The following is a 57671-nucleotide window of genomic DNA, read 5'->3' on the forward strand; positions in this document are numbered from 1 at the left end:
GACGAAACGCAGGATAAGAGGCATACTGATTAAAAAATGCGCTAACAAGGCAAGCAATACGGACAAGAAAAACATCAACAACGGTTCAAAGGCTGCCAGCCCGGTAGTAGCAATAACTTTAGCCACCAAACCAAATACACCAATGGGAGCGAATTTCATAATCAGGTCCGTAATTTTCATCATGACCTCAAACACGCCTTCCCAAAAACTACGCATGGTATCGCCTGGTTTACCTTCCAACTTGGCGACAAAATAGCCAAATAGCAAACAGAAAAAAATCAAACCCAACATTTGGCCTTCGGCAGCAGCGCTTACAATATTGGGCGGTATCATGCGCAGGAAGACTTCGGCAATATCCCCTGCACCCTTCCCTTCAACCTTACTCATAAACGAATCTGTGTCGGCCTGCAAACCGATAATCTCTTTCGCTGGCTCTCCATCAACAATCCCCGGTTGAAGAGCATTCACCACCAGCAAGCCAATTAGTATTGCTACCAGACTAGTGCCCACGTAATAGAGCAACGTTTTGCTACCAAGTTGTTTCAGAGAGCCCGAGGCGCCAATACTCAACATTCCGGTGATGATGGCAGAAACGATTAGCGGCACAATAATCATCTTCAAGGCATTAAGAAATAACATGCCGATAAAACTATAGACGTCATAAAAACGTAAAGTACCGATCCCCATTTCGGTACCAGTAATCATTCCAGCAATGATTGCCAGTGCTAAAGCAATCAGAATTTGCCAGTGCAGTTTTATCTTAGTCATGTCTTCACCTCTGTTTTCGATAAAACAAAAACGGCACCCTTAGGTGCCGTTACGTTATCAACCTTCAGTCGATTAAAGATTTCCTGGAAACTTTTGTATTTCAACCTCGTCTTTGATGCTTTTAAGCATAAAGCCGAACTCATCCATACCAATACTGTTGGCAATTCGGTTATTCGCGTCACTCTTCGTATTATCATCTGCCGCTTCATCGCCATCCTTAATAGCGAAAAGCGTCATAACGACAAAGTCCCCATTCGCAAGAGAGAAACCTTTGTTGGTAGTTGCGCCATTAGCTGGACGCGCCGCGGAGAATACTTCACGGCTGATCTCCGGGCCGAGAGTGGAATCATTACGTTTTACCCATGCGCGTTTTTCAGCCTTCTGTTTTTCCGCGTTGGCAACAGACTCGATATCACTTCCGGAATTCAACTTTTCCAACGCCTTGTTTCCGGTTTCTTCGGCCATCTTCTTTGCGCGTTCGTTCTTTAACTCATTCTCGATGCGTGTACGCACCTGATCAAGCGGACGCACTTCAGCAGGACGATATTCTTTCAAACGGATGACCACGGCGTGTTGTTCGCTGAGTTCTATCATTGGGCTGTTCAGACGCTCACGCATAACATCTTCACCAAAGGCCGCGTCAATCACCTTGCGGTTCGATGCAATTGCGCCTGGACCTCCCCCTCTTCCAAAGAATGGGGTTGACTTGATTTGCAGCCCAAGCTTATCACGTGCTTCGTCAAGACTGTCCGGCAATTCATAGGTCAGATTTGACAGCTTTTCGACCTTATCAAAATATTCCTTTTCGGCTTTTTGACGCTTAATGTCGGCAGTAATCTCGTTCTTAACTTCCGCAAGCGGCTTCACCGCTCCACCGCGTACGTCTTCCAGCTTGATGACGTGATATCCGAAGGAAGAGAGTACAGGTTTACTTATCTCACCTTTCTTCAAAGAGAATGCGGACTTCTCAAATTCGGGATCCATCAACCCTTTTCCAAAGAAATCTAGCATTCCGCCATCACTGGCAGATCCAGGATCAGCCGAGTGAGCCTTTGCCAGCTTTGCGAAATCTTCGCCCGCTACGGCTTTCTGATAAATCTCTTCAGCCTTGGCTTTGGACTCATTACTACTGCCTTCGATCAGGATATGCCGTGCTTTGCGCTCTTCTGGCGCAGAGAAACGATCCTTCTGATCGTCATAATATTCGTCGATTTCTTCGTCACTGACTTCAATCCCGCCTACCAGATCCTGAACTGACAATTCCAAATAGTCCAACATGACTTGCTCTGGCGTTTTATATGTTTCACTGTTGGCATCATAATGCGCTTTTACATCGTCATCAGAGACGTTCACACTTTTCTTGAAATCTTCGCTCTTAATGCGGATGTACGAGAGTTCACGTTCCTGGTTCTGCAGTTTCAGTGTAGCCTTTACCGCAGAGCTTGTGGCAAAACCTGTTGCCGCAATACCTTTTACGATTTGGTCTGCTAACAACGCGCGGCGGATTCGTGCTTCAAAACTGCTAGTAGGCTCACCCGACTGACGCAAGGCCATCTCATAAGCAGTTTTGGAAAACTTACCATCTTCCTGGAAGGCTTCAATCTGTTGCAAGGTTGTAAACAGTTGTCCATCGGAAACTACCATGCCTGCGTCCAGTGCTGCACTGGTGAGCACTGCGTTATCTACAACGCGATCGAGCGCTGATGTCTTGATTTGTTGATCAAACATATCGGAATCAAAATTCTCGCCGAACATCTGCTCCATACGAGCGCGTTCATTATTAAACGCTATTTGATATTCATAGACAGAGATATCTTTTCCAGCAACAGTGGCAACTTTCATTCCTGCTGTATCATCACGAAAATATTCGTTGATTCCCCAGAGGGCGAAGGAAAGGATAATGGCACCGACGATTAACCAGGCAAAAAAACCCTGGGCACGATCACGTATGACTTGCAGCATAGGCTTCCGATCCGCTTTTGATTGAAAAAAACAAAAAAGGGCGCTCTAACCAGAGCGCCCTAACTGTATGGCGGAGCGGACGGGACTCGAACCCGCGACCCCCGGCGTGACAGGCCGGTATTCTAACCAGCTGAACTACCGCTCCAAAACCGAAAATGGTGGGTGGTGAGGGACTTGAACCCCCGACATTCGCCTTGTAAGGGCGACGCTCTACCAACTGAGCTAACCACCCGGGTCTCTGAAGGCGGCCTAATTTACCGCATCCTTCAAGAATTTTCCAGGTTTAAATCCAGGAACCTTGGCAGCCTTAATTTCAATTGGCTTGCCAGTCTGTGGATTACGGCCAGTACGAGCCGAACGTTCCTTAACCACAAATGTACCAAACCCTACCAGGGAAACTTGATCGCCGTCCTGTAGCGCTTTTGTCACAGAGCCTATCAGAGCATCCAGAGCGCGCGTGGCAGATGCTTTGGATATATCAGCGGTTTCAGCGATGGAGTCGATCAATTCAGCTTTGTTCACGTTACTGCTCCCCTTCGTTGTGTCGAATTTCGTGAAAAGAAAGGCCGCCTTCGCTGGCGGCCTATTATGTAGCCTTGAGGTCCGCATTTATACCAGTCTGGCTAATGCCGGTCAAGCGAGTGACGCCTTAATTTTTTTTGTCGTCATAAACGAAAAGCCTAAAAACACAGCAATAAAACTGCGTTTTTAGGCTAGCAAGACCACTTATCAGTGTCTTAATGGTTTTCCGCTTTGATCCAAATTTTCTTTGTTTCCGTCGACAACTTCTTTTTCTTTCGAAGCTGCCACCGGTGTTGGCATATGCGCAAGAGCAACCTCTAGCACTTCGTCTATCCATTTAACAGGTTTTACATCAATTTTTTCCAAAATATTTTTTGGGATTTCCTGTAAGTCTCGACGATTTTCCTCAGGTATTAAAACTGTGGTAATTCCACCACGATGCGCTGCCAGTAACTTTTCTTTCAAACCACCAATTGGTAGCACTTCTCCACGCAATGTAATCTCACCTGTCATTGCCACATCGGCGCGCACCGGAATGTCGGTTAGCACTGACACCAGCGCAGTACACATCGCAATACCCGCACTTGGTCCGTCTTTTGGTATAGCTCCTTCAGGTACATGGATATGAATATCGTTCTTTTCGTAAAACTCATTATCCACACCAAGCACGCCTGAACGGCTTCTCACAACCGTTGTCGCGGCCTGTACGGATTCTTTCATAACATCACCTAACTGTCCGGTAATCGTCATTTTGCCTTTACCCGGAATCAGGGCGGCTTCTATCGTTAACAGATCACCACCGACTTCAGTCCAGGCCAATCCGGTTACCTGACCCACCTGATCCTTTTCTTCGGCACTTCCAAAACGGAAGCGTTTCACGCCAAGATATTTTTCAAGGTTTTCGGGTGTAACTTCAATCTTGCTTTTCTCTGTATCCAGCAAAATTTCCTTCACAACCTTACGACAAATTTTCGAAATTTCACGTTCGAGATTACGCACGCCCGCTTCACGCGTGTAATATCTAATTACGTCACGCAAAGCGTCTTCGCTAACATCAAGCTCTTCAGACTCCAGACCATTATTCTTTATCTGCTTTTGCAGAAGATAACGCTGGGCGATATTGACTTTCTCTTCCTCGGTATAGCCGGCGATGCGTATCACTTCCATACGATCCAACAACGGACCAGGAATATTTAGACTATTCGCTGTGGCAATAAACATCACCTCGGAAAGATCGTAATCGACTTCGAGATAGTGATCATTAAAGGTGTGATTCTGCTCCGGGTCCAAAACCTCCAATAGCGCAGAGGACGGATCACCGCGAAAGTCCATGGACATCTTGTCTACTTCGTCGAGTAGGAACAGTGGATTTTTCACTTCCACTTTAGACATGTTTTGGACCAACTTGCCCGGCATAGAACCGATATATGTCCGGCGGTGACCACGAATTTCCGCTTCGTCACGAACGCCGCCTAAGGACATACGCACAAACTTTCGATTCGTGGCCTTTGCGATGGAACGACCCAACGAGGTCTTACCCACACCTGGAGGTCCAACCAGGCAAAGAACCGAACCTTTGAGTTTCTTTACTCGCTGTTGAACAGCGAGGTATTCGAGTATGCGTTCCTTGACCTTTTCGAGACCGTAGTGATCCGCTTCCAAAACTTCCTCGGCTTTTTTCAGATCATGGCGGATTTTTGTACGCTTTTTCCACGGCACCGAAACCAACCAATCAATGTAGTTACGAACAACCGTAGCCTCGGCAGACATGGGCGACATCATCTTGAGCTTGTTCAACTCTGCCGTCGCCTTCTCTTTGGCCTCTTTACTCATGCCCGAAGATTCAATTTTATTTGCAAGATCTTCGGTTTCATTAGGCGCTTCATCCAGATCACCAAGTTCTTTCTGAATTGCCTTCATCTGTTCGTTCAAATAGTATTCGCGCTGGCTCTTTTCCATTTGACGCTTAACGCGTCCACGAATGCGCTTTTCAACCTCAAGCAAATCGATTTCTGATTCCATTATGCCCATCAATTGTTCGAAACGGGCTCGGATATCCTCCATCTCAAGAATGCGCTGTTTTTCATCAATCTTAAGTGACATGTGCGCTGCAATTGTGTCCGCAAGACGACCTGCCTCATCGATACCGGATAATGACGTTAAAATTTCCGGTGGAATTTTCTTGTTTAACTTTACATATTGATCAAACTGGGCCAGTACCGAACGAGTGAGCACCTCGGCTTCACGCTCATCAAGCGGCGTAGACTTAACTTGCTCAATACGCGCGCTGAAAAAATCTTCTCCGTCTGTAAATTCGCTAATTGTTGCACGCTGAATTCCTTCTACCAGAACTTTGACCGTGCCATCTGGCAATTTGAGGAGCTGCAAAATACTTGAGATTGTTCCGATGCGATAGATGTCATCGATACTTGGCTCGTCCTGCCCTGCACTTTTTTGCGCAACTAACAAAATCTGTTTATTTTCTTCCATTGCGGCTTCCAGCGCTTTGATGGACTTTTCCCGTCCAACAAAAAGTGGAATAACCATGTGCGGATAAACAACAACATCTCTGAGAGGCAGTATCGGTATGACGTCGATTTCGTCATCGATGGTAGTGGTGCTTGTGTCTTTTTCGCTCATGTAATTATCCTGAATCTCGTTATGGAATTAAAACACCCGGTCTGCCGGCTAATATTTCCCTTTGTCTAGCCTATGACACCCACTCTTTATAAGCAAGTGATTATCAAGTCGATAATTCTCCCTACGGCATCCAAAAACCTGAAAGTTGAAGTGCAAGTTCTTGGCCAGTCGAGAAAAAGCGTTTGGGAAGTTGTTGAAGGAAATTATTGGGACTAGACAGCGAATTTCAAGAGTAAAAAAAAAGCGCATCAACAAAGATGCGCTTTTTTTGATCAGTGACTTACTATTCAGGCATAGCCCTATCTTTTCCTTCAAACATCAGTAGCGGTTCGCTCTTACCTGCGATTGTGTCCTCATCTAACACAACTTTGCTGACGTCTTTCATTGAAGGTAATTCATACATGATATCGAGTAGTACATGTTCCAGGATCGAGCGTAAACCGCGAGCTCCTGTTTTACGATCCATCGCTTTACGCGCAATCGCGTGTAAGGCGTCTTCACGGAACTCCAGCTCACTACCCTCGATTTCAAACAATTTGGCATATTGTTTTGTAATCGCATTTTTCGGCTCAGTGAGTACTCGAACCAAGGCTTCTTCGTCTAATTGCTCCAGAGTAGCTATTACCGGTAAGCGGCCGATAAACTCAGGGATCAGACCATACTTGACCAAATCTTCCGGTTCCACATCGTGTAATAGAGACGGATCCTTCTCTCGATCAATCTTACTCTTTACTTCCGCTGCGAATCCAATTCCACCCTTCTCTGTGCGCTCACGAATGATCTTATCCAGGCCAGCAAACGCTCCACCACAAATGAACAGGATATTCGACGTATTAACCTGCAAGAATTCCTGCTGTGGATGCTTACGTCCGCCCTGTGGAGGAACCGAGGCTACAGTACCCTCGATCAACTTTAACAAGGCTTGCTGTACACCTTCCCCGGAAACATCACGAGTAATTGAAGGGTTATCAGATTTACGAGAAATCTTGTCAATTTCATCGATGTAAACGATACCGGTTTGCGCCTTTTCAACATCGTAATCACACTTCTGCAGCAGCTTCTGTATGATGTTCTCGACATCTTCACCCACATAACCCGCTTCGGTTAGCGTCGTGGCATCGGCAATGGTAAACGGTACGTTGAGTAAACGCGCCAGGGTCTCAGCAAGCAACGTCTTACCAGAACCCGTTGGACCCAATAGCAAAATATTGCTCTTGGATAACTCAACATCATCTTTCTTCTGTCCAGCATCGAGGCGTTTGTAGTGGTTATAAACCGCCACAGATAAAATCTTCTTTGCGCGACTCTGTCCGATGACGTACTCGTCCAATACTGCATTGATCTCTTTGGGAGTTGGCAGCTGATTACCATGGACGGACGGGGATTTATCCTGAACTTCTTCGCGGATAATGTCGTTACACAATTCGACACATTCGTCACAAACAAAGACAGAAGGGCCGGCTATCAGCTTTCTGACTTCGTGCTGACTCTTTCCACAGAAGGAACAATAGAGCAGTTTATCTCCGCTATTGTTCTTATCGTGTCCATCATCACTCATGTGGTCACCTCATTACTAAACAATCGGTTGCCCACAGGCTGTCAAATAGCCCGCGCGCCTTGTTCAAGTATCGTCTATTAGACATTTATTCCCACTTAACAATTCTAGGCAATTTTTCCTGACTTTACCCTATTTTGTATTGCTCTCGCCACGTTTGCTCAGGACTGAATCTATTAAACCCCACTCAACTGCCTCATCTCCCCCCATAAAATAGTCACGATCCGTGTCTTTTTCTACTTTATCAAGAGGTTGACCAGAGTGCTCTGCCAAGATCTTATTCAATCGCTCACGCGCGCGCAGCACTTCCTTAGTATGGATTTCAAGGTCAGTCGCTTGTCCCTGATAGCCCGCAAGTGGTTGATGTATCATCATTCTTGAATGCGGCAGGCAATAACGCTTACCTGCGGCACCACCGCACAATAACAAGGCGCCCATACTGGCCGCCTGGCCAATACAAAGCGTACTAACGTCCGGCTTGATAAACTGCATGGTGTCATAAATTGACAGCCCTGCCGTTACCGACCCACCGGGCGAATTTATATATAAGTAAATATCCTTATCGGGATTTTCAGATTCCAGAAACAACAACTGGGCAACTACCAGGTTCGCCATATGGTCTTCTACCTGGCCTACCAGAAAGATCACTCGCTCCTTGAGAAGGCGAGAGTAGATGTCAAACGCTCGTTCACCGCGCCCGGTCTGTTCGATGACCATGGGCACCAGGTTCATCTGGGCTTCCAATGCACCCTTGCTGAAGTTATCGGTCACTATAGGTTTTCCTTTATATGCTAGCCACCTGCTGACGGCTTCATGATTTCATCAAATGTCATCATATTATCAGTGACTTGCGCTCTTTCCAAGGTCCATTCCACTACGCAGTCTTCTAACACCATGGACTCGACCTCTTGCAGACGATTGCGGTCCTGATAATACCAATTGACCACCTGTTGAGGGTCACCGTATGCCGAAGCGATGCTCTCTACTTCCTGACGCACTTTTTCGGGGGCAGCCTTCAGCTGGTTGGTCTGGATAATTTCAGCAAGAATTAGACCCAGTGCAACCCGACGCTTGGCCTGTTCTTTAAACAAATCAGCCGCCAAATCCCCACCTTTCGCGCCTTGGAAGCTCATCTGATCTTTCATCTGCTTCGCTAAACGTTGTGCTTCCTGATCAACCATAGACCCCGGAACGTCAAAAGAATTCTGTTCAAGCAACTGATCCATGACCATATTTTTGACGCGTCCGCGAACCGCTTGGTCAAGTTCACGTTTCATATTCCTACGCAAATCGTCGCGCAAAGTAGCGATATTGCCATCTTCTATACCAAAAGAACGTGCAAACTCCTCGTTCACCTCTGGCAAAACAGGCTCTTCAACTTTAGTAATCTGACAGGTGAAATGGACCGGTTTACCAGCTATTTCTGCTTTGTGGTAGGGATCAGGGAAAGTGAGGTCCATCTCGACATATTTACCAACTTCACCACCTTTCAAGCCATCTTCAAAACCCGCAATCATGGAACCGCTACCGACTTCCACTGACAGGTCCTTGCCTTCGCCACCCTCGAAAACCACACCGTCGATCTCGCCCTTGTAGTCACAAGTCACACGGTCACCTTTTTGCGCGGCCCGACCTGCGTCTTTCCATTCTTTACGCTGAGTTCGCAAGGTCTCAACCATCTTGTCGATATCGGCTTCGGCGATATCCGCTTTCGGACGGCTGATACTGATCTTTTCCACGCCTTTTATTTCGATATCGGGATATATCTCGAAACGAGCGGTGTACTCAATTCCGCCATCGGTATCGTTCTGCTCTTCGATAACTGGAGTTCCCGCAGGACGCAGATTTTCCTTGGCTACTGCCTCGTAAAAACTGGAATTGATGACATCACCAAGCACTTCAAGACGTATTTGCTTGGAATAACGCTTTTGGATGACGGAAAATGGCACCTTACCTGGACGAAAGCCGGAAATCTTGACACGTGGTGCCATGGACTTGAGGCGACGCTCGACTTCCACATCCACCTTATCGGCGGGGACGGCAACCTTGATTTTACGCTCCAGGCCCTGTGCGGCCTCAACTGATACCTGCATTACAAACCTCTAACTAAATATATAAATTAAATTCTATGGTCAGCAGTAACCTACGCTTCTCCAGGATACTGCCTACCGGGAATGCTGTTCCAGATCTTGGATTCGGAGCCAAGCTCCTGTTTTAACTAGAAATATGGTGCGAAAGGAGAGACTCGAACTCTCACATCTTACGATACCAGAACCTAAATCTGGCGCGTCTACCAATTCCGCCACTTTCGCATTTGGGCACGGATTATACCTATTGATAGGTATAAGTTGAAATGTTAAATGGTTTACAGCACTTAGCTGTCGATTTTCACCGGAGGCGAAGTAAACCACAAGCGTCGACGTGTTTCAATAGTCCTAACGTTGATGAATCATACGCGCCGTAATTACGGCCGCGATCAGGCACAAAATAGACGAAAAAGTGTAGGTCCACATAGCTCCTGCCCCATCCCACAAGTAGCCACCGACCAGGGAGCCCACCGCTCCACCTGCGCCAAAAGAAATACTCGAATACAAGGCCTGTCCTCGCCCCATAAGACGACCGGGGAAAAAACCGTGCACAAGATGTATGGCCACGGCATGATAAATTCCAAAGCTGGCTGCGTGTAGCGTCTGCGCAAAAAGCATAATCGCGTGGGATTCCACATATACTCCAATGAGCAGCCAACGTAACGCAGACAGTAATAGCGCCCACATCAATAAATTACGCGCGCCAAATCGTGGCATCAATCGATGCATCAACATAAAAACTATGATTTCCGCCACGACACCCACGGCCCAATACAGCCCTATAGTGCTTCGGGAGTAGTGGTGAACTTCCATGTACAAGGTGTAAAAAGCGTAGTAGGGCCCGTGGCTGGCCTGCAGGAGAAAGCAAACAACAAACAGCGCAATAACCGTAGGCTGACGAATGACAGATAAGAACCCGGCCCCATCGTGATGTTCTGGAGATGCGGCCTGAGGCGTAAACAAACTTAAGGCCCAAACTGATATTAACAAAACCAGTACCGTAGACGGCACCCATTCACTACCGTATTGTTCAGTAACACTTCCAAGCACTACTACCGACAGAATAAATCCGATAGACCCCCATAGACGGATGCCACTATAGCGATGGGTATCCTGTCCAAGATACGCCAAGGTGTTTGCTTCAAATTGGGGAAGATTGGCATTCCAAAAAAAACTGAACACCAGCATGACAAATAACATCCAGCCATAACTGGAATCGACATAGACACCGGCAAAACATAATGCTGAAAATAGCGACGTTATGCGTATCAATTGCATGTGCCTGCCGCTTCGGTCGGCAAGCCAGCCCCAGATGTTTGGCGCAACAATCTTGGTTGCCATAATAACGGCAATCAGTTCGCCAATTTCTACCGCGCTAAAACCCAGCGAGCTGAGATATAGGCCCCAATAGGGCATTAATGCGCCGAGGCCGGCGAAATAGACGAGATAAAAGCCAGACAGGCGCCAATATGGCAGTTCAGGCGTGGCGCTCATTACCCCCCTGTACTACCGGGAACCGGCGCCGTTGGAGGTGAAGCTTCTGCGTTTTGCCCGCGTTGACGGAGAAAGTGATCCATTAACACCAGGGCCAACATGGCCTCGGCGATCGGTGTTGCCCGAATACCAACACAGGGATCATGCCGACCTTTGGTTATAACTTCGACACTTTCACCTTTTTGATTAATCGTATGCCCAGGCAAGCGCAAACTGGAAGTAGGCTTTAGCGCGATATGGGCAACAATATCTTGTCCACTGGAAATACCACCCAGAATTCCTCCAGCATGATTGGACATAAAACCCGATGGGCTCATCTCATCCCGATGTTCCGTACCTTTTTGTTCTACACAGGCAAATCCATCGCCGATCTCTACGCCTTTTACCGCATTAATACTCATCAATGCATGGGCAATTTCGGCATCAAGTCGATCAAATATCGGTTCACCCAATCCGGGCATAACGCCCGTGGCGACTACACTGACGCGAGCACCAATAGAATTACCCTCTTTGCGCAAGGCATCCATATATTTTTCGAGCTCGGGAACCTGTGCATTGTTCGGGAAGAAAAAGGCATTGGTTTCGACGTCGTCCCAGTGAAACGCCTCTGGTTTAATCGGACCTAACTGGGAAAGGTATCCGCGAATGTGGATACCTTTGCTCGCTAAAAACTTTTTCGCCACGCCACCCGCAGCCACCCGCATTGCGGTTTCCCGCGCCGATGAGCGACCACCACCGCGATAGTCACGTACACCATATTTTTGCTCATAGGTGTAGTCTGCGTGACCGGGACGATAGCGATCCATAATTTCAGAGTAATCCTTGGAGCGCTGATCTGTATTTTCGATAAGCAACCCAATCGGCGTACCGGTCGTTTTACCTTCGAAAACTCCGGACAGAATTTTAACCTCGTCTCCCTCGCGTCTTTGCGTAGTATGTCGGGATGTACCTGGTTTACGTCGGTCAAGATCGACCTGCAGGTCGGCCTCGCACAATTCCAGACCGGGAGGGCAGCCATCAACAATACCGCCCAGGGCTGGTCCATGACTCTCGCCAAACGTGGTTACCGTAAACAATTTCCCAAAGGTATTACCCGACATGCTGTATTCCTGAAGTGTAAAGCGGGAGATTATACGGATAAATGTGTGTTGCCACAAAAGCCAAGTTTGGCGTCGCCCCGGCAACTACACGTTGTACAAAACTCGCTCAAGAGGCACAATGAAGTTGAAACGACACACATGAGGAAAAGCAATGCTGGGCGAAAAACACGATCTCATTCATGAGTTCCCCGAGTACAAAGACAAAATTCACGAACTCAAAACGAATAACCCGCATTTTGCGCGTTTATTTGATGAATATCACGAGGTGGAGCACGAAGTGCGCCGTATCGAAGAAGGCGTCGAGACCCGCGCAGACGAATATCTTGAAGAACGAAAGAAGTTGCGTCTGTCACTTAAAGACCAGCTCTTTACTATGCTACGTGAGGGCTAACTTCACCCGCGTAAGGCCACGCGATTTTTCGTTAGCTGATCCTTCGTGAGAAGAAACACCCCGCTGCCTCCCCGCGCAAATTCCAGCCAGGTAAATGGAATTGTGGGGAAGGCGGCGACCAGGGCCTCTTCGCTTGCCCCCACTTCTACCACCAACACGCCATTCTCATTTAGAAAATCTTCCGCTTTCGCTAATATGCGACGAGTCGCATCCAGCCCATCGTTACCAGATGCCAGCCCCAAGATAGGTTCATGATGAAACTCACTCGGCATGGCATCGATTTCTGATTGATCGACATATGGCGGATTGCTAACGATCAGGTCGTACTGTCCCTTCAGCCCACTAAAAATGTCAGAACAGATTGCTTCTACTTGCCCCTCGACTCCCAGATCAACAATATTACGTTGGGCAACCGCAAGTGCTTCATCGGAAATATCCGCCGCATCTACGCTGGCGTGTGGAAACTGATAGGCGCATGCAATGGCGATACAGCCACTGCCAGTACACAAATCGAGTATTCGTGTGACGTTTTCGGGCTCAACCCAAGGCTCGAACTGTTGCTCAATAAGCTCAGCAATAGGCGAACGCGGTACTAACACTCGTTGATCAACAAAGAATTTCAGTCCGGCAAACCACGCTTCATTGGTGAGATAGGCCATGGGAACGCGTTCTTCTACACGCCTTCTGATTAGCGTTAGTACGGCTTTCTTCTCCGAAGTTAGCAATCGCGACTCCATGAAATGACCGGGCAAGTCATGTGGAAGTCGTAGCACATGAAGTACAGCCGCCGTGGCCTCATCCAAGGCATTGTCCGTACCATGCCCGAAAAAGACCTCGCCACGTTCGAGCTCAGACATCCCGAAACGTATAAAATCCCGGATGGTGCTCAGCTGGTTTTCTACCGAATCATAATCTTCCATTAGATTTCCGTCACTTAAGAGTGTTTTGAATTACTTCTTATAATCAATTGATTTACGAAATATTTAACAGAGAGGACAAGTGTCTAAAAAGCGGTTAAACTTGGCCACTCAGCAGATTTTAAGTGTCGCAAGTGTAAAGTAATATTGGCAATCGAACCAGATAGCCCAACAAAAACAATACAAAAAAAACAATGACAAGTACGCTGGAAAATACACCTCAGTCTTCCCCTATTTCGGTGCAGTTGATCCATATTGACGGACCATACAAGGGCAAGATTGATGAATTCAATCAAGATAGCATCTCAATCGGTCGCGACCAGGACAATGACGTAGTCTTCCCAGCAGAGCTGCGTTCCATTTCCCGCCATCACGCTCGGCTGATTCGACAAGGCGACCAGTTTCTTTTTCTCAGCCTCGGTAAAAACAGCTGCTTGATGAATCAAACAGCGCTCGACGAACGCACAATCCAATCTGGCGATATTATTTGGCTTACTCAGAATGGACCAAGAATAAGCTTTCTCACACGCACGCATACGCCAAGCCAAAATAAATCCCAAACCTCTCAGCATGACAAGTTGGTTCAACATTCCCTAAAGGCTTTCGAAGAGAAAAAGAATCAAAAAACCGAATTTACATTTCAGTACGATACAACGATCAAGTCGATGACCAAAGCACTTGTTCGTCTAGGTAGCAGTGCAGACGCGGATTTCCGTATAGATCACCCTTGTGTTTCGCCAATACAAAGTGAAATCATTTTTCGCAGCAACGAATTCTATATAAGAGACATTTCGAACCGGGGCACTACGCTGTTAAATGGCGAGAAGATTTTTCCGGAAGCATTACTACAAGCCAACGACATTATCACACTGGGAAAAGATGGCATAAAAATGCGTTTTCTCGGGACCGGTCGTTTTTCAGAGTTGCCTGTTGAAGAAAAACAACTGGATCGAAGAATTTTAAACATGCTTGATGAAGATGAAAAAGAAATTGAGGCCATAAAGCGCTTTCTCGAACCAGTTCCCGAAAGTACTGGGATAAAATTCGTTAAATCGATCTTGAATAAAATATGGCGTCAGTAGCAATGAAGAATATTAGTCGTTACGAAATCAAATCAATACTGGGCCAGGGCAATATGGCGACGGTATATGAAGCTCATGACCCACGGATTAACCGCACACTGGCAATCAAGGTCATGCGCAAGGAAAAATGCGCTGACAATGAAAGTCGAACGCGATTTTTACGCGAGGGCAAGGCCGTAGGCGCACTAAACCATCCCAATATAGTCACGATATATGACGTCAGCGAACTCGATAGTACGCCGTATATTGCCATGGAAATGATCAACGGAACATCACTAGACAAACTGATTAAACAAGACCACAGTTTTTCCTTCGATCAAATCGCTCAACTGGGCATACAACTCGCAAATGCCCTACATTTCGCGCATACACGCAACATCATTCATCGAGACATAAAACCAAGTAACATCATTCTTTCGGACGATTTTCGAACAGTCAAAATAACGGATTTTGGCATTGCCCGTGTCGAAGAAGTCGAAATCACTCAGCTTACTCAGATAGGCAATTTATTGGGCACCCCCCAATATATGTCACCTGAACAAGTAAATGGTGAAAAAGCTGACGCACGATCTGATCTATTTTCTCTCGGATCTATTTTATATCAATTGCTAACAGGAAAACGTGCTTTCTCAGGGCAAGGGCTGGCAAAAGTATTGTTTCAAATTGCAACGGAGTCTCCTGAACCGATAGAAAATCTGCGACCGGAAACTCCCGATATCCTTAAACAAGCAGTCACTCGTTTGTTGGAGAAAGACCCACAAAAACGTTATCAAAGTGGCGAGGAACTTGCCGCTGCGCTAGAACTTTCGCTGGAACAGATGAATCCACATGCATTAAATCGGGTTTTCGCATTTTCGAGGAGCGGGTTCAATACCCTAGGATTTTTTCTCACTATCGCTCTAATTTTTTCAAGTTGCGTCTCGATTGGCGCATTTCACTTCAGTCAATCCCAAAAACTAAGCGATGACTTCGTCATCTCACATGCCGATTCCCTGTCTAAATTCATGTCGGAATCTGCTGCAGAATCATTGCTATCTCAAGACTGGCGTTCACTGGAAATACTGGTAAAGGACTTTCAAGAGAAATATCACTTGAACAGCATAGCATTTGCTGATAGAGAACACATCATCAAGGCGAGCAACGAGGCAGACCGCCTAAACCGAAACTTAAATGCACCCCGCGTTTTCAGCTTTGACATTTACGAGTCGAATTACCAATTCACAACCCCGGTACGTTTTGGTGATCAAGATATTGGTGCACTGCAATTCGGGATAGTCAGACGATCTGTTTTTGAACAGTTTAATCTAGGCCAGATAGCAACCCCAACACTGGCTTTGGGTGCATCATTACTGCTTCTAAGTGTCATCTCACTTTTTAGTATTTCGAGGATAAGAAAGTAAGCCGACTTTCTTAACAGGGAACGATGACAATAAAAACAACATATTCAATACTAGCTCTTATTGTTCTTAGCTTTCTGCACGGATGTAGCGTGAGCCTTTACAAGGGCCACGGCAACACTGCGGGAAAAGGCAATAGCATTCTAAAAATTACTCAGGCAGCAAGCAAAGATTTAGTCGTATTAATCACCCGTCGTGACGACACGCTCCAGAGACTCGCGCAACAATATTTGGGTGACGCCAATAAGGACTGGGTAATCGCTGACTATAACCAAATCGACCATATCGTTCCGGGTATCGAAATTGCCATTCCTTTAAAACCATTTAATCCTACCGGCGTTTTTGGCAACGGCCTGCAAACCATTCCTATACTGTGCTATCACCGATTCGATGACGAACGGGGAAAAATGTCTGTCTCCACCGACAAATTCCGACAGCAGATGCAATACCTGAAGGACAATGGTTATCGTGTGATCTCACTAAAAGACGCTCTCTCATTTTTTCAGGGAAAACAGGCCATACCTCTAAGGTCTGTGGTTATCACAATAGATGATGGCTATCGATCCAACTACACCGAAGCCTTTCCCATATTTCAGGAATTCAACTTCCCAGCAACCATTTTTCTTTATACTGATTTTCTTGGCGCACCGGATGCGTTGACGTACACACAAATCCGAGAAATGCACAAAAGCGGGCTGATAGATTTTCAACCGCATTCCAAGAGTCATCCCAATCTAGTGTTAATGCACGGCGATGATAGCGAAGAAGAGTACCGCCAGCGAGTGGAAGCGGAGATTGAGTCATCTTCCAGTCGCATCTCATCAATCATTGAGACTGATATGTTTTCATTTGCCTATCCATTCGGTGATACGAATGAATTAGTAATTAGCAAACTCAAAGATCGCAATTTTTCGGTTGCCGCTACCGTACAGCCAGGCACCAATCCCGCATTCGCAACACCATTTATGCTCAAGCGTACCATGATATTCGGCGACCACGATTATGAAACGTTTATAGCCTCACTACAGGTTTTTGAATCTTTGAGACTTAAAGAGTAACGGGATTATCGCCTAGTGAAAAATTTTATTTTACCTATCTCCGTCTTATCTGTATTGCTAGTAACGCAGTCGTGCGCATCATCAAATCTGACGTTCACAAATGAGTTTGTGTATGCCGACACAATACACCCGGAAAGACACTATCGTCTGGCGCAGAAAAGTCTAAAAGAAAAAGATTATCAGCGTTCACTACGCCACTGGCGCATCCTGAGCACAGTTAAACCCGATGCCGCCGAATACAAGAACCGAATAAGAATTGTCGAGGCATTGGCCGATCGCATGGCTTACCTGGAAATTGAAAAAGGGCAAAAGCTACTGAAGATGGGAAAATTAGAAATCGCAAGAATGCACTTTTTACGCGCCCTGTTTTATCAACCAAATAACGATTTCGCCTTTGGCGCCCTGCGCGAAATCAATACTGATGAGGTTACTAAGGCGCAATTGACGCATATCGACAAACTGAAAAAACAACAGGTTCAGCAATACGCCGATTCGCAATAAGTCTATTGCGCAGCGAATTTCTTCAAATTTATTTTCATCCGTATGGCTTTTTCCCGATAGAGTCGCGCATTTTCGTTTTCTGGCATCATGGAAAGAAATTCATCCCATAACAAAATCGCGCCTTCGAGATCCTGTCGACGTTGAGCTAGTAACGCGCGCTTGTAAAGACTGTCAGCGACTTCAAGAAAAAGGGCTTCCTTTTTCGCCTTAGCCTGAATGTGATCGGGTTGAAGTTCCAATACTTTGTCAAACGCCCTAAAGGCCTCTTCGTTTTGACTATTCTCAATTGCCCGTAGACCTTGTTGATAATATTGGTCGACCTCTATTTTTGCGGAAAGGGCTTCCAGTTGAAAACGAATGTCTGCGTTTCCGGGCTGTAAAGCTGTTGCACGATGTAATAAGTCTTTTGCCGCCAGTGTTTTTTGTTGTTTTTCAAGATGGCTTGCCTGTTTGAGCAAAGCATTGGTCAGCAGATGATTCAAAGCCTTCTTCTCGCTATCGGACAAAACCTTCTCGGTCAGGCTATTTTCCAACTCGTTAATGACATCGCTGTATTTGCCGAGTTCGTACAGGCTGTTTGCACGTTGTAAATCGGTGTTGGGCATCGCAGCCAGCCTGGTATCGGAATCTGCCACAGACTGCTCGCCAGGAATCCGGATTTTCTGCCCCATTTTTACGTCGCTGGGCTTTTCAATGTGGTTATAGCGAGCGAGCAAATAGAACAGCAGTGGATCATTCAAATACTGTTTTGCCAGTTTCGATAGCGAATCTCCATACTCAATACGATATTCGAAACTCTCACTTCCCAGCTGTTCAACAGGATCATCGTCCAACTGTGACAGCAGTTTGCTGGCTCTCTTATTGTTTGGACTCAGTTCAAGCGCGCCATTGAATGCCCAACGCGCACCGTTCTGATCGCCTTTCTGCAGATAAAGTATGCCCTGTTGGATATACTCTCTGACACTGGACAAAACTGGACGGTGGGATTCAGGATCTGGCGTCTGCGGAAGCGCCCCAATTTCCTCGACCTCTTCTGACGACTCCGTAGATTCTGCCGTCACGTCCAGACCTGTTTCTATTTGTGGCAGGTCAACTGGCTCGGAAGGTGACTCAATAGGAGGAACGGGGATAACACCGCAACTGCTGAGCAAAAACAGAAATGCGCCGCCAATAGGTGCGGCGACCTTGCCTCTTATTATTATTTTCACAACACAACCTCAATTTTGGTACTGCGCAACAAACTTTAGAATGGATAATGCAGCGCTACTCCCGCATTATTCGCGTTATTCTTTAATCGTGTATATTCAAGCTCCAAGGTTATCTTGCTCTTAAACACATAGCCCAAACCAGCGCCTAACTGTAACTCCAGACCTTCTCTAATGCGCGTGCCTGCGCCAGCTGGTCTTAGGTGTTCGCTATGCATATAGACAGCGCCGGCTTTTAACTTTAGATAGCCCTCCGTTAAAACAGGATAACGGTAGGCGCCGTATACAGCTACATCCCAATAGGAAAAACTGCCATTGCCCTCTGCAGACGTATAATCACCGCCATAAAAACCGTAATTTCCTTCGATTTCACCGGAAAGATTATTGTCCAGACCATAGCCGTAAAAAGCCCCGACGGTATACAGCGGTTTACGCCACTGGGGGTTGTCATCGAACACCATAGCGGTAATTTTGGGCAGTATATAGCTAACACCCTCCCGCGCCTGTGCATTTGACCAAGCAAGTGTGCACAAAATAACTAGAAAAATTAAACGTCTACTCACAACATCCTCACGAGCGATTGAATTATTATTACCACTATTCTAGCCAGTTTCCCGCCTGGGCCAACACCAGATGTTCCATCATATCGATATGCGCATCATCATCATTCAACGCCGGAATATAGTGAAACTCACTCCCACCCTTGGACAAAAAGAAATCGCGATTTTCCTGGTCGATCTCTTCCAGTGTCTCCAGGCAATCGGCCGAAAAGCCTGGGCAAACCACATCCAGTCGCTTAACGCCCTGAGCAGCAAGTGATTCGACGGTTTCATCCGTATACGGCCGCAACCATTCTTCTCTTCCAAGCCTAGACTGATAGGAAAGCGCCCACTCGTCGTCACGCAAGCCTAATCTGGTGACAAGCGCCTGTACCGTCGCTTTACAATGTTGTGGATAAATATCGCCGTGATCCGCGTAGCGCTTTGGTATTGAGTGAAAAGAAAATAATAGCTTGTCGCCTTTGCCGTGCGCTTGCCAGTAGCGGCTCACACTATCGGCGAGTGCCTGGATATAGTGATTGTCCACGTGGTATTCCGTGGCGACTCGCAACTCAGGGATCACCCGCCAGCGTTTAAAGACGTCAAACATACCGTCAGTAATAGATGCGGTGGTTGTCGCGGAATATTGTGGATAGAGCGGTAACACCACCAGTTTACGCGCATTAGCGTGAGCAAGTTTTTCCAAGGCTGTATTTATAGAAGGATGTCCATAGCGCATACCCAACTCCACCACAAAGCGGCCAGGATAATGTTTATCCAATCGTTGTTGGAGACTTTTCTGCTGTTTGCGCGAGATCAACAATAGCGGCGAACCATGCTCAGTCCAGACTTTGCTATAAGCGCGGGCAGATTTTGATGGCCGGATGTTGAGGATGATGCCGTTCAATGCGAACCACCAGATAAACCTTGGCACCTCGACAATGCGCGGATCCCACAGAAATTCTTTGAGATAGCGTCGAACAGCGCCTTTGGTAGGCGCTTCGGGTGTGCCTAAATTGGCAAGCAACACCCCGATTTTGTCAGTATTCTCGTCTCTGCCCAGCCCGGCAATATATGCTGGCATTTCGCCCCCTGTACCCACTAAATTCGGTGGCCAAGGGTACCAGATTCACCAATCGAATGACAGGTGGCCAGCAGATGACGACTTAGGCGTTACTCAGCAATGGCCGATTCGGACAAGGCCATATTGATGCGGTTGCGACCGTCTTTTTTGGCCGTATACAAGGCATTGTCTGCGCGCCCGATAAGTGCGTCCAGGCTCTCGCCTGGCTCAAATACCACCAGGCCAGAGGAAAATCCCGGTAAGCGTATATTATTGCCCTCAAACTGCAGAGTCGTCTCATTGGCGCGTTTCAATACTTTCTGCAATGCCTTATATGCACCTTCAACCGCTGTATTGGGGAAAATTACGGCAAATTCCTCACCCCCGTATCGAGCAACCATGTCGTTATGTCGAAAAGTTGTCAGCACATCCTGAGAATAACACTTGAGAACCGCGTCGCCTGCCGGATGCCCGTAGTTATCATTGATAGGTTTAAAACGATCGAGGTCGAGTATGGCCAGGGCCAGAGAATTGCCGTAGCGCTGGGCGCGACTGATTTCGTCCTTGAGCCGTTTGATAAACGCCCTTCGATTGGGAAGCGCGGTCAAATCATCGGTGAGGCTCAAGGTGGTTACCCGATTCAATTCCTCACTAAGTCGTTTGCCTTCATGCTGCACCATAGCAAGATAGCTGGATACGGTTTGAAAGTTTTCGACCAGTTGCTGGTGATCCTGCAGCACGTTTTCCAGTTCATGGACCAGTGCCTGTTTACGTTTATCAAATTCATTCAGATGATCAATATCGCGTATGGTTTCAAGCTCGGTTTCGAGCAGCTTGCCAAATTCCCGGCTTTTGTTTAGCCCTTCAACGATTTTTTCATGCGCAGTCAACGAATCCATAACCATATTCATTCCCTTCGAAACGACTCCATTTTTGACTTCATCCGTTACCTTGGAACGGGTTTCCGCAACCGATCGCTTTTGCAGATAATGTATCTTGCCTCTTGTGTTTATATCCTCAGAGGTAGTTGATCCCGGGGTCTCACTCATCCCGTAAGCTTCGAGCAAGGGCTTGAGCATAGTACGAACCTGCTGTTCTACCGCACCTTCGACTAAGGTTATTTCGTCTGCGCATTGCTCGACTGCTTCACGGATAGCATCCATTTCGACTTCATCGAGAGGAGGCGTCATGCGAGCACGAAGCAGGCTGATTTTGGTCTGGAGTTTGGTATCTGCAGGAAGATGAGTGGATATGGCATCCAAAAGAAAACCGATAGATGCCACCAGCGTATGCTCGCGGGCGCAGCATGCGTCCTCGTGACTGGCCAACATATGCCCAATCTGGGACAGAAGTATATGCCCCGAATCAGATGCGGACAGACCATCGAGCAAGCGCATAATCTTGCGCAAGGTGGCAGCCTTGAGCAAGACAGTATCTTTGCCTAAGTTCAATTTTATTGCTCCCCATCCGCCCCTGTTTTTAAAACAGCTTTTTTATTTGGAGCTATGTTTCAGATGTTTTGTTTTTATTGAGTAAGAAATACGACGAAATTGCCAACTCACAAGCACCATCGAATATTCGCTTCGATAGATGTTCGAGGATACTACGGCAATTCATGGTTATTGGGCATTATAGTAAGTAGATTTCAAAAAAAACAGCGCTATAACGGTTAACATATGTCCATATTGACCGAAAGGTTTAGCCTAACATGATTTCGGTCAGAAATGGCACCTCAGCGGCGACGTTGTCTTTGACTATCGCCTGCATCAGTGTGTCAAGATCCATGTCATAGGATTGGAGAATTTCACGGACGGATACGGGTACTTCGGAGAAATCTTTGCGGAGATTGGCGCACACAAATCGCGCCAGCCTAAAACAATGCAGATAAGCAATATTCTCGCTGGTTACCGGAATGTCAGAAGATTCACATACCGCAATGCAGGCTTGCGGAAGATTCCAGGCTTGCAACACGTGAACCGTCACCTGTTCAGGCCGGATTCCCATCAAACCGTCTTCAAGTTCTGGTAATGGCGTTTCGGGCATACCACTGACGATATGATTGAGAACCGAATACTCACGGGGAAAAAGATGCGCCAGCGTCAAATATCCAATGCTATGCAAAAGACCCGCAAGAAAACTCATCCCTGCCGTTACCCGTTTCCGCAAAGGCGTGTGCAAGGCGATGTATCGCGATACGATGGCCTCTGAAAGAGAGCTTTCCCATATCGCTTTGACGCCCACTCGTCCTTCATGTGGCGCGTGAAACTGATGGGAAAACAACATCGCCAGCGCGACGTTAACTGAATCGTCATAACCGATAACGCGGTAAATCGCATCGAATACACTATTCACATCACCTTGAAACGAATAATGTGCCGAACGCGCCAGAGACACTATGCGCGCCGAGAGTGCCTGATCCTGTTCAACGATTTCCACCAATTCATCAATGCCTGCCTCATCATTTCCCAATAGACGCAATAGTTGGTGCACAATGCCCGGCATTACTGGTAATGACTTTACCTGCTTTAATTGCGACAATACTTCTGTCTCTGCAAAAAGCTGGTTACTGTCCCGCGTCGTATCGACATCACTAAGCAAGTGATGAGTCGCCATATCGTCCGATTCCCCGACGGAGTTATCGACTTTTTGCCTATGCGCAAATGCAAAACCCTTTTTTCCTGGAAACAAGGAGGAAAAGTATTGCGCATCGACACGCACCACATGTTCCCCATCGACTATAAATTCCAGAAAAGGCCAACTAAACAGACAGCTTTCCACCAGGGTAGGAATATTCCACAGCACGCCTAATGGTGGAACAGAAGTTGTTCCCAGCGTTTGGCTATAACGTGCGATGCATTCCTGCGTAGCAAAGTCGAGTTTCCGATGCGTAATTTTTCGAATGGCATTGAGATCGATATTGGAATCTTTTGGATAGGCGCTAATTACCAGCCCTTGCGTGTCACACAATAGGCGTGTATCAATCCGGTATTGGCACTCCTGGTCACCAGCGTACTTAACGACGGAATAATTGATTTTTTGTTTTTGAAAATATTGTAATACTTCACCAATAGTCGACATAAAGTACCGCTAGTGTGGCCGATGTTAATGCGACCCCCAGTCACGCAAGAACTATCTATCTCTCCCGCATCGGGACAAAACGGCTCAGGCACCAATCAAATGATTGATCTCTTGCTCAGCTTCAATCCAATCCTGTTCCGGGCTGCCATTGGCAAATTCACGGCCCATAGCCTTGAAATACGCCGCCTCTCGGATCATTTGTTGGCGCTTATCATCGTCTACTTCAACATTAGGCTTCGTAATCCTGCTCGTTGCCCGTGGCTTGGTAGTCGTTGTCTGGCGTGTCGCCTTTACTGTTTTACCGCGCGGTTTGACTGAGGTCACTTGTGTACCCTCCTTGTAGTGAGATTCCTCTCTTAGTATAGGAACCTCTTCTCACAAATTCGAATCCGTTCGAATTTAAATTGCACGTATTCTGTCGCGACGGTCCACGTCGTCAACATTTTCACTACCACTCGTCAGATCGCGAAGCACTGATAAATGCAGTGACATATCCGCATCAAACGCCGTGTAACAACCGTCGAACCAGGTATAGGTCAGTGAAAGCGCTGACAATACCCGTACGACCATGTGATTTAGCTGGGATCTCTGAGCAACATTGCGCATGTTCCGCGCTGCCTGCTCACTGAATCTTGCATTACTGATATCAACATCAGCCACATCCTGCGCATGACTGAGCTCACTGACAAATACGGCTGGTGACACATCGACAACCGCGCTGGAACGATGCACAGATGCTGCGGATTCACCCAAGGTATTGATACAGGCGACGCGCAGGCCATTAAAGCTATTGATACGAACCCAACTGTTATTCCGCTTTTTCAATAGCGATTCTTGAAATCTTATCTGCGGCAATTCGGCGCATTGTTCTTTAAAGCCCGCTGCACGCAGCAAGAATAGAAATCCAGCGGCACTGCTCGTCAGGCGTGGTAAACAATCACCATCTACGTCAACATACAGATTGCAAACCCCCATCGCGTAACAGGTGGCCAATAAATGTTCAACATCTGCCATCGTTTGTCCATGATCGGTCAAAACCAGGTGATTGTTTTCTACAGTCGCCGTATTCAAACCCGCACGTATTTGAATGGGTTTACCAGAATTTGTCTTGCCTCGGAAAATTATGCCGGTGTTTTCAGGCGCGGGTGAAAGACGCATATTAATTGTCTCCCCGCCATCGCGTCCTCGTCCGCGGGCCTTTATGGTATTCACTATTGTTTTTTGTCTCATGGATGAATCCTTTTTTTACTGGCGATCACCTGACAAGCTCTATAGAATTGGCCCTGCCCGGCGATAATATTGCCAAAGGCACGCTATGATCTGCAGAAAACACCTAATATAGAATGTTTGTTTCGACAGCGTCGCAGATAACCTTAAGCTAAAAATTGAATTTCAAATTGAAAGAGCAAAATCTATGCTAGATAGCAAACACTGCGTACCTTGCCGTGGCGGCATCCCCCCTCTTGAGGAAGAACAGGCGCAATCTTTGCTCAAACAAGTACCTAAGTGGGCTTTGATCGATAATGCCACCAAGATTAGACGACGTTTCGCGTTTGACAACTTCGCTGAAAGTCTGGCGTTCGTGAACAAAGTCGGACAAATTGCAGAAGACGAGGGTCATCATCCTGACATCACCTTCGGTTGGGGATATGCTGAGGTCATTATCTATTCTCATAAAATTGGCGGTTTGCACGAAAATGATTTTATTCTCGCCCATGCAATTGATAAATTGTAGCCAACTCCCAATATTCCGTATTCAAACCACGACACACTCTCAAGCTAAAAATCACCTATGAATCTACTGCTTATGAAACGCCTTGAAAAAAGTGCCCTCTATATATTCACTATTTTATTGCTCGCTATGCCATTCGCTACGTTGGCATCCGGCGACGCTAAGACGCTGAATCTGACCCAACACACCGTCGGCTTTCTGTCCATTGGCATATTCGTCATCGCCTATCTTTTAGTGATGGCGGAAGAATTTACCCACATGCGTAAATCCAAGCCGGTCATATTCGCCGCCGGTCTTATCTGGGGTTTAATCGCCGTAGCCTATTCAGCCAATGGGCTAGGTCACGAAGCAGAAGCCGCCGTTCGACATAACTTGCTGGAATTTGCCGAACTCTTCCTGTTTTTGCTTGTGGCAATGACTTATATCAACGCCCTGGAAGAGCGCCAGGTATTCGATGCATTACGTGCCTGGCTTGTTAGTAAGAATTTCAGTTACCGCAAACTTTTCTGGTTAACCGGTACGCTGGCCTTTTTCATTTCACCAGTCGCGGATAATCTGACGACTGCATTACTCATGTGCGCAGTACTGCTGTCTGTTGGCGCGGATAGTCCACGTTTTATCGCTATTGGTTGTGTGAATATTGTCGTAGCCGCCAATGCCGGAGGCGCATTTAGCCCATTTGGTGATATCACCACATTAATGGTCTGGCAGAAAGGCATAGTCGATTTCTGGACGTTTTTCCTGCTGTTCGTACCGTCGGTAGTCAATTTCCTGGTTCCTGCGGCCATAATGCATTTCGCCATACCCAATATCACTCCTCAGGCAGACGGTGAAAACGTGCAGGTAAGGCGCGGTGGATTTACCATAATTTTTCTATTTTTGTTAACCATAGCGACCGCAGTCAGCTTTCACAATTTCCTGCACATGCCGCCTGTTATCGGCATGATGACGGGACTTGCCTTTCTGCAGTTCTTTGGCTTCTACTTGCGAAAAACGCATCACCGCGACATGCAATACTCTGAGGATAAAGCGGATCAGATGCTTGGAGACGTAATTGCTTTTGACGTGTTCCGGAAAATATCCCGGGCCGAGTGGGACACCTTGTTATTTTTCTACGGCGTGGTGTTATGCGTCGGGGGGCTGGGTTTTATTGGTTATCTGGCATTAGCCTCGGAAGTCATGTATGGCGACTGGGGAGCTACTACAGCTAACATCATGGTGGGTATACTTTCGGCTATCGTCGACAATATCCCCGTTATGTTTGCCGTTTTAACGATGCAACCTGACATGTCTATGGGGCAATGGTTGCTGGTGACATTGACCGCCGGCGTTGGTGGTAGCCTTTTGTCTATTGGATCTGCAGCCGGAGTCGCCTTAATGGGACAATCCCGCGGCAAATATACCTTTTTCTCCCATTTGAAATGGACACCAGCTATTGCGCTGGGCTATGCCGCGAGTATCGCTGCACACTTATGGATCAATTCCAGTAGTTTTTCAGTTCCTGTTGCTGGATAACTAAATATCTAAATTCACTAAACTAATTACATCACCCTGCCGATCTAGTCCCTGTGAATTCCCTCAGGGACAAACTCGCTATGCAGGAAAACAGACGCCTATCATTGAAAGGAGCAACGATTTTATCGATGCTCTTTCTTGGCGTCGTTTCATTAATTCTGATTTTTCTGACTACCGAAATTTATCACCAACTGGTTCTGAAAAATGAATCTCAGAATCTTTCCGCTATCATTTCGTTTGAAGCAGAGGCAGTTCGTGCCAATCATTTCAAAACAGTCAGCAATCTGTCCGAAGCGATTCAACGGGAGGAAGGATTTCGCAAAGCCTCCATCAAAGGCGACATCAACACTTTGCAACGCATCATAGAAGCGCAATATACGCAATACTATGTCACTGCAAACGTATTGGATCTAAAACATATCTATATTCTCGATCTGAATTACAAGATTATTGCTGGCTCGACTGGAAGCAAACAAATACAACTGGATTTTCCATACTGCACCTCGTTCTTGACTGCTGTGGAACAACGCGTCGGTGTTGAACATCTCAAACCAACTAACAATCTCTGTTGGTCAAATGGAAAACAACTAATGTTATCCATTTTTTCTATAGGCACATTTCGACCTGGTGGTTACCTGATGTTGGTCACGGATATCGTGGAAGATTACATGGCAATTGAACAGGAACTCAGTTTACCGATTCAATTAAGTCTTGCGGAAGGTGAAGTAATCTACACCAGTGTCAATTGGGAATCAGTAAATGCAGACAATGACTACATACTAGCGCAGTATACGGAACTCGATCTCGCAGGTCACCCTGGACTGACAATAAGCGTTGCCAGAAACTTTCATTCACTCGACTCAAGCCTATCCACACTGCGCTTTTATGCGCTGATCTTTGGTAGCCTGATCACGCTGATTGCCATCATGCTGTCTCTGTTCGTCATTACAAAAAACGCATTGATGCCTCTACACAAACTCAACTCTCATTTGCATAAACTGCAGTCGGATAGATCACTATTGGGAACCACCGTCGAGATACAGGCAAATCCGGAAATCATGCGCATAGCGACCAGTGTCAACTCGCTCAGTCATGAATTGAAGATAGCCTATAGCAATCTGGAACGTTTGGCCTATACCGATCCACTAACCGATCTTCCTAATCGCAGTCAATTGCAGAAACAGCTGGAACTATACACCCATCAAGTAGTGGAACGGCAAGTACCCTTCACCCTATTTCTAATGGATCTCGATAGATTCAAACAAGTAAATGACACCATCGGCCATCACGCTGGTGACATATTGCTGAAACAAGTCAGTGAACGCCTTCAAACCGTGCTAAGAAAAACTGACTTGTTAACACGCATTGATGAATGGGAAGTCGAAAAGGCCAAGGAAGCCGATGTCGCCAGACTTGGTGGTGACGAATTCGCAGCGATATTGCCGAGCGTGGGCAATGTGAACGATGCCACCGCAATCGCGCAGAAAATTCTGCGTGAGCTTTCCAGCTCTTTCAAAATTGAAGAATTTGAATTCAGCGTGGGCATTAGTATTGGCATCGTCATTTCTCCCATTCATGGCGCTGAGCCTAGCACCTTGATGCGCAAAGCCGATGTTGCGATGTATCACGCCAAGAATCACCAGCTTGGCTACTATGTATATGAACAACATGCGGACAACCACAGTATTGAGATACTAAGCCTGGACAAGGATATCAAACACGCGGTTGAAAACGACGAGTATGAATTGTTCTATCAACCCAAAATCAGCATGATCTCTGGTCAGGTTTGTGGTGTCGAGGCGCTTATACGTTGGAACAAAGACGGCAAGATGATATTCCCTGATCAGTTTATCACTCATGCGGAAAAAACCGGCAGTATACACATGATTACTGATTGGGTAATCAATAAGGCCCTGGCAAAGTCCAAGCGTTGGCATGAAGAAGGTATCGATTTAAGCATTGCGATCAACCTGTCTTCCAAATCACTTTACTCACGCGAAATCACCGAGCGCCTGCTTCGTCAAATAAATGAGCACTCTTTCCAACACGGTACGCTTTATCTCGAAATTACCGAATCCAGCCTCATGGCCGATCCCAAGCGATCGGCGAGTTTTCTACGGCAGATTCAAAATCAGAACATCAAAATATCGATAGACGACTTCGGCACGGGCTACTCGTCTCTGAGTAAATTGAAAACGCTTCCCGTAGACGAGATAAAAATTGATCGTTCATTTGTAATGGATATGCTTGATGATCCCAACGACGCTGTCATCGTTAATTCCATCATCGACCTTGCACACAATATGAACCTGATTGCCGTTGCGGAAGGCGTGGAAAATCAGGAGATACTGGAAATGCTGCGCGGACTCGGTTGCGATATTATTCAGGGCTATCACATGGGGAAGCCTATGTCTGAACAAGCGCTAGACGAGTGGCTGTTTAACTCACCATGGGGTCTAAAGAAGTCTTAAGGATTCACCAAATAAGCCACCAGACACATTCAGAATATAGATTGTACTTTTGTTCAATCCTATCGGCCAAAACACATATGAGAAATTGCTGGTCCGTTTCAATTCTTGTTGCCCGTTTTGATGAAGGGTCTGCATAGGGTTTGCGGGCAACCATACAGCTACCCATGGCCGTGCGTCATGCGCTGGAAAAATCACGTGAACATAGTCGAGCGGACAGAGATATCGAATCTATGCGTGAAGATGTCTCGGAAAACCAACGACGCCAGCGTCAGGAAAGGCAAGAATCGCGTGACATGCACGACATGCGTGATGCACGTGGTAATCGATAACAACCGCTAGTTGCCCGCCGTCACTTCCTTATTCCACAAGCATTCACCTCCAGACGCTTTATCGATAGCAATCAAACGCACCTGGTGAGCCTCTAATTCCGCAACGCTTGCACGTAAGACTCGTAATGGTTTGCGCTCAGCACTCAACTTCGCATAACCAGGCAATCCGTTTTCATCCACTGGATTTGATGAGGAACCGAGTCCTTCAAACGACATTGCGGATTGTCCACCGGTCATGGCCAGATACACATCGGCGAGAATTTCCGAGTCGAGCAAGGCGCCGTGTAAGTCGCGATGAGAATTGTCTATCTCATAGCGTTTACACAAGGCATCGAGATTGTTTTTCTGCCCTGGGTGTAGCTGACGCGCCATTACCAGCGTATCAATTACCTCGCAATGATCAACGACCTTACCCCAATCATCTCCTAGCAACCCAAATTCATGGTTGATAAATCCAACGTCGAATGGCGCATTGTGGATAATCAGTTCCGCGCCTTTTATATAATCCAGAAACGTCTGTGCGACGTCGTGAAAACGTGGTTTATCGGCGAGAAACTCCAAGGTAATACCGTGGACTTCCTGTGCGCCCGCATCGATGTCACGATCTGGTTGCAGGTATTGATGAAAGTTATTCCCGGTCAATCGACGATTAATAAGTTCGACGGCACCGATCTCGATGATGCGATGTCCTTGCGAAGGCTCAAGACCTGTAGTCTCCGTATCCAGCACGATCTGTCTCATCAATCCTCCTGCAATTCGTCGATGGCCTTATTCGCCAGGGCGTCGGCGCGTTCATTCTCGGCGTGACCACTATGGCCTTTTACCCAATGCCAACTGATTTGATGCCCGGTAACCAACTCGTCCAGTTGTTGCCACAGCTCGGCATTCTTAACCGGTTTCTTACTGGCGTTGCGCCAGCCATTGCGCTTCCAGTTATGTATCCATTCGGTGATGCCTTGCTTGACGTATTTGGAGTCGGTGGTCACATGGACTTCACAAGGGCGTTTGAGCTGTGCAAGCGAAGAGATGACTGCCTGTAACTCCATGCGATTATTGGTGGTCAGGGCCTCGCCGCCATAGAGTTCTTTTTCAACTTCACCATAACGCATTAAGGCGCCCCACCCTCCCGGACCAGGATTACCACGACAGGCACCATCGGTAAAAATATCCACCCGCTGCATTATGCTTCCTCCCGGGTTTCTACTAAACCGGGGCTCAACTTGCGTCGCGTCGGACGCCAGGATGTGCCGATTGGCGTCAAGGTGGATACCCGCTTGCGTGCCACTAACATATAACCTGCACCAAATGCCGGCCACGCCTTGCTGCCGATTTTCTCTACCAGCGACAGACGATCCACCGACCACGGGTAATTAAATGGCGGGCGATAAAAATAGGTATTCACGATTTCCAAATCGTAGCCCAGAAGTTGTAACCAGTCTTTCACCCGAAACGGACTGAAGAAGTAACAACACCAGGGCAACTGCTTGCCCCAGGGCATTAATAATCTGCGCGCGCCCCACATACTCCAGGGATTGAAACCCAAAATAATAATGCGCCCTTCCGGCACCAGCACGCGGTCGATTTCGCGCAAGACGCTGTGCGGATCAGAGTGCAATTCCAATTCATGATCGAGTAACACCACATCGACGCTGTCGGTGGCAATACACAGCTGCTCGGTTTTAGATCGTAAGTTAACCTTTACTTCGCCGTCGCCCAAATTGCGATCCACGATGACTTTGTGTTTGATGAGATTCTTTTCCAGATAATACGGCTGGCGATAGGCGCCTATCTGCAGAAGATGATAGCCAAAGAGCGTAGGCAGTACTTCTTCGAGGTGCATGACTTCCAGCGCCCCATAGGCCTGGCCCAATGGCGTTTGATACCAGCGACGCAACTCCCGACGGGCACGTCCAATAGACCCACACGGCGCCGATTTCCTGCGCAGCTTATCCACCAATTGTCGAGACCGAGAGAAACTTTTCAATTATCTGACTTCATTAGAAAAAATAGCATGTGTTAACAAAATCGGTTTATTATATCCCTGTTAGAATCGGTGTAAAAAATTTACCGCTGCCTGGTACCAAGCTTGCTATTTATAACCGATTAAAGAATTTCGTTACGAAACCGCTATTAAATCAAACGATAACTGATTTAATAACAACAAGTTAATTTCCACATTGCCAAAAAACCTGAACTGAAATTCTGTTTTTGTCGGTGACCGTCCGCAAGGAATATGTGAAGTAGGCGAAGTATACCAATTAATTGATATAAGCATCTGGATCAAATGAAAAAATTATTATGTAATTGCCCTAAGACACTCGCACTGGCTGCAGCGTTTTCGCTGCTTGGCGCCTGCGCCACCACTTCTACGCCGCCCGTGCCACAGGAAGATATGTCGGTTTACCAGGAAGGCCTGGACAGCTGGCAAAACGATGAGCCGCTATTCACTTACTGGATGCCAGATCTGGACCCAGCCAGTTTGACCTCCAGTATTATGCAACAGGGTACGCAGCTGTCACCGGTGGTTTCACCGCGGGTTGCCGGTAATTTGCCCGGACAAAAACCACTACCGCCCAGTCATTATGATGAAGTCGCTATTCCCTATGCCTATCCAGTCGTAGAGTTTGCGGCTGAAAATACGTTTAATAATTTGTGGGACCGCATTCGTCACGGTTTCGCCCTGCCCAGCCATGACCACCCGGGCATACAAGCGGAATTACGGTGGTATGGAAATCATCCCGAATACCTCGACCGTGTCACCAGCCGTGCCGAACGCTACATGTATTTCATCGTCGAGGAAGCGGAGAAGCGCGACATGCCGCTTGAGATTGCGCTACTGCCTATCGTCGAAAGCGCGTTTCAACCGTTTGCCTACTCTCATGGACGTGCCGCCGGTATCTGGCAATTCATTCCCAGCACCGGAAGACTCTATGGCCTGAAGCAAAACTGGTGGTATGACGGACGTCGTGATGTTATCGCCTCGACACGCGCAGCGTTGGATTTTCTGGTGCGCCTCCATCGTGGATTCAAAGGTGACTGGCTACTAGCCCTCGCCGCGTATAACTCCGGGGCTGGAACGGTTTCAAAAGCGATACGCAAAAATCAACGTAAAGGCAAGCCAACGGATTTTTTCTCACTTGATCTGCCCGATGAGACTCGCGGTTATGTTCCCAAGTTATTGGCAATCTCTACCATCGTAGATGAACCAGAGAAATTTGGAATGTCGCTACAGACCATTCCGAATGAACCTGTCCTGGCCAGGGTCGAAACCGGTTCGCAAATCGATCTGGCACTGGCAGCGGAACTTGCCGATATCAGCGTTGAGGAACTGTACATGCTCAACCCTGGATTTAATCGTTGGGCTACCGATCCGAAAGGTCCGCACTTTTTAATGGTGCCTCTGGAAAACGAGGATACTTTCCGCGAAAACCTGGCGAATTTACCTGAAAGCGAGCGAGTACGCTGGGAGCGTCACCGCATACGTCAGGGCGAGTCACTTCTGACTATCGCTGACAAGTACAACACCACGGTTGCCTTGATCAAAGACGTCAATAATATACGCGGTAATATGATACGCGCGGGTCAAAGCCTGATCATACCGGTTGCCTCAAAAAATAAATCCCAATACGTACTTAGTGCCGAACAACGACTGTCTTCTCTTCAAAACAGACAACACAGCGGCAAACAAAAAGTCACATATCATGTACGCTCCGGCGACACACTCTGGGATATATCCCGTCGCTATAAAGTCGGTGTGCGTTCACTGGCTAAATGGAACGGCCTTGCGCCAAGAGATACCTTGCGTGAAGGCCAAAAGCTGGTCATCTGGACAAAGTATGGTCGCCAGGTTACAGCAGCCAAAGAAAACTTTTCGCCACATGCCCGTACTCAGAAGATTGGCTATCGCGTCAGACGCGGCGACTCACTGGCACGCATTGCCGACAAATTTAACGTGCGTATAAACCAGGTCATGCGCTGGAACAACCTCAAAGAGGGAGTCATCCTGCGTCCTGGACAACGTCTGACACTCTACGTCGACGTGACCAGACAAGCCGGTGTATAGGCAAATCAATTGATCAAAAGCCCGGTTTAAACCGGGCTTTTTTTTGTCTTTTTTGTATGCTGACTCGCTACGCCACATGCCACTCTAACCATAGACGGTGATATACTGCGCCATCATCTGAACCCTTACGAGAGTGACAATGGCGCAATACATCTACACCATGAATCGCGTGAGCAAGGTAGTCCCACCGAAGCGCGAAATCATCAAAGACATATCCCTATCTTTCTTCCCTGGCGCCAAGATCGGCGTACTCGGCCTCAATGGTGCGGGTAAATCGACTGTGCTAAGAATTATGGCCGGTGTGGATAAGGAATACGATGGTGAAGCTCGCCCAATGCCGAATATTCGCATTGGCTATCTGCCTCAGGAACCGCAACTCGATCCTAAAAAAGACGTACGCGGTAATGTGGAAGAAGCAGTCGCCACCGTCAAAGACGCCCTGGCTCGTCTCGATGCGGTCTATGCAGCCTATGCCGAACCCGATGCGGATTTCGATGCCCTGGCCAAAGAACAACAGGAACTGGAAAATCTCATTCAGGCCGCTGACGGTCACAATCTGGAAAACGCATTGGAACGTGCAGCATCCGCATTAAACCTGCCACCCTGGGATGCAGACGTAAGCAAACTCTCTGGCGGAGAAAAACGCCGTGTTGCGCTATGTCGTCTATTGCTCTCTCACCCCGATATGATTTTGCTCGACGAACCGACCAACCATCTCGACGCCGAATCGGTTGCATGGTTAGAGCGTTTTCTTCACGACTACACCGGTACCGTTATCGCCGTTACCCACGATCGTTACTTTTTGGATAACGTCGCGGGCTGGATACTGGAACTGGATCGCGGACACGGAATTCCATGGGAAGGAAATTACTCTTCCTGGCTGGAGCAAAAAGAGAAGCGCCTAGAGCAGGAAGAGAAGCAGGAAACTGCGCGCATGAAGGCCATGAAGCAAGAGCTGGAATGGGTGCGCACGAATCCCAAGGGACGTCATGCCAAGAGCAAGGCGCGTCTCGCTCGCTTTGAAGAATTGAGTAATGTCGAAAACCAGAAGCGTAACGAGACCAAGGAGATTTATATTCCACCGGGTCCGCGTCTGGGCGAAAAAGTGATTGAAGTAAATAACATCAGCAAGGGTTTTGGTGATCGCCTATTGATCGAAAACCTGAGTTTTAGTCTGCCGCAAGGTGGCATCGTCGGCATTATCGGCCCTAACGGTGCGGGTAAGACGACTTTGTTCCGCATGCTGGCCGGACTGGAAGAACCGAATTCCGGTTCTATCGATTTCGGTGACACCGTTGATCTAGCCCATGTTGATCAAAGTCGTGACAGCCTCGACGGCAGCAAAACCGTATGGGAAGAAATCTCTGACGGCCAGGACATCATCCAGGTGGGCAGCTACGAAATTCAATCACGCGCCTATTGCAGCCGTTTCAATTTCAAAGGTTCGGATCAACAAAAACGCATTAGTGAATTATCTGGCGGTGAGCGCAACCGGGTACATCTCGCCAAACTACTTCGCCGCGGTGGAAACGTACTCTTACTCGACGAACCAACCAACGACCTCGACGTGGAAACCCTGCGTGCACTCGAAGAGGCATTGCTCGACTTCCCCGGCTGCGCCGTGGTGATCTCGCATGATCGCTGGTTCCTCGATCGTATCGCGACACACATGCTGGCCTTCGAAGGCGACGCCCATGTGGAATGGTTTGCGGGTAACTTTGCGGATTACGAAGAAGACCGTAAACGCCGTTTAGGTGAAGACGCCGATCAACCGAAGCGATTTAAGTACAAAAAGATTTCCTAAAACGGAATGTGATAAAGGTGCGAAGAACATGTCTTCGCACCTTTTTTATTTGGGCCGGAATCTGAACATGCGGTCGAGGATTTTCACGCTCTTAAAACGTTTTTCTTTATACCCGATTGATTTCGCCAACTCGTAGATAAAGCTCATCAAGGCGACAATTCAATTGCTTTTGGAATTCCTGCAATTTTTCCTTATCCGATTCTGGTGATGGCACGGGTTTTGTTTTGGCTGCGTAGATAATATGATTGTCGCTACCGGTTGTACACAAACGTATCGTGTTAAATGTCGATGTCAGCTGTTGATAGTATTGGCCACCAAATTCTGGCAATTGGTGGTGATTGATAATTAGCCATCCTTGTGGTCTTAACACGCGATGACACGCGACCAGAAAGTCCGGCTGGCTTTGAATACCCGCTTCCGTATGTGCATGATACATGTCTGAATAAATCACATCAGTGCTTTCGTCAGCTTGTGTATTCAGATAGTCCATGGCATCGGCCACATAAAGTGCAAACCTTGCGTCTTTGGGCAAACCAAAATATTCACTCGCAATATCGGCGACCAGTTGACGATATTCCACAGCAGATATCGACATTGCCGGAAACAATTTACGTAGCGCGCGAACCAAAGCGCCACCGCCGAGGCCAAGCACTGTTGCATGATTCGACGGCGCGTATAATTGCCCGATAATCATGGCGCGCATGTATTCGTAGACCAGGGACGCTGGGCGAAATAAATCTTTGCGACTTTGACCAAAACCATCGTCAAATCGCATCACCCGTTGCTGACCGAAGTCGATAACGCAGACTTCGCCAAGCTCATCACTTTGTCTGTGAACAATGCGACCCTGATAAAACTCCGCTTCGACGTCGATCTTACGGTCTTCTTCCATTACGTTTTTTTGTCCTCATGTTACCGGCAAAATAGTATTGCTTTGGAAGACGTCGGTCAAACCAGGACAGGGACTTATGTCCCTGTCTTTCTGCGCGGGTTTAAAACCAGTTGTGATAGCGTGCTAATAATGAAGAATCATACCAACAGCAAAACGTGTACAGGCTAAAGACTGGCCTGTACGCAGCGTAGCAAACCGTAGTCATACTCGCCATTAAAACTCTCGTAGACAGGCTTGAGGCGATCGTCCTCGGACATTTCAATTGCATAAATGATTTCCTGCATCACGTCTTTGTCTATCGGCAAGACATCCAGAGGATTAAGCAATCCGGCTTCGATAGCGTCTGCAAGGTGATTGTAAACCGTCGACACAGTAAGCTTGCGATGTTTGGCGATTGCTTCGGCATCCATGTCTTGAGTCAACATAAATAAAGTTTCATTGACCGTGTCGCTCAGCTTGTTATTGAGCAAATCGGGCAATGGAAACTCTTGGACTACTTTTAAAAACACTTCACCATAGCGTTGCAGTTTTTGTTCGCCAACACCACTGATAAAACGCATCGCCTCGAGATTCAAAGGCCGCAAGCGTGCCATCGATTGCAGGGTCTGGTCATGAAAAATAATATACGGCGGCACACCGTTTTGTTGGGCCAATTCGCGGCGTTTTTCGCGCAACGCATTAAACAAATCCTCATCCATGACGCGCATAGCCGATGTTTTCTTTTCCTCACGCTCCTTGCGTGCCACCGGTGTCACTGATTGTCGCAATTGCAAGGTTTCCTCGCCGCGCAATAGGCCGCGTGCCTGTTCGGTCAGAAAGATCGCGCCGTGTCGATGCATGTCGGCGGCGATATAACCCTTAGCAATTAGCTGGCGAAACACGCTGCGCCAATCTGTTGCGTTGAGTTCCTTGCCGATGCCAAAAGTCGATAACTTATCATGCGCGTTTTGTTGTATGCGCTGATCGTCTTTACCTGTCAGGACATCGATCACATAGTTCACACCAAAGCGTTGTCCGGTACGGTAAATACAGGAAAGTGCCTTGCGTGACGCCTCGGTTGCATCCCAGGTCTGCGGAGGACTCAGACACACATCGCAGTTACCACAAGGTTCGCTGCGCTTCTCTCCGAAATACGCCAGCAAAATCTGACGTCGACAAGTCGTTGCTTCACATAAACCGATTAATGCTTCGAGTTTGTGATGGGTCACCTGCTTGAACTGCTGCGCCGCATCGCTATCTTCTATCATTTGTCGCAACAGAATTAAATCCTGAAGACTATAGTTCAGCCACGCATTAGCAGGCTCACCGTCACGACCGGCACGACCGGTTTCCTGGTAATAGGCTTCTATTGTCTTGGGCAGGTTGAGATGCGCGACAAAGCGCACATCGGGTTTGTCGATGCCCATTCCAAAGGCGATGGTGGCGACGACGATCACACTGTCCTCACGCAAAAAACGTTGCTGATTTCGCTGTCTAATCTCTGCCGATAGACCGGCGTGATATGGCAAGGCGACCCGCCCCTTGCTGCTCAACCATTGCGCGACTTCTTCCACACGTTTACGTGAAAGACAATAAATGATTCCCGCGTCGTCCGCGTGTTGTTGCTGAATAAACTGCCACAGGCGCTCGCGCGCATTTTGTGCGTCGCTGATGGCGTAATGAATATTTGGTCGATCAAAACTATTGACGAAAACCTGGGCATCTTCCAGTGCCAACTGCGATACGATTTCTTCGCGCGTGCGCGGATCGGCTGTCGCTGTTAAGGCTACACGTGGCACATCAGGAAAGCGCTGATGCAAGATACTGAGCTGTTGATAGTCTTTACGGAAATCGTGTCCCCACTGAGACACACAATGGGCTTCATCAATGGCAAAGAGTGCGACCCGTGTGCGCGACAAAATATCCAGCATACGCGAACTCATCAGGCGCTCTGGCGCAATATACAGCAGCTTTAAGTCGCCATTGAGCAAAGCACTAATGGTTTGGTTTTGTGTTTCATTGTCCAATGTAGAGTTGAGATAGGCAGCGGAAATTCCCAGTTGTCTGAGTGCCTCCACTTGATCCTGCATCAAAGCAATGAGAGGTGAAATCACCACACCGGTGCCCTCACGCATTAGCGACGGAATCTGATAGCAGAGTGACTTACCACCACCCGTCGGCATCAATACCAGCGCGTCCCCGCCTTGCGCCAGTTGTTCAATAATCGCCTGCTGATGGTGTCGAAAGGCTTCGTAGCCGAAGGTCTGGTTTAGTATTGTTATGGCCTGTTGCATAGGACTGGATAATAGCACAGTCCTCGGCCAGGCAGCCGCCAGAAAGTTACCAATGTAGCGGTATGGAAAATCCCAGATTGGCGACAGCGCTATGTGTTTTATCAAGTTCGCTATGGTCGGCGGCGATGGCGAGATGCCAGTACTTTCCGCGCACCGACAGCTGATAGGCACCCGCGCCCCATATTCTCGACAGTACCAGTTGTGTGTTGCCTATTTTGTAACCAATTCCCGTATCCAGATAGGTTTGATATCGTATGGTGAAAATTTGACCAGTTGCAAGAAAACCCATGCGGCTAGCATAGGTACTGGATAACCGTATACGGGGGCGCAACTGCTGCGTCACGCGCTGATGCGATTCCTTTCCGGACATGACCGGCTGATAATATTGATAGCCGTTTTCGTCATAGCGTTTGACAGACGAATCCGCGCTGGCCTGCGTATGTGGCGCTTCCGGCCAAACAATAAAACCTAATGCATCCTGAACCGCGAATTCGATATCCAGCTGTGACAGGGGTTTCCAGCGCACTGTTACATCTGTCGCTACTCCCCATCCTGTCGGCCCCTGCACCGGACGATCGAACAAATAGTCTTCGCTATAGCTATAGTCAACGTCGAAGTTAAAGTCATAATCAGGCGCGGTGAGACTGCTGACTTCGCCACGCATGCTGCCAAGCGTAACAAAATGTGCCCGTAGCAAACTCACGCCAATATCAAAAGACAAATTCTTTTTCACGTGCATGCGACGAAACCCTCGCACACCGAAGGCGCGAAACTGGTTTATCTCCATAGCCAAGGTATAAGTACGACCATCCTCTAAAGGAAGACGATTTTTTACATTGAAAAAAAAGTCGATGGTGTCAGGGTGATACTTTGCCTGAATGTCGTAACGATACAAAAACGCATAGCCTGCGTCGCCGATACGCACACCATTTTCAATTTCCAACAAACCTTCAGAGAATTCGCCTGTCTGATGGTCGGATTGCCACTTTTTTGAAATAAAAGAAAGAGGCACAGCCTCGCTATTGGCAAACCCCTGCTGCTCAAGATACAAACTTGCGGGAGATGCAAAAGCAAAGGCGTTCGCAAACATACAGAAAAAAGAGAAAAGATAAACAAAAAGAGGACGCATCAATGTTTTTCAGTTACTCGATTAATCGAGACGACTTTTCCATTAGTCTTCTAAAAACTCTCCAGGCTTCCATCGCTATAACGAAGTAATGGGCCCAATGCTGTATTGCTAATACCGGCGACCTGAGCACCTCTAACCAGCACGCTTCCCGATACAAGCTCTCCGCTACTTCTGTCCAGGCTCGCCAACATGACGGCACCAGAACGATTAGCAATTCGAATAGTGCCCGAACTTCCAAATTGAGTAAAGGACAGATATTCATTGCCATAACGAATATTCAACGACCTGTCGGTGCCGAGTACAGGCGACTGCCTCATGTCGGCCTTGACTTCTACTTGCTGCCAATTTGCGTAGTCTGCATTTTGCGCATCGGGTACCAATAGATTGGCGACAAAACTGGCGCGTATTGCGAAGTCCTCGGTTTGTGCAGTAGTAACTCCATCGCCTAGATAGTTATAAAAGAGGCGGCCATTAAAGTGCTGTAGGCTTGTACCAGACCGAAACGTTTCCAAGATACCTTGCACTGCGATGCTATCGACGGTTGGCAATCGTGTCTCTTGCGTATACCAGCGCAATCGCATATCCATAACGACCTTATCGAGAGACATTGTTTCAGCCGTATTCGTATTTACTATACTTGCACTCAGCATCGCATCATTCAAAGCAAGAGATATAGGACGTCTGGCACCTGTTTTAGCATCAATACCGATTACAAACTCCGCTGAACTCGCATCAACGGAAAGCGTCTTGTCTACACCCTCAACTGTTAACAATAGCGACAACGGTACAGTTTCATAATTGCAAGATGTGCAACTGGTGGATACTCCAACACCTAACACCAGGCTGACAGGTCCCATGCCGTCAATCATACCCTGGTGCAATTCGATCACCTGTTGCTGATTGGTGTTCGTTATGCTGACAATACCACTAAGCGCAAGATCATCTGCAAAATAGTTTTCAGGATCGGCGCCGATGTCGTAGCTCACATCAGACGTCGAGGAAAGCATATTCAACATCGCGGCGCTAAGTGCACCTATACGAGAATATGTATGACTCAATTGGCCGACGACGGTCTTAAAACGCGATTTGAGATTGTTCACATCAATCTCATTTCCGGAACCGTTTAACAACACCTGTCCAAAGTATCTCTGGTTTTCATTCCAGACATGGCCAAACGTGCGCACCGTCGACACAAGGCGCTTGGCAGAATCCACTTCATCGACAATTCCAAGCACCAACTCGGGTTCAGGTGATGTCGACGTCTTAGCGGTTTGCGCAGATTCATCATTGGGGGCAACATCGGGTGTGTAGTCTCTGACCAAGGAATCTTCAGTATTCGTCGGGAGTATTTGTTCCGGCGAGGCCTGGTCAGCAATATTCAACTTTGCCAAACCCGCATCCGCGACTTCGATAACATCGGATAGATTGATATCAGCATGGTATAACTCTAAAGCTTTCGCTTCTTCTTTTATGCCTTCGAGCAAATCCTGTACGGATAGATTGTTGGACTTGGCGTATAACTTGATTTCGCCCTGATTCCGAAGAAATTCACTACTGTAGAAGATCATCGATTCGGAAAGATTTTTCGGCTTTCTTAGACCTAACATCAGGGATGCAGAGGGCGGCATGCTATTCACAAACATGGCCTGAGGATTCTGTAATGTTGCGGCCTGCGTGTTTGTTTCAAAATTCCGAAACATTTGCCGTGCGACTGAGGCCTGCAACAAGCTCATAAGCGTTGCACGAGCATTTTCGCCGTTGAGATGCTGGAGAAGCTGTTGTCGATCGGCGAGATCAATTAGATTCGCGTGTAAAACATCGTCTCCGGCACCAATGACATCAAGCTGTTGTAACAGGTCGGTGACTTTGGCGTTGGCCTTCGCCACGCTGATAGCATCGACCACACCAGTTTCTTCTCGTCCAATATACTGCAAATACTGGCTGGCAAGATGTGAGAAAAAATGAACATTCGCCGTATTGTGGCCCGCATTTATCGCCGGAATAACGGCCTGTATCTCAAATGCTTCTGGAAGCTGAAGTTGTTCACCAAATTCAACGCGATTTCCGTCTGCATTTGAACACCCCAATTGTGTATCACAATACATGGTCGTATCAGTGTTTGAACGCACCTGCACTAAGACGGGTTCCGCAACAGGCTCGTCGAAAACGATTTCATAAAACCCGTTTTGGTCGGTAGTACCTGAACCGATCGGGGTACGTACGCCATCCGTATTTAGGCTGAAAACAGTGACGACTGCCTGGCTTAGAATTCCCTTAACCGCCTTCCCCGAGAGACGCACACTTTCCTTTTGCCCCGCACCACAGGCGCTGAGCAGCAGAAAAATCAGCAATAAACAAATACGTTGCAGGCTCATGGTCTCCCTCGGGAATAGCTGACTGAATCTTGATGTATTGTTGGTTATTTGCGAGGAAGAACAGTAAACAGGATGGGGATTAATGGGGCATTATCTGGGGATGACAAAAACGTGTAGCAGTTTATAGCAGCAGAAGAGGCAACATAGGTAATGGGCGTATGCTGCCTACACAAACGCCCATTACACAGAAATTAACGACTAAAATAGGTAGCCTAGACTCAGGCCGATATGGATACCACTACCATACGCCAAATCCATAACTTGCTGCATGGTCTGACTGGGCGAGCCCGATACCACATTTACATTGTTATCTACCAATAGTTGAGCGTAGCCAATAGATAGTGTGGTGAGAAATCCGCCTTGGGTAGCGATCTCTACACCCCCAACGAGTTGCGCGAACGGCGATGCATCCATTGTTATGTCCACAGTTTGATTCGTCTCGGAATCAGGAAGACTCACCACTACACCTGAGGTTCCAGTGCCATAAGAAATTCCTGCACCAATGAATGGTGTTGTTTGCCCTTTGGAAAACAATTGGCGATAGCGCAAGCCACCTTTCCAGCCAACACTGCTTAGGCCGAATCCGGCATCAAAAACCGAATAGGGTGAAATATATTTGTGAAAGATCGGTCCAAAGCCGACCAGGCCATTCCAACCCAGCTCCAGACTCAGCCCTGAACTGCGTTTTTCCCTGAAAGCTTCGCCTTCGGCCAGGGCGCTGCCCGCAACCAGTAAAAGTGACAAAGCCAAGATACACTTTTTAATTGGATGATACATAACACTTCCTTTTTTTAAGTATTTTGAACGGGAAGCGTAACATTTAACTCACTCTAAATTCAAATCTAACACGTTGTTATTATGGTTTTTCAGGAACAAAAGCTAATCCCAAGACTTTCCCCACTTAAACAATCACCTGCGGCCAGAATATTTCAAGCTGTGTAACTTTGTCACATACATTGCTGACAATCGGACTATTCTGGTAATCAGGTAAATGGTATGCGTCGTCTGCCCCTTGTAAAAGGAGGAATGACATGAATACGAAACGTTGTGATAGTTGTGGTTATATTGGAAAACCGACACATGATGAATATAGCAGTCTGCTGCTTGATATGTTTGCATGGTCGTTCTCTTTCATCTTGGCTGGCATTACCGGGATTATTCCGCTGGTGGTGATTGGCCCCTTGTTCTCGCTCTGGCATGCGGTAACCTTTCGGTCGCATCGCTGTCCCGAATGCGGTAATTGTGACATGCACAGTCTCCCTTCCAATCGGCAAATCCCTCGATCTCAGTAGCCGAGCCTTGGGGGACTATGAGTCCCCCATTTTTTACTCATCATCATGAGTTATTCTCTTCAACGAAACGCCACAACGAGCACTAAGTTTCTTTCGCAAACGATGTTAAGATCGCCCCTCGCTCACAGATTCGTATATTCTTCGTTTTCGGATTAATATAAACCTGAATGTTCAGCCGAGGTTTGCTATGAGTTTGCAAGATATCGTGTATCGCCAATTCAAACAGCCCAGCGGCTGGCTAGGGTGGCTCGCGGGACGCATAATGGCGAACCGTTCCTCAAACATTGAGCGAAACCTGTGGTTGCTTGAATTGTTGGATTTACAGGAAGACAATAATGTCCTGGAAATCGGCTTTGGTCCCGGCATCGCCATCGAAGCAGCACTTAAAAAAGTGACACGTGGAAATGTTATCGGCGTCGATCATTCACGCACGATGTTTGCCCAGGCCACGCGACGTAACGAGAAAGGCATAGCCGAAAAGCGCGCTCAGCTCTATATTGGCGATGTTGCCATGGCACGCGCAGCGAAGCTGCACTTCGATTACATCTATTCATCTAACGTCGTGCAATTCTGGAATGACCCAGTTACGGTCTTTCGCTCTCTCAAGCAATTACTCAAACCCGGAGGCATAATAGCAACTCTCTATATGCCAAGTCACCGTGGCGCTACCAACGCGGATGCAATTGCAATGGGGGATAATATTGTGAACTGGGCTTGTGAAGCGGGATTTGAACAGATCAAAACAGAGAGTAAAGATTTTAGTGGTAAGACTACGATGTGCGTTTTGTGTTCTTAAATATTTTTCGCTCTATTTGTTGTTTAGATGTATCTCATAACATGTAAATGCTCGATATTTTTATAAAATGTGAAAACATCTCGTCAGCGATTACAACAGTGTAATTGGACAGCCCTGAATTTACGCCTAAATAGAATTAACTCAGGCGCATTATTTTCCAGCTACGACGTCCGGAATAAGTTAAATCTAAAACTTCGGATATTTCACGAGAAAACCCGTTTTTTTTCAGTTTTCATGTGGTTTGCATCGAACAACATGCTGATGCAACTAATATCGCACTCAGCCACGGCACGAGCGATCAAATCAATAACCTGTGGTCGAGGAAATCCCTTTCTCCATGCCAGCGCCACTCTACGATGAGGCTTAATATCCGAAAATCGTCGTATCGTCAGTAGACGTTGAGCATATTTTTCTGCACACGCGGCGGTCGCAGGCAAGATGGTTACACCAACACCACTCGCAACCATATATCGAATCGTTTCTAACGAGCCACCTTCCAATGTGTTCTGCAAATCTATATTTTCGGCCATGCTGTGAAAACACTTTGGACAGATTTCCAGTACCTGCTCACGAAAACAATGTTGCGGTCCGAGTAGTAACACCGTCTCTTTCGAAATGTCGTCTATGCTTACCATGGTTTGATTGCTAAGTGTATGCGCCGTAGGTAACAAGGCAACAAAGGGTTCTTCATATAGACTTACGCTTTCCAGTCCAGGCTCATCGAATGGCTCAGAAAGAATCGCAACGTCGATATCACCATGGTACAAACGAGCGATTAGATTATGAGTGAAGTTTTCTTCTATCAACAACGGCAAGTCGGGAAACAAATCCTGGATCACAGGTATCAGACCAGGAAAAAGATAGGGGCCAATAGTATAAATAGCACCTATTCTCACTGGCATCTTCAAAGGATCACGATTTCGTTTGACAATATCTTTGATCGCATTGACTTCGCGCAGCGCCTTTTCGGCCTGATCGACGACTTGACGCCCTAACGGCGTAACGGTTATCTCCTTCGGTCCGCGCTCGAACAAAATAGCATCGAGTTCGTCTTCCAGTTTCTTGATTCCCAGGCTTAGTGTAGGCTGACTAACAAAACATGCCCTGGCAGCCTTGCCAAAATGCCTCTCTTTTGCGACAGCGAGAATATACCTCAACTCGGTGAGCGTCATTTAAATTCCCTTTGTTTACTGATCCATTCTAATGCCCGAAAGCCATTTATAGTCATTGTATTTTTCAATCATCTTATTTGAAAGAATCTATTTCAACAACTTGTTCCGATATTCAATACTTGGAATAGCGAAAATTAGCGTTTTTGTTGAGTTGAACAACATTGCAAGCTCACGCAAGACCACTGGAGGAAAACATGAGTAAGATATCGAGACGTAACTTTCTCGGCATGACAACCAAGGCAGGATTCGCGACATTATTCACGGGAATGTTCGCGCCTACTGCTACCAGCATGTTAGGTATGGGAGGACTTGCACATGCGGCAAAGCGATCTGTTAAACCTTTTACCTTTGCCGTTTTAACCGACGCCCACCTTTATGACATCAAGGACCACCGCTTTGATGGCATTCTTGAAAGAGCGGTATCAGAGGTCAACAATATCAAACCACTTCCGGATTTCCTTCTTTATGGTGGCGATCTCGGTCAGTCCGGAAAAGAGGCAGAATTGGTCAAAGGCAAAAAAATCCTCGATAAACTCAAGATGCCTTATCACATCATTCCAGGTGAACATGATTACTATCTCGACATGGGCAAGGCGTGGCGCGGCCTATTCGGCAATGAGCACTGGTCTTTTGATCACAATGGCGTGCACTTTATCGGAATGAATTCCATTTTGATAAAAGATTTCTGGACAGCACGAAATCTTACACCAAAAGAGCGCATGGGCTTGTTAGAGGAGTTGGAGTGCCACCAATGCGGCCCCTGGGGCATTGGTGAAGCACAACTGGACTGGCTGAAGAATGACGTCAAAAATCTTCCTACGGATACTCCGATAGTGGTCATGACTCATTCTCCCCTTTGGGACTATTACCCACGCTGGAATTTTCTAACCTACGATGCGCCAGAAATTCGGGGCATTCTGAAAAAATTTGAGAAGGTAATCGCCATACATGGGCATGTACATCAAGTTGTGTATAACAAGATCGGCAATATACAATCTGCAGGATTGCTCTCCACCTCGTGGCCATGGCCATATCCTCCAGTCCAACTTCCTTACCCCGAAATAAGACAAGGACGCGCAGATCCCGGTGTGTTCGAGGATGGTCTTGGCGCGCACTCCATATCCCTGGAAACGGATTTTGCTGGCATGTTGAACTATCGGGAGTTTGCCGATCTCCTGCCGGAAAAACTTAAGCGTGGCCTAAAGATCTAATATAAGGGAGATAGCATGATGAACAAAACGAAACAGATCACTTTGTTTTTGGTAGTCACTTTTATTCTAATATTCATCTCTACCGCGAACGCAAAACCGCCACGCACTGAAAAGCAGATTAAACAGGAAGAAAAAATGATGCTGGATGCGGTGGCGATGGGTGATGCACTTTGGCACGATCCTAAAATGGGTACTAATGGTTTGGGTTGCGCCAATTGTCACCCTGACGGTTCTGCCAGCAATCCGCATACCTTTCCCAAGTATCAAAGCAATCTCGGTAAGGTCGGTACACTGCGCGAAATGATTAACTGGTGTATCTCAGTTGTTCTGCAGGGTACACCTCTTCCTCTGGACAGCGAAAAGATGATTGCAATGGAGGCGTACGCCACATATACACACCGCGGCGTCATGATCTCCCCGGCGAAAGACGAACAGCATGGCGCTGTGCCCGTCAAGTCAGGACCTGGCTACCCATAAATCTCTCGTTACAGGGAGCGGCCCGGCCCGCTCTCTGTAATGTGTATGTCAGAGAGGTAAACATGACACGCTTTATTCTTTTGCTATCCCTGTGGATGTGTAACAACTTTGCCCTGGCACAGCAATGTGATGTCTCCATTCCTGCCACGACGCGCAGCGCCGACTATTTCGTCAATGACGACGGTAGCATAACTGATCTGGAAAAGGGAATAACCTGGATGCGTTGCGCTCTAGGCCAGGAATGGGATGGCACACACTGCACAGGCGAGGCGATCAGTTACGACTGGCATCAGGCACATAAGGTAGGAACAACGAGTAGACAACATAAATGGCGACTCCCTAGTCTTCCTGAGCTTGCCAGCATAGTCGAGCAACAATGTCAGATGCCACGCATCAATGCACAGCTTTTTCCTGATACACCCAATGCAGTCTTCTGGACTGCCAATCACAAACTCGGATCACAAGGCAAAAGTTATGCAATGGACTTTGCTAGCGAAGGTCTCATAATCGCAGATCAGAGTGCACGCCATCTGGTTCGCTTAGTCTACGGTCGCGACTAGACATGCGCGGACTTTTGCACGCCAGGATATCAATGACCATTCTTAACTAGATATTGCTGTTGAATCCGAATAAGAAACTGATTCGAACGCCATCTTTAGACGCCACCAGTCCGAGATTAACCGGCAAGTAGAGCTCGCCGAATTTACTGGTATGCCCAACGGTAGCTGCAATGGAACCACCTCTTAAGGACACATTTGGCCCGACCGCGAATTCCAGACCATTGGGTAAGCGCAAGCCAGTCAACCAGGATATGCTCGGCAGAAACACGCCTTGTTCTACGCCCCCGACCAGAGGAACGAGAGCGGTAATCCCTTCTGGCCCACTACTGGTTGTTAAGAATTTTCTCTCAAATTGCCATCCGAACTGGGTGATGAGTGGAGAAATGATCGAAAAATTCTCTCCCACCAGCTTTGTTGTATTCGAATCCAGATAAGTAAATCCAAAACGAGGCCCGGACAACGTTTCAGAATATGCGTTGCTGCTGAATAAAAGCAGAAGTAAGACGAAGATTTTCTTATTCATTTTTATCCTTCTATAATTATTGACCGCCAGCCTAAGCCAACGGGAACTAACGAAATTGAATATCTGTGCGCGGGCGATTATACCGCTGAAGTACAGTGATGTCATGCTCTCAGGCACGGCGTCCAGACCGTTCCCTGGATGATAAAGTTAGAAAGCGCGTCTTCGAGCTATACGGAAGAACTCGACGTTTTACAAGCCAGTCGATAATCAAGCAGCATGTAATTTCTGTTTGCCATGGAGAAAACGAAGTACTTCTGCCCGATAATGGTTGTAGTGATAGTCACCTGCCAGTGCCAGCCTATCTCGTGGACGAGGCAATTCAACCTTAAGTATCTCGCCTATTTTCGCCGCCGGGCCATTTGTCATCATCACGATACGGTCTGAAAGCAAAACGGCTTCATCAACATCATGCGTGATCATAATGACCGTATTGTTGAGCGCATTTTGAATCTCAATCAGAGAATCCTGCAGATGCGCACGCGTAAGCGCATCAAGTGCACCGAAAGGCTCGTCCATGAGCAAGACCTCTGGTTCCATGGCCAGCGCACGGGCTATTCCAACCCGCTGTTTCATGCCACCTGATATTTCGTTTGGTCGTTTGTGCATGGCATGAGTCATATGTACCAGTTCAAGATTGTGTTCTACCCATTCTCTTATCTGCTGTTTAGTTTTCGTTTTTCGAAACACCTGTTTTGCTGCGAGTGCTACATTTTCGTATGCCGTCAACCAGGGGAGTAAAGAGTGATTTTGAAAAACCACTGCACGCTCAGGCCCCGGCTCGTTTACCTCTTTTCCCTTTAGGATCACCCCTCCTTCAGTGGCCTTATACAGACCTGCTACGATGTTTAGCACTGTTGATTTCCCACAGCCTGAATGTCCTATAAGGGAAATAAATTCGCCTTTTTCTATCTTCAAATTGATGGAATCAAGCGCCTTAAACACACCCTTAGGTGTTGGAAACGAAATAGAGACATGTGATATGTCCAGAAACGGATTTACCATGACTTGGTCCTTTCTATATCTTGCTAACGTAGTTCTGCGGTTTTATCCCAGCTCACCCATTTCTGAAGGCTGAGCATAACCCTATCCAAAAAGAAACCAATGAGACCAATAACAACAACGGCTACCATTATGCGCCCCAGAGAATTTGACGAACCGTTTTGAAATTCGTCCCAGACAAACTTGCCGAGCCCAGGATTCTGCGCCAACATCTCCGCCGCAATCAGTACCATCCAGGCAATACCTAGCGATAGACGAAGACCAGTAAACATCATTGGTATAGATGCTGGTAAAACGACTTTGTATATATGAGTAAAAAAGTTCAACTTGAGAACTTTGCTTACGTTGACAAGATCCTGATTGATACTGGCGACGCCTACAGCGGTATTTATCATCGTAGGCCAAAGACAACAGAGCATGACCGTAAACATGGAGTTTAGATACGATTTCTCAAACGCAGGATCATCACTGACATAAAGCGCACTGACGACCATGGTGACTATAGGCAGCCATGCAAGAGGAGAAACGGGTTTGAAAATCTGAACGATAGGATTTATCGCCGCGTATACATTTTTATTTAACCCACTGAGTATACCGATGGGAATAGCAATAATAGATGCGAGAAAAAATCCACTCAATACGGTAAACAGACTTGTCCATATCTGATCAAAAAAAGTAGGACTTCCCGTATAGGCGCGTATTTGCGTCTCTGCATTTGGATTCTCTGCGAGTTTCCTGGCATTGCGTTCTTCCTGTCTTGCGTAGAAAGCTGCCTCTTTATTCCGCGCCGCATTGTGCTCATCAACCAGAGAACTGAATTGACTCAACACTGCCGAAGGCCCTGGTACGGTGCCGAGCGATGTTTCGATTTTTGGCGCGCCACCGGACCAAATAAGCAAAAATATTAATATACCTACCACGGGCAGCCCCAGACTCTTAGCCGTTTCCAGTAGCTTTTCTCTCACAATGCTCCAACTGGGAACGGTAAAGGTTTGCGAAGTCCAATTGAACTTCGCACGCAATAAATTGATCACCTGTTCTGTCATAGCCTAGCCTTCTTATATCTTCGTATTACCGCTGATGCCTATCTTGAACTGATCCAGATAGTGATTGGGTTTTGTTCCGTCGTAAGTTATGTTGTCAATAAAATGCGTCTGTGGAGGACGGAAGCCGCTTTCTGATTTGAACTCTGGAAAATCGCTTGCCTTCGCTTTTCCTTCCTTTATGAGTTCTTCAGCCGCTAAAGCGTAGATATCCGGGCGATATACCTTCTTCGCCACATCCATGTACCAGCTATCTGGCTTGTATTCAGAAATCTGTCCCCATCTACGCATTTGAGTCAAATACCAGATTGCGTCAGAGAAATAAGGATAAGAAGCATTATATCTAAAGAAGACATTGAAATCTGGCGCCTCACGTTTATCACCTTTTTCATATTCGAAGGTTCCCGTCATACTATTGGCAATTACGTTATAGTCTGCACCCACATAGTTGCTCCTTGAAAGAATCTTTACCGCCTCTGAACGATTTTTGTTATTGCTTTCGTCCAACCACATGGCGGCACGAATCATGGCCTTAACCACACGAATATGCGTATTGGGGTACTTGTCTGCCCATTCCTTACTGACACCGAATACTTTTTCAGGATTGTTTTTCCATATTTCATAGTCAGTAATAACAGGTACACCAATTCCCTTGAACACAGCTTGCTGATTCCAGGGTTCACCAACGCAGTAGCCAAATATCGTTCCGGCTTCCATAGTAGAAGGCATCTGTGGCGGAGGCGTCACTGATAACAATACATCGGCCTGGAGATTACCGCTGACATCACCTTTGTGTGGTGCATAATAGCCAGGATGCAGGCCTCCCGCCGCGAGCCAATAGCGCAATTCATAATTGTGTGTAGAGACCGGAAACACCATACCCATTTTGAATGCCTTGCCCTGCTTTTTATAGTTTTCAACTACCGGCTTTAACGCATCTGCCTTGATTGGATGCAGCGGCTTTCCATCTTTACGCCTGGCAACATGTAGCTTCATTTCGTCCCATACTGAATTTGAAACAGTAATAGCGTTGCCGTTAAGATCCATGCTAAACGCGGTAATTATGTGCGCCTTTGTGCCAAATCCTATTGTTGCGCCCAGGGGCTGGCCGGCCAACATGTGCGCCCCATCGAGCTGTCCGTCGATAACGCGATCTAATAACACCTTCCAGTTTGCTTGCGCTTCTAAAGATACAAATAATCCCTCGTCTTCAAAGAATCCCTTTTCATAGGCGACAGCAAGTGGTGCCATATCGGTCAGCTTAATAAATCCGAATTTCAAATCTTCTTTCTCTGCGGGCCCTACTTCGGCGACAGCACTTGTTGTGATCAAGGCAACGATTAGCCAACTCAGGACCAATAAGCTATTCAGTAATTTTTTTCTCTTATGCGAAAAGGTAGTGCACTCTGCGACTTTCATACTATCTCCGTACATCGTTTTGCCGTTTGTTGTTACCAGAAAACACCATGTTTTCCTGCTTGTGGAAAACACATCGCACAGTCTGTGCCAATTATCTAAACTCCCGTTTAATCAATAATTTTAGAGGAATCGACAAATACGACTCACAAAAATTGCGCGATAGTAGTGCGCAGTAATTGTAGCTTGCTGCAAAACGATGCGGCCCGATTTGACGATCGCCATAATCCACTTGGGACGAAGCTTAGACAAATACGACATTGTCAACAATGTCTTCCTTTAAATAGAAGTGAATCGAGTAGCGAAAACTTTAGAAAAATTCATTTCTCTAGCTAAATCAATTGCAACTATACTGTCGTGACGGTTTTTTTCGTGATGGCACAGGGATCGCAATTTACGACTCGAGGTCAACACAAATTCATTTCGTTAAGGAGAAAGACTATGGAAAATCTAAACACAAAAAGCCGCATCTTTCGCGTAATTCTAGGCAGCGCAATGTTACTCAACATGCTTACCTTATCAACAGATGCAAACGCTATTGCCGCCATGACAGGGATGGCATTTTACTCGCTGATGACTGCATTAATCGCATGGGATCCGCTTTACGCAGTCGCTATATCCATTAAAGAAACACTTTCGACGCCAACTTCTAAGGAGGCTTTATTGAGAAACTAGCAGTCACTTTACCATGCCATGTAATTTACCTTCCTCTCACCAAAACTATCCGAAATGCACCAAAAAGTGCATTTCGGCTTTTTTTGTGTCCACTTGAGTGCACTTTTCTGCCAATACTCAGGAGCGAAGCGCCTCAAATCCAAGCTCTTTTGCGTTAGCACTATTTTGGTACGCTATTTGAAATATACGGAAACATGAACGACTTTTCGAACACAAAAATCGATATAGATGCTTTACTGGAGGCATGTCATGTCGTCAGTAATGTAGCGACTCCCCAAGAGTCGATCAGCCAACTTCTCGCTATACTGGTTAACTGCGTCGGTCTTGAAAAGGCCAGAGTCTTAATGCCCGACGAAAACAGGACCTACAGGGTCGTCTATCAATATGGCCTAACCCCAGAAGAAGAACGCATGGCTATATACAAATTTGGCGAAGGTATCACCGGCCAAGTTGTTTTGAAAAACAAGATTGTGTTGATTCCAGATGTGAAGGATGAACCACGATTTCTTGGAAAAATAACTGACATCAGTATTTTCAATCAAACTAAGATCTCCTTTATTGGCATTCCCATAGCGATGAAAAGACAAGGTGTCTGCGTACTTTCCGTGAACCGGCTCAACGCAGATAGCCCGGTCCTGGAAAATGATTTGATTGTTTTGCAACTGTTCTCTGCGTTTATAAAACAGGCCTTGGAAATTCACGAGTTTTTACTACTAGAGACTAAACAGTTACAAGAAGAAAATCGGCAACTGAAGTACAGCCTGAGCCGTCGAAGACAGGATATTATCGGTAGTGACCCAGCGTTGTTGCATGCTTTGGAAAGCGCCAGACAAAGCGCCAAATCAAACGCATCAGTGCTTTTGATGGGCGAGTCAGGCACTGGCAAAGAGCGCTTTGCTCAGTATATACATCAAAAAAGCCCACGCTGTGATAAAGAGTTTGTCGCGATTAATTGCGCGGCCATACCTAATAATCTTCTGGAATCCGAATTGTTTGGTCATGAAAAGGGCGCATTTACAGGCGCGGATAAATTCAAGATTGGAAAATTTGAAGCGGCTGACGGTGGCACGCTATTTCTTGACGAGATAGGCGATATGAATGCCGACGTACAGGCCAAGTTACTTCGGGTGCTTCAGGAGTCTGAAATTGTACGACTAGGTTCAAATAAGGTCAGAAAGGTCGATGTTCGAATCGTTGCAGCAACTCACCAAAATATTCAGGATGCCATAGGCAAGGGTCGCTTTCGCCTGGATTTATTCTATAGGCTAAATGTTATTACCTTAAAATTGCCCGCACTGAGAGAGAGAAAAGGTGATATAGCCTTGCTGGCCCGCTTCTTTTTAGAACGCGCGAACGCGAAGTATGGAAAACATTGTCGCTTTACCCAGGAAATTTTGAAAACTATGAAAGACTATTCCTGGCCAGGAAATATTCGGCAATTAGAGAATATTGTGGAACGTTGCGTAATACTGAGCGAAAGAGAGGAAATCGAGCATTCCTTGCTCGCCTCTGGACTAGAAGAACCCGGGACGATTAGCTTACAGACTGAGCGAAGCGAACAACAACACAACGACTTGTCAAGGCCGTATCGACCGGCCAATCACTTACCCAGAGAGAGTATTGTGCAGGCGGTAAGAAATGCCCATGGCAACAAAACACACGCTGCGCGAACATTAGGAATTTCAGCTCGTCAGCTGCATTATCGAATTCAAAAACTTGGCATTATAGAGAGTGAGTTTTTGTAGTGAGAATTGACTTATGCTTGCTTAAATTTGAAGTCGCTATTAAACCGAGCAACGTCGACAAATTGTACGCCCTGCTTGACCAGCAAGTCGTCAAATGCATTGGTAGGAATAGGTTTGCTTATCCAGTATCCCTGGCCGAGCTGACAGCCCATGGTTTTCAGGGCATGATATTGATCGCCTGTCTCGATACCTTCTGCCAGCGAGGTTTTTTCTAAGGACTCGACCAGCGCCAGTATCATGCGAACTATGGCGGTGTCTTCCACTTCGATTGCGAGGCCATCGACAAAGGATTTATCTATCTTGATTTTATCCGCTGGAATGCGTTTCAGATAACTGAGCGACGAGTAGCCTGTACCGAAATCATCAATCGATAGTCGCACGCCTAATTCCTTCAGACACCCTATCGTCTTGACTGACATTTCCGGGTCACGCATCGCAGCGCTTTCTGTAATTTCCAGTTCCAATCTGGCCGAGTCTATGCCGCTATCGATAATGGCGCAGGAGACTTTTTTCACCAGGCTCGGATCACTAAACTGTCTCGCCGAAAGATTCACCGAAACCCACATATCGTATCCTGCCACGTTCCAGCGTTTAAGTTGCTTACACGCGGTATTCAACACCCATGCACCGATCGGAATTATCAGGCCGGAGTCCTCCGCTATTCCAATAAAGTCGAGCGGTGAGCGAAAAGATCCATCGGGCAATTGCCAACGCAACAAGGCCTCAGCCCCTACTACGCGCCCACTACTCAACTCGACAATCGGTTGATAGAACAATCGTAGCTCTTCATTATTTAATGCATCACGCAGTTGATGCTCAATCTCCAAATGGCGGCGAACATTGTCGCCCAGTTCTTCTGCGTAGACAGCGAAAGCACTACCACCCCTACGCTTCGCTTCATACATGGCCGTATCAGCATGTTTTGTTAAAGTCTCCATATCGCTGCCATGATCGGGATAAACGGCGATCCCTATCGACGGCGTTACCTGTAATGTCTTCAAACCAACGGTAAGTGGTGCCTGAAAAACATTCAGTATACGATCAGTAACTAAAGCAGATGCAGCCGTATCACAATCATCCAGAAGTACGACAAATTCATCCCCGCCAAAGCGCCCGATAAAATCACCCCGATGGATCACGCTTTGTATTTTCTCAGATGCCGCAATGATTAACTGATCGCCGACATCGTGCCCGAAAGCATCATTGATGTTTTTAAATCGATCCAGATCAATAAATAGCAGGGCAAAGCGTTGTTTTAAATCCCTCGCATCTACAATTTTTGCCGGAATCACCTCATCTATAAGGGCACGATTTGCCAGACCTGTCAGTGGATCTTGTCGTGCCTGATTGAACAACTCGCGACTGTAAAGCTTTTCCCGTTGTGTCACGCGATAAGCGCCGACGCAGAATGCGACTAGTCCAATAACCAGACCGATAAACACAGGCGCGTTATGACGCCACCATTGGTTAATTGAATACGAATCCGGCACAGAGATGTACGCATACATTTTCGCATCCGACAATTTTGTAAACGCGCCTATGCGTTGCCCATCCTCCTCAGACCATGGCGAAATCCCACCGAACACGCCCGAGGAAATCCCCGGATTATCCGCTATCATCTGGGCAGCCGGCCCTTCAGAAATTCTGTCATAGGCTTTTACACCAGGCGGAACTGGCCAACGCGCTTGTTGATATCCATCTTCTCGAAGTAATCCGATATAGCTTTGCGGCGGCACCGGAAGCTTTAGCAAAAATGTACTATTTGGATCGAGTGGAATTGCAGCCTGAACTACAAACTTTGGACTTCCGTCTGCATTGCGAACCACCCGCCGGAAGGCAAACCGCCATTTTTGCAAGGCCTTGCCGAACTCGGGTCGCCCGATAGTAAAGCGCTCCGTACTTGCCATGTCAGCCTTCAACTGCGCAAAGTAATCTGGAAGTTTTCTAAAGTCTGGTAAGGGCTGGCCGGGTGCTGTTGCTGTGTTGATCAGCATTTCGCCGGAAGGAATAAAGATCGCCATCGCGCCGATCTCAGGGTGTAGTTTTTGGAAGTTGACCAGATGCTCTCTTGTCTTTTCAGGGGACCGTAATACATTAGCATGATCTAATATATCTGCCAGCGGCACCAATCCATTACCGACGTCGTTAAAAAAGGACTGGGAAGCATAGGCAAGAAAGCCGGATAAAATTGTGAGATTTTCTTTGATATCGTGCTGTTCTCGTGACCAGCTGAACATACTGAACCCTGTCACCGCCAGGGCACTTAAAATAGCAAAGGCAAATAACGCCTTACGTAATGCCAGCGAAAACGCGGTGTGCAGTTGTGACGACATGAATGAAATTTCTATAGTTTTATATACATTTGTATATCGTCTGTAGAAATTAAAACTAAATAGATTTTATTTAAATAAATCAATTAGATTGGGTAAAGATTTTACTGTCGACCGGGCATCCTCAGCTAGAAACCCGGACAGGAATTGCATCCGTATATCTCAGTTTTTTCGCCGAAGTCTACATGGGCTACGCCGCCTGCGCGAATTTCCCACTGGCAGCTTTTGTCATTGAGCTGACACTTGCCGCGCACAAAACATGGTAAGAATTCGAATTCATCGTGCATTGTCTCTGCGCTAATAACTTCTGCCTTGTCGAAGTACGACTGCGCATCCGCCTTGCTCAAATTAAAATCAGAACAAAACTCAGCCTTGTTCTCGTCTGTTCCCGCCTGATCAACACTGACAACGGCTATTCGATTGTTTGTATCAAGAGACTGGGTGCACGACGCTACCAGTAGCAAACCGAGAAAAACGATTAAATTATTCATTGTTCACCAACTGGCAGTTTCACCTTCCGAAAACTGTTTGTACGACACTTCCGGGTGTCGATACACATCTAAATTTTGTAGAGATACAACTTTCTCATCGGAATTGAACTGATATCCCTTCTTCAAAAATATTCATCGCTAAGCTATGTTAAATCGGCGTTTTCCTTGTTGCCGCGACCTGAACTAAAACGCAGCACCAAATAACCGAATACCCCGGAAAGAAGCGACCCCGCCAGTATTCCCAATCGATCATCAATCGCATATTCCGCGCCCTCTTGCTCAAAGGCAAGAGAGCCGATGAACAAACTCATAGTAAATCCGATTCCGCACAGCATCGCGGTACCATAGAGCTGTGTCCAGGTAACGCCTGTCGGCAGTTTTGAAATTCCAGTTTTGATTGCCAGCCAACAAAACCCGAATATGCCGACTTGATTACCCAGAAACAGCCCCAAGGCCACGCCTAGTGGAACGGGATGTAGAAAGGAATCCAGCGTAAGCCCGTCAAACGGTATCCCCGAGTTAACAAAGGCAAACAGCGGCAATATACCGAAGGCAACACTCGGATGAAGATCGTGTTCTAATTTTTCAAGCTGGGTCTTGGATTCTCCAGGCGCCTTTCGGTACGGGATAAAAAACGCTGTCAATACGCCGGCTAATGTGGCGTGCACGCCAGACTTGAGCACGGCAGCCCAAAGCACCAGCCCAACCAAGATATACGGGGTTAAACCCAACACCCCTCTACGATTGAGCAAAGCCAAGGCTATCACCGCAGCCGTTGCAACAAAAAGTGAGGATATCGACAGATCGCTGGTATAAAACACCGCGATAATCACAATAGCGCCCAAATCGTCAATGATGGCCAAGGCCATTAAAAACAACTTGAGTGCCTGCGGTACACGGCTGCCGAGTAGCGCAAGCACGCCAAGCGCAAACGCGATATCCGTCGCAGATGGAATTGCCCATCCTTTCATGGCAACAGGATCACCCCAGTTTATTGCG

The 57671-nt window shown here is 47.1% G+C and carries 51 protein-coding genes and 3 tRNA genes (2 of these 54 only partly in view); 18 read left to right on the forward strand and 36 right to left on the reverse strand.

What is annotated here, in order from left to right; all coding sequences use genetic code 11:
• The 12 genes from OEZ43_07140 to aroC form a co-directional block, all read right to left on the reverse strand.
• On the reverse strand, positions 1-768 hold the 5' portion of the coding sequence (locus OEZ43_07140; GenBank protein MDH5545351.1) for a dicarboxylate/amino acid:cation symporter. The gene continues 510 nt to the left of window position 1, outside the view; the window shows 768 of its 1278 coding nt (coding positions 1-768); its start codon is at positions 766-768; its stop codon lies beyond the left edge, outside the window.
• Between the two features lie 72 nt (positions 769-840).
• A complete protein-coding gene (locus OEZ43_07145) occupies positions 841-2730 on the reverse strand; it encodes a SurA N-terminal domain-containing protein (GenBank protein ID MDH5545352.1) in 1890 nt (629 codons plus the stop codon).
• 68 nt (positions 2731-2798) lie between these two features.
• Positions 2799-2875, reverse strand: a tRNA-Asp gene (locus tag OEZ43_07150).
• An 11-nt stretch (positions 2876-2886) separates the two neighbouring features.
• Positions 2887-2962 (reverse strand) — tRNA-Val (locus OEZ43_07155).
• 17 nt (positions 2963-2979) lie between these two features.
• Positions 2980-3252: an HU family DNA-binding protein gene (locus OEZ43_07160; GenBank protein MDH5545353.1), complete on the reverse strand. Its 273-nt coding sequence runs from the start codon at positions 3250-3252 to the stop codon at positions 2980-2982.
• Between the two features lie 207 nt (positions 3253-3459).
• A complete protein-coding gene (gene lon, locus OEZ43_07165) occupies positions 3460-5892 on the reverse strand; it encodes an endopeptidase La (protein ID MDH5545354.1) in 2433 nt (810 codons plus the stop codon).
• A 283-nt stretch (positions 5893-6175) separates the two neighbouring features.
• A complete protein-coding gene (gene clpX / locus OEZ43_07170; GenBank protein ID MDH5545355.1) occupies positions 6176-7450 on the reverse strand; it encodes an ATP-dependent Clp protease ATP-binding subunit ClpX in 1275 nt (424 codons plus the stop codon).
• Positions 7451-7579: 129 nt separating this feature from the next.
• Positions 7580-8179, reverse strand: coding sequence for an ATP-dependent Clp endopeptidase proteolytic subunit ClpP (clpP, locus tag OEZ43_07175; GenBank protein ID MDH5545356.1), 600 nt, complete (start codon positions 8177-8179; stop codon positions 7580-7582).
• Positions 8180-8238: 59 nt separating this feature from the next.
• The gene (gene tig / locus OEZ43_07180; protein MDH5545357.1) at positions 8239-9540 is read right to left on the reverse strand and encodes a trigger factor; all 1302 of its coding nucleotides are present in this window, start codon (positions 9538-9540) and stop codon (positions 8239-8241) included.
• A 134-nt stretch (positions 9541-9674) separates the two neighbouring features.
• Positions 9675-9759 (reverse strand) — tRNA-Leu (locus tag OEZ43_07185).
• A 123-nt stretch (positions 9760-9882) separates the two neighbouring features.
• Positions 9883-11028 (reverse strand): MFS transporter, encoded by a 1146-nt coding sequence (locus OEZ43_07190; GenBank protein ID MDH5545358.1) that lies wholly within the window; start codon positions 11026-11028, stop codon positions 9883-9885.
• The gene (gene aroC / locus OEZ43_07195; protein MDH5545359.1) at positions 11028-12128 is read right to left on the reverse strand and encodes a chorismate synthase; all 1101 of its coding nucleotides are present in this window, start codon (positions 12126-12128) and stop codon (positions 11028-11030) included. Before aroC ends, OEZ43_07190 begins: the two co-directional genes overlap by 1 nt.
• Before the next feature lie 151 nt (positions 12129-12279).
• On the opposite strand from aroC, the gene OEZ43_07200 reads away from it, so the two are divergent.
• Positions 12280-12519 (forward strand): DUF465 domain-containing protein, encoded by a 240-nt coding sequence (locus OEZ43_07200; protein ID MDH5545360.1) that lies wholly within the window; start codon positions 12280-12282, stop codon positions 12517-12519.
• A 2-nt stretch (positions 12520-12521) separates the two neighbouring features.
• Here OEZ43_07200 and prmB read toward each other — a convergent pair whose 3' ends face one another.
• A complete protein-coding gene (gene prmB, locus OEZ43_07205) occupies positions 12522-13439 on the reverse strand; it encodes a 50S ribosomal protein L3 N(5)-glutamine methyltransferase (protein MDH5545361.1) in 918 nt (305 codons plus the stop codon).
• A 191-nt stretch (positions 13440-13630) separates the two neighbouring features.
• Here prmB and OEZ43_07210 point away from each other — a divergent pair, with 191 nt between their 5' ends.
• The 4 genes from OEZ43_07210 to OEZ43_07225 all read left to right on the forward strand — a co-directional run bounded on the left by OEZ43_07210 (position 13631) and on the right by OEZ43_07225 (position 17474).
• Positions 13631-14518, forward strand: a complete 888-nt coding sequence (locus tag OEZ43_07210) for an FHA domain-containing protein (protein ID MDH5545362.1) — start codon at positions 13631-13633, stop codon at positions 14516-14518.
• On the forward strand, positions 14506-15918 hold the full coding sequence (locus tag OEZ43_07215; protein MDH5545363.1) for a serine/threonine protein kinase: 1413 nt from the start codon (positions 14506-14508) through the stop codon (positions 15916-15918). The genes OEZ43_07210 and OEZ43_07215 overlap by 13 nt, the downstream gene beginning before the upstream one ends.
• A gap of 89 nt (positions 15919-16007) precedes the next feature.
• On the forward strand, positions 16008-16973 hold the full coding sequence (locus OEZ43_07220) for a polysaccharide deacetylase family protein (protein ID MDH5545364.1): 966 nt from the start codon (positions 16008-16010) through the stop codon (positions 16971-16973).
• A gap of 15 nt (positions 16974-16988) precedes the next feature.
• Positions 16989-17474, forward strand: a complete 486-nt coding sequence (locus tag OEZ43_07225) for a hypothetical protein (protein MDH5545365.1) — start codon at positions 16989-16991, stop codon at positions 17472-17474.
• 2 nt (positions 17475-17476) lie between these two features.
• On the opposite strand, the gene OEZ43_07230 is transcribed toward OEZ43_07225, so the two are convergent.
• The 7 genes from OEZ43_07230 to OEZ43_07260 all read right to left on the reverse strand — a co-directional run bounded on the left by OEZ43_07230 (position 17477) and on the right by OEZ43_07260 (position 24589).
• The gene (locus OEZ43_07230; GenBank protein MDH5545366.1) at positions 17477-18682 is read right to left on the reverse strand and encodes a LysM peptidoglycan-binding domain-containing protein; all 1206 of its coding nucleotides are present in this window, start codon (positions 18680-18682) and stop codon (positions 17477-17479) included.
• Positions 18683-18717: 35 nt separating this feature from the next.
• The gene (locus OEZ43_07235; protein ID MDH5545367.1) at positions 18718-19242 is read right to left on the reverse strand and encodes a porin family protein; all 525 of its coding nucleotides are present in this window, start codon (positions 19240-19242) and stop codon (positions 18718-18720) included.
• A gap of 34 nt (positions 19243-19276) precedes the next feature.
• On the reverse strand, positions 19277-20302 hold the full coding sequence (gene hemH / locus OEZ43_07240; GenBank protein ID MDH5545368.1) for a ferrochelatase: 1026 nt from the start codon (positions 20300-20302) through the stop codon (positions 19277-19279).
• 89 nt (positions 20303-20391) lie between these two features.
• Positions 20392-21732, reverse strand: coding sequence for a GGDEF domain-containing protein (locus tag OEZ43_07245; GenBank protein ID MDH5545369.1), 1341 nt, complete (start codon positions 21730-21732; stop codon positions 20392-20394).
• A 247-nt stretch (positions 21733-21979) separates the two neighbouring features.
• On the reverse strand, positions 21980-23359 hold the full coding sequence (locus OEZ43_07250) for an HDOD domain-containing protein (protein MDH5545370.1): 1380 nt from the start codon (positions 23357-23359) through the stop codon (positions 21980-21982).
• 84 nt (positions 23360-23443) lie between these two features.
• Positions 23444-23683, reverse strand: a complete 240-nt coding sequence (locus tag OEZ43_07255) for a DUF2934 domain-containing protein (GenBank protein ID MDH5545371.1) — start codon at positions 23681-23683, stop codon at positions 23444-23446.
• Between the two features lie 75 nt (positions 23684-23758).
• Entirely contained in the window at positions 23759-24589 is an 831-nt protein-coding gene (locus OEZ43_07260) for a UDP-3-O-acyl-N-acetylglucosamine deacetylase (protein MDH5545372.1), read from the reverse strand.
• A gap of 184 nt (positions 24590-24773) precedes the next feature.
• Here OEZ43_07260 and OEZ43_07265 point away from each other — a divergent pair, with 184 nt between their 5' ends.
• The 4 genes from OEZ43_07265 (at position 24774) to OEZ43_07280 (ending at position 29406) form a co-directional block, all read left to right on the forward strand.
• The gene (locus tag OEZ43_07265) at positions 24774-25094 is read left to right on the forward strand and encodes a 4a-hydroxytetrahydrobiopterin dehydratase (protein MDH5545373.1); all 321 of its coding nucleotides are present in this window, start codon (positions 24774-24776) and stop codon (positions 25092-25094) included.
• 57 nt (positions 25095-25151) lie between these two features.
• Positions 25152-26606: a sodium:proton antiporter NhaD gene (gene nhaD, locus OEZ43_07270; GenBank protein MDH5545374.1), complete on the forward strand. Its 1455-nt coding sequence runs from the start codon at positions 25152-25154 to the stop codon at positions 26604-26606.
• Positions 26607-26686: 80 nt separating this feature from the next.
• Positions 26687-29077 carry an EAL domain-containing protein gene (locus OEZ43_07275; GenBank protein MDH5545375.1) on the forward strand — a complete coding sequence of 797 codons (2391 nt, stop codon included), beginning with the start codon at positions 26687-26689 and terminating at the stop codon, positions 29075-29077.
• 140 nt (positions 29078-29217) lie between these two features.
• Positions 29218-29406: a hypothetical protein gene (locus tag OEZ43_07280; GenBank protein ID MDH5545376.1), complete on the forward strand. Its 189-nt coding sequence runs from the start codon at positions 29218-29220 to the stop codon at positions 29404-29406.
• 6 nt (positions 29407-29412) lie between these two features.
• On the opposite strand, the gene dnaQ is transcribed toward OEZ43_07280, so the two are convergent.
• From dnaQ to OEZ43_07295, 3 genes are read right to left on the reverse strand one after another with little or no spacing between them, the layout of a single operon-like run.
• Positions 29413-30147 (reverse strand): DNA polymerase III subunit epsilon, encoded by a 735-nt coding sequence (gene dnaQ / locus OEZ43_07285; GenBank protein ID MDH5545377.1) that lies wholly within the window; start codon positions 30145-30147, stop codon positions 29413-29415.
• Positions 30147-30587 carry a ribonuclease HI gene (gene rnhA, locus OEZ43_07290; protein ID MDH5545378.1) on the reverse strand — a complete coding sequence of 147 codons (441 nt, stop codon included), beginning with the start codon at positions 30585-30587 and terminating at the stop codon, positions 30147-30149. Before rnhA ends, dnaQ begins: the two co-directional genes overlap by 1 nt.
• Positions 30587-31360 (reverse strand): class I SAM-dependent methyltransferase, encoded by a 774-nt coding sequence (locus tag OEZ43_07295; GenBank protein MDH5545379.1) that lies wholly within the window; start codon positions 31358-31360, stop codon positions 30587-30589. The genes rnhA and OEZ43_07295 overlap by 1 nt, the downstream gene beginning before the upstream one ends.
• A 330-nt stretch (positions 31361-31690) precedes the next feature.
• Between OEZ43_07295 and OEZ43_07300 the strand changes: the two genes are divergently transcribed.
• Together OEZ43_07300 and ettA are read left to right on the forward strand one after the other, a co-directional pair.
• Positions 31691-33469, forward strand: a complete 1779-nt coding sequence (locus OEZ43_07300) for a LysM peptidoglycan-binding domain-containing protein (protein MDH5545380.1) — start codon at positions 31691-31693, stop codon at positions 33467-33469.
• Positions 33470-33608: 139 nt separating this feature from the next.
• Positions 33609-35273, forward strand: a complete 1665-nt coding sequence (gene ettA / locus OEZ43_07305) for an energy-dependent translational throttle protein EttA (GenBank protein ID MDH5545381.1) — start codon at positions 33609-33611, stop codon at positions 35271-35273.
• 106 nt (positions 35274-35379) lie between these two features.
• Here the strand turns inward: ettA and OEZ43_07310 are convergent, their stop codons facing one another.
• The 5 genes from OEZ43_07310 to OEZ43_07330 form a co-directional block, all read right to left on the reverse strand.
• Positions 35380-36165: a methyltransferase domain-containing protein gene (locus tag OEZ43_07310; protein MDH5545382.1), complete on the reverse strand. Its 786-nt coding sequence runs from the start codon at positions 36163-36165 to the stop codon at positions 35380-35382.
• Positions 36166-36329: 164 nt separating this feature from the next.
• Entirely contained in the window at positions 36330-38438 is a 2109-nt protein-coding gene (recQ, locus tag OEZ43_07315; protein MDH5545383.1) for a DNA helicase RecQ, read from the reverse strand.
• Between the two features lie 46 nt (positions 38439-38484).
• On the reverse strand, positions 38485-39567 hold the full coding sequence (locus tag OEZ43_07320) for a DUF5723 family protein (GenBank protein ID MDH5545384.1): 1083 nt from the start codon (positions 39565-39567) through the stop codon (positions 38485-38487).
• 50 nt (positions 39568-39617) lie between these two features.
• Positions 39618-41942, reverse strand: coding sequence for a hypothetical protein (locus OEZ43_07325; protein MDH5545385.1), 2325 nt, complete (start codon positions 41940-41942; stop codon positions 39618-39620).
• A gap of 198 nt (positions 41943-42140) precedes the next feature.
• The gene (locus OEZ43_07330) at positions 42141-42719 is read right to left on the reverse strand and encodes a hypothetical protein (GenBank protein MDH5545386.1); all 579 of its coding nucleotides are present in this window, start codon (positions 42717-42719) and stop codon (positions 42141-42143) included.
• Between the two features lie 254 nt (positions 42720-42973).
• On the opposite strand from OEZ43_07330, the gene OEZ43_07335 reads away from it, so the two are divergent.
• A complete protein-coding gene (locus OEZ43_07335; GenBank protein MDH5545387.1) occupies positions 42974-43234 on the forward strand; it encodes a hypothetical protein in 261 nt (86 codons plus the stop codon).
• A 187-nt stretch (positions 43235-43421) separates the two neighbouring features.
• Positions 43422-44030 carry a class I SAM-dependent methyltransferase gene (locus tag OEZ43_07340; GenBank protein MDH5545388.1) on the forward strand — a complete coding sequence of 203 codons (609 nt, stop codon included), beginning with the start codon at positions 43422-43424 and terminating at the stop codon, positions 44028-44030.
• Between the two features lie 203 nt (positions 44031-44233).
• Here OEZ43_07340 and OEZ43_07345 read toward each other — a convergent pair whose 3' ends face one another.
• Positions 44234-45202 carry a LysR substrate-binding domain-containing protein gene (locus OEZ43_07345; protein MDH5545389.1) on the reverse strand — a complete coding sequence of 323 codons (969 nt, stop codon included), beginning with the start codon at positions 45200-45202 and terminating at the stop codon, positions 44234-44236.
• Between the two features lie 194 nt (positions 45203-45396).
• On the opposite strand from OEZ43_07345, the gene OEZ43_07350 reads away from it, so the two are divergent.
• The 3 genes from OEZ43_07350 to OEZ43_07360 all read left to right on the forward strand — a co-directional run bounded on the left by OEZ43_07350 (position 45397) and on the right by OEZ43_07360 (position 47450).
• The gene (locus tag OEZ43_07350) at positions 45397-46413 is read left to right on the forward strand and encodes a metallophosphoesterase (GenBank protein MDH5545390.1); all 1017 of its coding nucleotides are present in this window, start codon (positions 45397-45399) and stop codon (positions 46411-46413) included.
• Between the two features lie 15 nt (positions 46414-46428).
• Positions 46429-46890 carry a cytochrome C gene (locus OEZ43_07355; protein ID MDH5545391.1) on the forward strand — a complete coding sequence of 154 codons (462 nt, stop codon included), beginning with the start codon at positions 46429-46431 and terminating at the stop codon, positions 46888-46890.
• A 62-nt stretch (positions 46891-46952) separates the two neighbouring features.
• Entirely contained in the window at positions 46953-47450 is a 498-nt protein-coding gene (locus tag OEZ43_07360; protein ID MDH5545392.1) for a DUF1566 domain-containing protein, read from the forward strand.
• A 46-nt stretch (positions 47451-47496) separates the two neighbouring features.
• Here the strand turns inward: OEZ43_07360 and OEZ43_07365 are convergent, their stop codons facing one another.
• From OEZ43_07365 to OEZ43_07380, 4 genes are all read right to left on the reverse strand, one after another.
• Positions 47497-47973, reverse strand: coding sequence for a hypothetical protein (locus tag OEZ43_07365; GenBank protein ID MDH5545393.1), 477 nt, complete (start codon positions 47971-47973; stop codon positions 47497-47499).
• Between the two features lie 207 nt (positions 47974-48180).
• Positions 48181-48975, reverse strand: coding sequence for an ABC transporter ATP-binding protein (locus OEZ43_07370; GenBank protein ID MDH5545394.1), 795 nt, complete (start codon positions 48973-48975; stop codon positions 48181-48183).
• Positions 48976-48998: 23 nt separating this feature from the next.
• Entirely contained in the window at positions 48999-50018 is a 1020-nt protein-coding gene (locus tag OEZ43_07375) for an ABC transporter permease (GenBank protein ID MDH5545395.1), read from the reverse strand.
• A gap of 12 nt (positions 50019-50030) precedes the next feature.
• The gene (locus tag OEZ43_07380; protein MDH5545396.1) at positions 50031-51434 is read right to left on the reverse strand and encodes an ABC transporter substrate-binding protein; all 1404 of its coding nucleotides are present in this window, start codon (positions 51432-51434) and stop codon (positions 50031-50033) included.
• Positions 51435-51872: 438 nt separating this feature from the next.
• Between OEZ43_07380 and OEZ43_07385 the strand changes: the two genes are divergently transcribed.
• Positions 51873-52106 carry a DUF2892 domain-containing protein gene (locus OEZ43_07385; protein MDH5545397.1) on the forward strand — a complete coding sequence of 78 codons (234 nt, stop codon included), beginning with the start codon at positions 51873-51875 and terminating at the stop codon, positions 52104-52106.
• Between the two features lie 194 nt (positions 52107-52300).
• Entirely contained in the window at positions 52301-53851 is a 1551-nt protein-coding gene (locus tag OEZ43_07390) for a sigma 54-interacting transcriptional regulator (protein ID MDH5545398.1), read from the forward strand.
• Between the two features lie 11 nt (positions 53852-53862).
• On the opposite strand, the gene OEZ43_07395 is transcribed toward OEZ43_07390, so the two are convergent.
• From OEZ43_07395 to nhaA, 3 genes are all read right to left on the reverse strand, one after another.
• Positions 53863-56184: an EAL domain-containing protein gene (locus tag OEZ43_07395; protein ID MDH5545399.1), complete on the reverse strand. Its 2322-nt coding sequence runs from the start codon at positions 56182-56184 to the stop codon at positions 53863-53865.
• A gap of 125 nt (positions 56185-56309) precedes the next feature.
• A complete protein-coding gene (locus tag OEZ43_07400; GenBank protein ID MDH5545400.1) occupies positions 56310-56672 on the reverse strand; it encodes a hypothetical protein in 363 nt (120 codons plus the stop codon).
• Between the two features lie 143 nt (positions 56673-56815).
• On the reverse strand, positions 56816-57671 hold the 3' portion of the coding sequence (nhaA, locus tag OEZ43_07405; GenBank protein ID MDH5545401.1) for a Na+/H+ antiporter NhaA. It continues 341 nt past the right edge of the window; the window shows 856 of its 1197 coding nt (coding positions 342-1197); its start codon lies off the right edge, out of view — the gene reads right to left on this strand; its stop codon occupies positions 56816-56818.

Source organism: Gammaproteobacteria bacterium, assembly GCA_029881255.1.
Lineage (GTDB): Bacteria > Pseudomonadota > Gammaproteobacteria > S012-40 > S012-40 > JAOUMY01.

Coding starts and splice junctions, on each gene's coding strand:
- OEZ43_07145 (MDH5545352.1), bottom strand. CDS start 2,730: ATGCTGCAAGTCATACGTGATCGTGCCCAGGGTTTTTTTGCCTGGTTA.
- lon (MDH5545354.1), bottom strand. CDS start 5,892: ATGAGCGAAAAAGACACAAGCACCACTACCATCGATGACGAAATCGAC.
- clpX (MDH5545355.1), bottom strand. CDS start 7,450: ATGAGTGATGATGGACACGATAAGAACAATAGCGGAGATAAACTGCTC.
- clpP (MDH5545356.1), bottom strand. CDS start 8,179: ATGAACCTGGTGCCCATGGTCATCGAACAGACCGGGCGCGGTGAACGA.
- tig (MDH5545357.1), bottom strand. CDS start 9,540: ATGCAGGTATCAGTTGAGGCCGCACAGGGCCTGGAGCGTAAAATCAAG.
- OEZ43_07190 (MDH5545358.1), bottom strand. CDS start 11,028: ATGAGCGCCACGCCTGAACTGCCATATTGGCGCCTGTCTGGCTTTTAT.
- aroC (MDH5545359.1), bottom strand. CDS start 12,128: ATGTCGGGTAATACCTTTGGGAAATTGTTTACGGTAACCACGTTTGGC.
- OEZ43_07200 (MDH5545360.1), top strand. CDS start 12,280: ATGCTGGGCGAAAAACACGATCTCATTCATGAGTTCCCCGAGTACAAA.
- prmB (MDH5545361.1), bottom strand. CDS start 13,439: ATGGAAGATTATGATTCGGTAGAAAACCAGCTGAGCACCATCCGGGAT.
- OEZ43_07210 (MDH5545362.1), top strand. CDS start 13,631: ATGACAAGTACGCTGGAAAATACACCTCAGTCTTCCCCTATTTCGGTG.
- OEZ43_07215 (MDH5545363.1), top strand. CDS start 14,506: ATGGCGTCAGTAGCAATGAAGAATATTAGTCGTTACGAAATCAAATCA.
- hemH (MDH5545368.1), bottom strand. CDS start 20,302: ATGCCAGCATATATTGCCGGGCTGGGCAGAGACGAGAATACTGACAAA.
- OEZ43_07250 (MDH5545370.1), bottom strand. CDS start 23,359: ATGTCGACTATTGGTGAAGTATTACAATATTTTCAAAAACAAAAAATC.
- OEZ43_07260 (MDH5545372.1), bottom strand. CDS start 24,589: ATGAGACAAAAAACAATAGTGAATACCATAAAGGCCCGCGGACGAGGA.
- OEZ43_07265 (MDH5545373.1), top strand. CDS start 24,774: ATGCTAGATAGCAAACACTGCGTACCTTGCCGTGGCGGCATCCCCCCT.
- nhaD (MDH5545374.1), top strand. CDS start 25,152: ATGAATCTACTGCTTATGAAACGCCTTGAAAAAAGTGCCCTCTATATA.
- OEZ43_07275 (MDH5545375.1), top strand. CDS start 26,687: ATGCAGGAAAACAGACGCCTATCATTGAAAGGAGCAACGATTTTATCG.
- dnaQ (MDH5545377.1), bottom strand. CDS start 30,147: ATGAGACAGATCGTGCTGGATACGGAGACTACAGGTCTTGAGCCTTCG.
- rnhA (MDH5545378.1), bottom strand. CDS start 30,587: ATGCAGCGGGTGGATATTTTTACCGATGGTGCCTGTCGTGGTAATCCT.
- OEZ43_07300 (MDH5545380.1), top strand. CDS start 31,691: ATGAAAAAATTATTATGTAATTGCCCTAAGACACTCGCACTGGCTGCA.
- ettA (MDH5545381.1), top strand. CDS start 33,609: ATGGCGCAATACATCTACACCATGAATCGCGTGAGCAAGGTAGTCCCA.
- OEZ43_07310 (MDH5545382.1), bottom strand. CDS start 36,165: ATGGAAGAAGACCGTAAGATCGACGTCGAAGCGGAGTTTTATCAGGGT.
- recQ (MDH5545383.1), bottom strand. CDS start 38,438: ATGCAACAGGCCATAACAATACTAAACCAGACCTTCGGCTACGAAGCC.
- OEZ43_07320 (MDH5545384.1), bottom strand. CDS start 39,567: ATGCGTCCTCTTTTTGTTTATCTTTTCTCTTTTTTCTGTATGTTTGCG.
- OEZ43_07325 (MDH5545385.1), bottom strand. CDS start 41,942: ATGAGCCTGCAACGTATTTGTTTATTGCTGATTTTTCTGCTGCTCAGC.
- OEZ43_07330 (MDH5545386.1), bottom strand. CDS start 42,719: ATGTATCATCCAATTAAAAAGTGTATCTTGGCTTTGTCACTTTTACTG.
- OEZ43_07335 (MDH5545387.1), top strand. CDS start 42,974: ATGAATACGAAACGTTGTGATAGTTGTGGTTATATTGGAAAACCGACA.
- OEZ43_07340 (MDH5545388.1), top strand. CDS start 43,422: ATGAGTTTGCAAGATATCGTGTATCGCCAATTCAAACAGCCCAGCGGC.
- OEZ43_07345 (MDH5545389.1), bottom strand. CDS start 45,202: ATGACGCTCACCGAGTTGAGGTATATTCTCGCTGTCGCAAAAGAGAGG.
- OEZ43_07350 (MDH5545390.1), top strand. CDS start 45,397: ATGAGTAAGATATCGAGACGTAACTTTCTCGGCATGACAACCAAGGCA.
- OEZ43_07355 (MDH5545391.1), top strand. CDS start 46,429: ATGATGAACAAAACGAAACAGATCACTTTGTTTTTGGTAGTCACTTTT.
- OEZ43_07360 (MDH5545392.1), top strand. CDS start 46,953: ATGACACGCTTTATTCTTTTGCTATCCCTGTGGATGTGTAACAACTTT.
- OEZ43_07365 (MDH5545393.1), bottom strand. CDS start 47,973: ATGAATAAGAAAATCTTCGTCTTACTTCTGCTTTTATTCAGCAGCAAC.
- OEZ43_07370 (MDH5545394.1), bottom strand. CDS start 48,975: ATGGTAAATCCGTTTCTGGACATATCACATGTCTCTATTTCGTTTCCA.
- OEZ43_07375 (MDH5545395.1), bottom strand. CDS start 50,018: ATGACAGAACAGGTGATCAATTTATTGCGTGCGAAGTTCAATTGGACT.
- OEZ43_07380 (MDH5545396.1), bottom strand. CDS start 51,434: ATGAAAGTCGCAGAGTGCACTACCTTTTCGCATAAGAGAAAAAAATTA.
- OEZ43_07385 (MDH5545397.1), top strand. CDS start 51,873: ATGGAAAATCTAAACACAAAAAGCCGCATCTTTCGCGTAATTCTAGGC.
- OEZ43_07390 (MDH5545398.1), top strand. CDS start 52,301: ATGAACGACTTTTCGAACACAAAAATCGATATAGATGCTTTACTGGAG.
- OEZ43_07395 (MDH5545399.1), bottom strand. CDS start 56,184: ATGTCGTCACAACTGCACACCGCGTTTTCGCTGGCATTACGTAAGGCG.
- OEZ43_07400 (MDH5545400.1), bottom strand. CDS start 56,672: ATGAATAATTTAATCGTTTTTCTCGGTTTGCTACTGGTAGCGTCGTGC.